We start from the raw sequence: 48,015 nt of genomic DNA, 5'->3' as shown, positions 1-48,015 counted from the left end.
CTGGCGACTTCTCTGAACACCTCAAAGCGGACGTCGAAACACATTACTGATTACTTAGCCTAAGGTTCCGCATCAACTGCGCACGGAGGCATTTCACCATCAGAGGCAACAAGATAGCGGCCCATCAATCTGTTGCACGCCCTATCTGAAGCCTTATGCTCGCCATCGCAGTTTGTTGCCTCACAGTACGCGTTACACAGCCCTCTGAGCCTTCCTGGCTCTAGTGAGGAGCAATCGTCGACAGGGGCTGTTGTGTCACACACACCATCAGCATTAGCATCGTCGGGATTATCCAAAGGGCAAGGATCATCGCTGTCACATACTCCGTCACCATCGGTGTCGTTAGGATTGTCCCGTGGACAAACATCCTCGTCATCGCAGAAGCCATCTCCATCTGTGTCGGTGCACGGCCCACTATCAATAACGCCAATGGATACCAGACCTGTATGCGATAAGGATGGATGAGGCGCTGAAGGGCCGTTGATATCTATACTTTCCGAAGCAGGATTAAGACAAGTACCGTCGGCATTCGCAGCTAGGCAATAATAATCAGTGGCATTGCCGAGTGGGGCTACCTGGAAAATAACTAAATCATTCCCTACCGAACCAAAATCGAAACTTAGCTCTGTGGCAGTCGCTGTGAGGGCGGCGCCTCGTACCAAAACACCCCAGTTAGCGGGGTCCAATCCTTCGTTGGTTGCATTGAGCGGGCCTCGCTGGCTTAGCACAGATACCCCATCCTCAGTATAGAGGTTCCAATCTACAATATTGGCTGAAGCTAAAGTTCCTATGGTGCCATCGGTTGTTATGTACCCTACAACTTTGCCATCGATGCCAAAATCGCGGTCAACAAGATATGTAATAGCGCTCGCTTCAGCAGCCAATGAGACAAGAAAGAGCAACCCAACAGCTCTTCGCACAAGCTCTTTTGCAAAGGGCCTCATGAAGCTGATGCTGATAATGAAAACAGCCAAAAGCATCAGAGTAAATCGCTTCATGGGGTCACCCTTCCGTGGAGATTCAGATAACCTTATTAAATAGTAGAGAATACCAACGCCGTCAAATTACCCAGTCCGCTCCTAGGCGAAAGCGGTCTAAAATTCTTGCATTGACCAGCCTGCCGCTACTTTTGCTAGGTGCTACAGCAAGTGACTCTCCCCACTTTCCATTGACTATCCGACTTGCGTAGTGTAGGGGTACAGTACTGGTAAGTGTCCTGCCAGGACATGAAGAAAAGGAATGCTCATGAAGATGACGAAGAACGAATTGCCAACTCGCCTCGAAGCTGGCGACATCTGCTTTCAGGGCCAGGACTGGGGCGATATTAACGTCGCTCGCATCCGGTTTCCTGCTGGTGCAGACGCCACGCCGCTGCTCGAGGGATTGCCGAATAATCTATGTCAGTGCCCGCATTGGGGAACAGTGGTTAAAGGTTCCATTCATGTGACGTATGCAGACGGCACCGAAGAAACGGTCAACGCTGGCGAGGTTTACTACTGGCCGCCAGGACACACTGTTAGAGTTGACGAGGATTACGAGGCAATTGAGTTCAGCCCAAGCGACCAAATGGGTGAGCTTATGAATCACCTCGAAGCGAAACTGAAAGGCTGAATGGGCTCAATGTATGAAGCCTTGGGCGCCTCCTAAGTCGGAGCCCTAGGTGCTTCAAGGGTGGCAACTATAAGCCGAAAGCGGCCTGCGGGATCAGTGTAGCTGACCATTCCTGAGCGGCCGGAATGAGTAGGAGCGGCCCCTCGGCACCGTATAGCCCTAATGTCTCAAACTAGGCGGAAGCTGCCGTTGGACGAGGCTTGGTGTGAGCCGTGAAAACTTCCGCTTCCGCTTCATAGGGAAAAAAGCTTCTTTCGCCCTAAAATCTATTTAATTACTTGGTCGACGAATACGACGAAACTGCTTCTAAGACGGACTTTCCCAGCCTGCCACCAACGTATGACGCCGGGAAAGCTCATGAACCACATCATCACTGCAAATTGACTATTCCAGTATTCTTCGTCGATACCATGACTTTTGTAGAGCGCGTACATGTTCTGAAAATTGAAGAAAACTCCGAATAGCAGCATAGAAAATCTAAGACGATCTTCAGCGCTCAAACTGTCCCAATCGCGACTTCCTGTATTAAATACTCGAGCAACGTCGGCGTCCCCGGCGATGCGAGCGGTAAAGTCATAAGCGTCATGAGTAGCCGCTTGATGTGAAGTAGTTTGGAGTGCAGATGTATTTTGGCGGATCTGTAAAGTCAAATACACGAGAGTTGCTACTGTCGCGATAGCTGCAATAAATTCACCTAAGTTTCCAAGCTGCTCAAAAGTCATTGCCGGTTGCTCTATTATATATTTAGAGACAAGAATAGACCTATGTCCGCCATTAGGTGCCAATTCAACCCGTCGTTGCAACACAGGCGTTAAATCTAGCAGCCGGTGTTTCATACTCCAAGGTCTTTCTCGGACGTTCGTTTAGCTGCCTAGCTACCCGGTCCAACTCAGCCTTCGAATAAATCGATAGATCTGTGTATTTCGGGAGATACTCGCGCAGCAGACGATTGGTGTTTTCGTTAGAACCTCGTTGCCACGGACTCTTGGGATCACAGAAGTAGACCTTGATGTTCGTCTCAAGCGTGAATTGCCGATGCCTAGTCATTTCTGTTCCACGATCCCAGGTGAGTGATTGATACAAATCACTCGGCAACTTTTGGGACTGCTTAATCAGAACATTAACAACCGTCTCACTGTTCTTCTTATCGATCTTTGCCAGCATCACATAGCGAGAGTGGCTCTATATTCATCTGTTCCACCGTTCCTTTTGATCTCACGACTGATCGTTGACGGTCGTAACAGACGCCCAACGTTACGGCGCTATCGCTTTGAAACTAGTTGGCTATCCTAGGTGGATTGTTTGCCGCGCATTCTAAAATATGTATATATGAGGTATCCGTTACACAATACAAATGTAGCCGACAGCGCGACCCAGCCAAGCACCGTACCTTGGATTAGGTACGGAAAACTCAATACCGCCTTCGTGCCCTCGGACAATGGTCCTGTGGTGCTGAGTGCTAGTAAGTCGCTACCGTATCCATACACCATAGAGATATTGTAGGCGAGGAGTATCCAAATCCATGCGGAATACGTCGTGTAAAGCGCAATGATTCCGACGATCCAAGTTAACTTCAATTTCTCTACCGCGAAATGAGCGACGAGGATCAGACCAAAAGAGACGCTAGCCCACCACTGTAAAACGGTCCAATATCTGTCATAGATAATGAAAATTAAATCCACAATTTCTTTCTCGGTCATATCGACGCCTTCAAAATCTTTTTCACAGAGTACGATCAAAGCCATGCCTTTTGCTAGGCGAAAGCTGCCGTTGGACGAGACCTGATGTGAGACGTGAAAACTTCCGCTTCCACCTCAAGGCAGTCTTTAGCGCGGAGCAGAATCCTATTGTTCTAACTGCAGCCCCTGCGGTGCGTGAATGGGGCTTTTCTCAGGCACAAAAAAGCCCGCACTTGGCGGGCCTTGTACACCAGGAGTTTGAGTTAAGCCCTACGGCGCTTCCAGCCGAGTCCAGCTAGACCGAGGCCTATTAGGGCGAGAGTTGCAGGAACTGGAACAGCCGCCAGCTCCGCGTCCAAACTTATGCGGCTTTGATCCCCGTCTAAGAAACCCCACGCAAGACGATCGAAAGTAGAGTCGTCACTTATGGCGGTGTAAGAGACGGAAAAAATACCGTCAAGGATATCTGCAAGGCCGAGCACGGGAATAGTAGCATCAACGAAGTCACCAGATGAAAGGCTCGCTCCTGTGGCATTTAAACCACCGAAGTAATTAAAAAGCCCCGCGTCTGTATTGAACAACGAAACGACTGGCTCGCTCAGTGGAGCAGTGAAAGCGCTAAAGTCGAAATTCAAAACTATCGACTCTCCCGTGTCTAAGGTAATAGGCAATGCATCCGCCATGGGCGCGAGCATCAAGAGCCAGAGTGGAATCGCAAACAAAGCTTTTTTCATTGTTTTATCGCCAACAGGGTGAACTAGTGAGAACACTGTGCAAGAACGCGACCACGGGTGTCTTTAGCTATATTTTACAACACGTTGGCGCGGGCATCGTTGCTGACGGGGTTGTCATCCTTGGTGATATGTAAAGAAAGCTGACGCCCGCATCTGATGTCCCCCGCCACAGCGCTGACTGGTCTACTACCTGACCGCTACGCTGCTCCTTCAGCGATCCTACCGTCAGCCCCTGCGGTGCGCGAGTGGAGCCACCCCCCTACCGCTTCAGCCATGTAAGGCCTTATGTAGGGTAAATATTAAATTACCCTGTAAGCCATTGATTTCATTAAATAGATGGAGGCTCGGGTCGGAATCGAACCGGCGTTGACGGATTTGCAATCCGCTGCATGACCACTCTGCCACCGAGCCTCAAAACTTGGAGCGGGAAACCGGATTCGAACCGGCGACCTCAACCTTGGCAAGGTTGCGCTCTACCAACTGAGCTATTCCCGCTGAGATCTCCGCTTTCCAGCGGGACGCGTATTGTAGGGTTTGATTAATATGAGTCAAGCCGAAACAGTGATGAATACAGTCACTCTGGAGGCTCTTCGGCCAATACCTGCTGCGCGGCGCGAAGGTACTGCCACATCGACCATATAGTCAACGCCGCTGCGATATAAAGCAGCAAAACACCCAGCGCCAGTATCTCACTACCATCACGCTGCGCATCCACCGCTAGCAATACCACGATAGATACCATCTGAAAGCCCGTTTTTACTTTTCCGATCATCGAGACAGCGACGGATGTTCTTTTTCCTAACTCAGCCATCCACTCTCTAAGCGCTGACACAACGATTTCACGGCCAATGATGACGCAGGCAGCCAAGGTAAAGAGAAGATCATTGTGCCGCTCAACCAGTAACACCAGAGCCACGGCAACCATGAGCTTATCCGCCACCGGATCCAAAAACGCGCCGAAGGACGTCATTTGGCCGAGTCGTCGGGCGAGGTATCCATCGAACCAATCAGTAATCGCTGCCACCGCAAAAATACCAGCTGCGGCTAACAGATGACCTTCGAAGGGCATATAGAACACAGCGACCATTACCGGAATCAACAGGATCCGCAGTAAGGTCAGTGAATTAGGTATATTCAGAGACACGTAAACGCCCCTCCCGACCTCAATGCCTCATTCTCCTACTCCGTGTAAGTGGTCATAAATTGTTTGCGCAATGTTAGCACTGATGCCTGGTATCTTTCGCAGCTCTTCCACACTGGCATTCTCCACAGCGCCTGCACTGCCAAAATGTCGCAGCAGCTCGCGGCGACGTTTAGCCCCTACACCGGCAATAGACTCCAGCGCCGACCGTCTCCGCTGCTTGTCGCGACGATTTCGATGCCCGGTGATTGCAAAACGATGTGCTTCGTCACGTATTTGCTGGATTAAATGTAATGCGGGGTTGTCAGAGGGCAGCTGCAACTCGAGCCCACTGTCTCCCAGAATCAGCGTCTCAAAGCCGGCCTTGCGAGTGGTGCCTTTGGCAACCCCTACGACCTCAATACCCTTAACGCCTAACTCCTTGAGTACCGACAGTGCCTGGGTCACCTGCCCTTTCCCGCCATCAATCAGCAAAACATCCGGAAGCTCGGCGCCCTCATCCTTCAGCCTTCGGAAACGCCGCGTGAGGGCCTGATGCATCGCGGCATAATCGTCCCCGCCTTCGATGTTATCAATATTAAAGCGACGATAGTCGGACTTACGTGCTCCGTTGGCATCAAAGACCACGCAAGAGGCTACGGTGGCCTCTCCACTACTGTGGCTAATGTCGAAACACTCGATACGCTGTGGGTGGACTTCCATTTCAAGTGCTTCTTGGAGCACTTGCAAACGCTCTTGTACGGTCTTTTTCCCCGCAAGATGTGCAATGAGGTTTGTCTGCGCGGTTTGTACGGCAAGTTGCAGCCACCGAGCTCTTGCCTGACGAACACGCTGCCTAATTACAACCTTACGTTCCGCTCGACCACTGAAGACTTCAGCCAATGTCGCCGCGTTATCGGGTGTATGACTGACAAGTAGCTCCGGGGGAATGCGCTGCTCACCATTAAGATAAAACTGAGGCAAGAAGGCTTCTAACACCTCGGCCTCGGTGTTCTCTAAACGCAGCTTGGGATAGAACGATTTGCTACCTAACACTCGGGCATCGCGCACAAACAGGACTTGAAGACAGCACTGGCCGCCTTCCATAGACGCAGCAACGACATCGAGATCACCATGTCCTCCTTCGATGCCCTGTGTGTTTTGCACTTGCTGTAAATGCTGTATTTGATCGCGAAGCAAGGCGGCCTTTTCGTAGGCAAGCTCTGCCGCTGCTGTTTCCATATCGTCTGCAAGACGTATCTGAAGCTCGCGAGACTTACCCAGCAAGAACAATTCTGTTTTCTCGACCTGCTCGGCGTAATCTTCCGTTGATACGAGGTCTACGCACGGCGCAGTACAGCGATCAATCTGGTGTTGGAGGCAAGGTCGGGACCGATTGCGAAAGTAGCTGTCCTCGCACTGCCGAACCTTAAAAACCTTCTGCAGAAAGTGCATAGACTGTCGCACGGCCCCAGCACTGGGATAAGGCCCAAAGTACCGACCTTTTTTGCGTTTGCGACCCCGATGCACAGTGAGCCGAGGAAAGCGATCCTCGCTGGAGAGAAAAATATAGGGGTAGGACTTATCATCCCTTAACAGAATGTTGTACGGCGGTTTGTGTGTCTTGATGAGATTGTGTTCAAGAAGCAGCGCATCCGCTTCAGTCGATGTTACCGTGACTTGAATCTCACGAATTCGCATCACCAGTGCGACCGTCTTCGCATTCAATCCACTATTGCGAAAGTAGCTAGCGACTCGATTCTTTAAGTTCCTTGCTTTACCAACATAAAGCAATTCCCCATCGCCATCGTACATTTGATAAACGCCGCAACGCGTCGTCAGTGTCGCCAGGAACGCTTCGGAATCAAACCCAATTTTGTCTACTCCTGACTCAGCCATAGATCCGTGGTTCAGGCTCTAGCGCTACTGAGAACTGGTCTTCGACCACATCCTGAACATGTCTGGCAAGCTCGAGCACGTCGCTTTGCTTCGCTTTGCCATCGGTGACTAACACCAATGCATGCTGATCAGAAATCGTTGCGGCACCTTTGGCACAACCTCGCAACCCGGCTCGCTCTATCAGCCAGGCAGCCGATACTTTGAACTGCCCATCAGCTTGTGGATACACTGGCACCTTGGGTTCGACGCTTTGTAGGTCCAGTAGCTGTTGTGCCGACAGAATGGGATTCTTAAAGAAGCTTCCCGCATTCGGATTTTTCCAAGGATCAGGCAATCGCTCGCGGCGAAGGGCTACAACAGTCTCAAACACGGCTTTGGCCGACACTGCTCGATGGCTTAATCGAGACTTCAGCACCGGATAATCAATGCTTATAACCGCTGTCCGAGACAGCTTGATATCGACCGCAGTGATCAAAAATCGATCCTGAAGCCCTTGCTTAAACACACTATCGCGATAGCCAAACTCGCATTCAGCCGCGGCCAGTGTTTGCGCGGCCCCTGTGACAAGATCAAAACCGTGAACTGCGACGACAAACTCGGCAAACTCTCTGCCGTAGGCGCCGATATTCTGCACTGGCGCAGCGCCTACCAACCCAGGAATAAGAGCCAGGTTTTCAAGCCCGTAAAAACCGCTATCGAGTGTTTCGGCGACCAGCTCATGCCAGCCCTTTCCCGCCCCGACCCGAAGCGTGACCGCACTTTGTGTGTCAGACAGCAAGCTCACAGTGGCATCTGAGACTTTGAGCACAGCAGCTTCAAGCATCGGCGGCAGTACGACATTACTTCCCTGGCCCAGAGGCATAAGCGGCAAACCTGTCTCTTTAGCCCATGCTATTGCTGCGAGCACATCCTGAGCGCCACAGACGGTTACCAGTCTGCGAGCCGTGCACGGCAATGCGAGCGTGTTTGCAATAGCATCGGCCTGACCCTGAGCATAAAAATCACTCACTCGCTGTCTTCGTCACTGCTGCTGTATTGATCATTGTCGCGTGCGTAGACAGGTCACCGAACTGTCTGCGAACTCTCTGGAGGTCTTCAGGTGTATCGATACCACCGGGGACAGGCTCACACGCCGGCTCCACGTGAATACCTTCACCCTTATACAAGGCACGCAATTGCTCAAGAGACTCCGTTGTCTCCATAGATGCCGGCTGCCACTGCGTGTAACGACTCAGAAACGCTGCACGGTACGCGTATAAACCAATATGGCGAAACCACTGTCCAGCGGGCATCTCAACCGACTCCCAGGCGTAATCCCGAGGCCAGGGAATACTCGCGCGACTGAAGTAGAGCGCCTTCCCTCGTTCGTCGAACACAACCTTCACGGCATTAGGATCGCAAAGGACGGAAACATCAGAAATTGCCTCACACAAAGTCGCAATACTCGCGGTCTCTTCCCTGGCAAGATTCTGCGCTACCTGGTCAATCACTTTAGCTGGGATCAACGGCTCATCGCCCTGCACGTTCACCACGATCTGATCATCAGACAGCGCTAGTTGCTTCGCGACCTCGGCCAATCGATCAGTACCACTGGCATGATCAGGATTCGTCATCAGGCATTCGGCATCAAATTCGGCGCAAACCGACGCAATACGCGAGTCATCCGTAGCAACTACCACGCGGCTGGCTTGCGAAGTCTTAGCCCGCTCCCAAACATGCTGCAGCATCGTTTTGCCGGCAATCATCGATAAAGGCTTACCCGGCAGCCGAGTCGATGCGTAGCGCGCGGGGATAACCACAACAAAGCTCATAGTGAATCTCCGCCTGACTGTCGTTCTTCGGGAACTGTTTCTTTGCCAGGACTGTCCTGCACATCGACATCAGATGGTTCGTGAAGCAATCCTGCGCGTTGCATCAGTTGCTGGATAAAATCTTTGGGGAACTGAATTTCCATATCCAAAATCCAAGCATCACAAGGCAGAACATCAGGACACTTCACTGCATCCTTCGCTGTCATTACCACGGGAAGATCGTCCAGGCCGTCAAAGTCGCTCTCGGCAAAAGCCCTGTGATCTACAAATCGATGTTCAATGGGCTCCATTCCGAGCGCACGCAAATCATCAAAAAAACGCTGGGGGTGCGCTATCGCTGCGCTTGCATGTACTGAAGGACCAAACCCGGGGTCATCGGTATCACGAATTGCTCCGTCCGAAAAACGACGAAAATGCTTCGCTCGATAAACCGTGCCAGAGTGCGAATCCTGGCCTCCTCGCTGCAGAAAAAAATCTACCGTAGCTAATCGTCGAAGAGGCTCCCGCAGGGGGCCCACCGGCAAAAGATGAGCATTACCAAATCCCAGGACCGCATCACTGGTAACGACCTCCACATCACGTTGCAGTGCATAGTGCTGAAGGCCATCGTCTGAGACGATCACTTCGGCACCCAACTCTACAGCTCGCTTTGCAGCAGCGAGTCGATCTCGGCCCACAAGGACCAGGCCATGCGTGTTTTTAGCAATTAGCAGCGCCTCATCGCCGACCTCCCGATAATCGCTGTCCGGGGTTACCTGCACGGTTCCTGTGGCCGACCCCGCGTATCCTCGGCTGACCACCGCTACCGTATATCCATGCTCCATGAGTGATTGCGTGATACCCAGAACAACCGGCGTCTTACCAGTGCCACCCACGCTGAGGTTCCCCACCACGATCACCGGAACGCCCGGGTGGCCACTGGTGAACCAGCCTTTGCGATATGCGACGCGGCGAAAAGCCGTGAGGCCGGCGAACAACCATTCCAGAGGCAACAACAAAAGCAAAAATCTCGGCGGTTGGAACCAAGCGCGTTCCATGGCCAGTGCTGCACGGTCAAACATAGTACTCAGGGCGCCTGTGACGTTGGCTGAACAGTTGCGATACTCAAGCGACTGAATCCCATTTGGCCCGCAGCATCCATTGCTCGAACCACCGATTCGTGGGCCGCCTGCGCATCGGCAGAGATCACCAAAGGCAGGGTCGTATCACCTTCTGAAACTTTGTAAACCGCTGCCTGCAATGTGCGCATACTCCTATCAACCAGTGCACGGCCGTTAACCCGATAGTTCCCATCCTCATCAATGAGAATTTCCACTTGTTTCTCTACTTCATCACGAACCAGACCCGTCGCTTCAGGCAAATCGACCGACAGCTGGGTCTCCCTTGTGAACGTGGTGGACACCATGAAGAAGATAAGCAACAAGAACACCACATCAATCAGTGGTGTGAGATTGACGTTGAGCTCTTCACGGCTTTGTCGACGAAACTTCACGCCGATTTACGCTCCTCGTCCCTTGCATGTAAAGCGTCCACCAGCTTGATAGTCTGCTGCTCCAACTCAATGACGATTCCATCGATTCGTCCACTGAAGTAACGATGCATCACCAGGGCAGGAATCGCCACGCTCAGTCCGGCTGCCGTAGTGATCAGAGCTTCAGAAATACCCCCGGCAAGAGCACTTGCATTCCCCGTGCCTTGAGACATGATTTCGGCGAACACGCGAATCATGCCAACGACGGTACCGAGAAGTCCAAGTAAGGGAGCAATTGCTGCAATCGTCCCTAGCGTGTTGAGATAACGCTCCAGGTCATGGATCACATGGCCCGCAGCTTCTTCAATACTTTCTTTCATGACGTCGCGTCCATGGTGCGCGTTGGCCAGGCCTGCTGCCAGGATTCGCCCCAGGGGCGATGAATCACGAAGGTTGCGCAGCTTTGTTGCGTCTAATTCTCCCGCCTTAAGTTGTTTCCAGACGCTTGCCAGCAAATGCGGAGGGGAAATCCGGCGTCGGTTCAACACATAAGTACGTTCAATACATATGGCAATTGCCACGACCGAGCAGGCAACGATGATAATCATCAACCAGCCGCCGGCGGTTATGAGTTCCAGCACAGTGGGGCTCCTCTAGTTGTCGCGCTGATTATACCCGCGGATGACGCTGTGCGGAGGCTGACAATCGCGATCAGATGCACCGCGGCGCCAAAATGGCTGCCAGCGATTTCGGCTTGCTTCGCATTGCACGCTCCCGTCTGCCAAAAGTCTGAAAATCACAGCGCCGTGAGTCGCCGTGTTGAGCACCCTAACCCCCTGGGCAGCCGCCGTATCAATCACTCGAGCTGCCGGATGCCCAAAACGATTGCTGTGTCCTGCGGTTACCACCATCACAGCTGGCGCCAAGGAGCGCAACCACAGACGACTATTGGAGCTGGCTGACCCATGATGAGTTGCCATTAGAATATCGACCTTTAGCTCAGACCCCCAATAGGCGAGTAAATCCCGCTCCCGTCGAGCGTCGATATCACCAGCCAGAAGGATGTTGTTGCCATAAGCCGAGAGCAGCAGCACACAGGAAGCATTGTTATCGCTGTCTCCGGGAAGACCTTGAGATAGGTAGCGCAGGATCACGGCATCGCCAAACCGCTCAACCTCGCCTAGGCGGCACTTCTCGGCTTCTTCGTCAGCGATACCCCGCCGTACACGAGTTGGCGCAGCCACCTCAGACACCAACGCTTCGCCGCCGCTGTGATCCTGATCGGGATGACTGATAACCAAAGTCTGCAAAGCATCAATCCCCCGGCTGCGAAACATTGGAATCAGGCTTCTGGCCGCAGTTGCAGGACCACCAGGAGATCCGCCTCCGGTGTCATAAAGCAAGGTCTTATCACCGTGACGCAAAAGTACTGCAGTACCCTGCCCGACATCGAAAAACACGAGTTCTACCATGTTTGACCCGCCCTTTTGACTGGGCATCAGCAAGGGAGCCAGCAAGAGACTGACAATGACTTTTTTCGGAACAAAGCGTGGCAGAGGCATCAGGAAGATGGCCATTAACGCTGGTATAAATACCAGAAGGTCAATACTGGCCCGAAGCACGCTCCATTGGGCCAAAAAGGGCTCCCAATAGCCCAAGGCTGACCATAATAGCGAGAGCAATGTGGCCGCCGCATTCAGATGCAAGTCTGCCGCACTCGCCAGCATTGGCGCCCATACCAGGGAGATCAGTAACAGGGGCACTACAGCGAGAGTGACTAGTGGTATTGCAACTAGATTGATTACACCACCGATGCTACTGGCCTCCTGAAACCAAAAGAGACTCAAGGGGAGCATGGCCACCAGCATGAACCCCTGGGCAGCCCAGGCTTTGCGCAGCCCTCCCCCGGCGTTACGCCAGGCAGTAAACCAAAGCAGCAAAGCAACGGCTCCTAAGGTCAGCCAAAAGCTCGGCGCAAGAATACTCACAGGATTCAGCGCGTAGAGGCCAATGCCTGCTAAAGGCAATACACGACCGGAATGCAGCGATCTACCGCAGAGGCCGGGCAGCAGTACCAGAACCAGCATCAGCAATGCGCGCTGCGCTGGGAGAGCGAATCCGGAGAGCAGACCGTAGGCCCCTGCCCCAAGCATGGCAAAAAGCGGTGGCAAAAATCTAAGGTGGATACCTTCGCACGAGAGCAGCGCAAAAACACGACTCAAACCAGACCCAAACCACCACCCCGGAAGAGCGAGCAGCGTTATGTGCATACCTGATATCACCAACAAATGGGTCAAACCATAGAGACGTAAACGTGCCCACACGTCCGGTGTCATCGCTCGTCGATCACCGACCGCTAAAGCAGCCAGCAACGCCCCCACTTCCCCGGGGATACGTGTTTGAATATCGTGTGAGAGTGCGTCGCGTATTCGGTAGAGGCGTGCGGAGAAGCCAAGAGATAATCCGCTAGGATTTGACCGTTCATGCACCTCAGAGACCGACCCGATTGCGTGAATATTGGCCACGAGAAATGCCTTCTCTCCCTCTGTTGCGGCGGGATTAACCAAGCCCCAGGGACGCCGGAGTCGAGCATCGAAGATCAGGCGGGACCCTGATGATATCTCACCCAACTTATCCATTGATTTGATCGGAGATCGGTTGACGACATTCACCTGGACGGGGCTCGAGATCATGTCCTCGTCCAGATAGACACGCAGTTGTCGAGGTCCGGCACAGCGTTCGGGACTCAGGCTGAGAACGCGAACATCGAGTCGAACACGAGCCCCCGCGGCGCTATCGAAGCGATGAATCAGTCCGTCGATCACCCCGTCCACCCTGACACGTTGTCGCTCACAGTGAATAGGTAGTAGCCGCTCCTGCCAGTAAGCAGCGGGTATCAGCACATGGAATGTGCCCAGGATGACAATAACAGCCGGGATCACTAGTAAGACAAGGCTCTCCAGGGCTGTGGAAGCAGGGGTCTTAGTAGATCGCCACAACAAACAAAGGAGCAGCGCTATGAGCAGCACTATCAGCAACACCAACGCCGCTAGCTGAACGAATGTCGGGGTCGGCAGCACCGGTAGTTGCAAAACAGCAAAACCGACGCCCAACAATAGTAGTAAAGCCGGGTACGGCCCTACCATCAAAGGGTCTCGAGCGGCATAATGGCAAGCACCCAACAGGCGTCTTCTTTTAATTAACCGGTGTTTGAGTGAAGCACGACAAACCTTTTCAGCGAATAGCAGTACCGGTCAATGAGCTATGCCGCGTAAAACACTAAAATCTCTGATGCCCTCGCCCGCCAAGCTCCGCAAGCATGGCGCTCTGGACATTCTTGGAGAATGGGTCTACGCGAGTAACCTTTGGCACCTCAACCGTTACTCGGCGTCCATGGCCTTCTTCGTGGGTTTGTTTCTTGCGTTCATCCCGGTACCCGGACAGATGCTCCTTGCAGCGCTAGGGGCGGTACTGCTGCGTTGCAACCTGCCTATTTCGGTGGGCCTGGTGTGGATAACCAACCCGCTAACGGTCCCAGCGATTTTCTATCTCGCCTATCAGGTTGGCGCACTGATTATCGATGTACCCCTAAAAGAAGTTGAATTCGTACTAAGCGTTCAATGGCTGCAAGAAGAACTGCAGCGAGTGTGGCGTCCATTGCTCGTAGGATGCCTGCTTTGCGGCCTGTTCTTTGGAAGTCTCGGCTATTTTGCAGTCAACGTTTTGTGGCGAATTCGAGTCGCCCGCCAATGGAGAAAGCGCAAGAAGCGTCGCGCTCAAACGTCCTGATGCAAAACGCTAGCTGGCTGAAGGCGCGCCGCGCGCAAGGCCGGATACACTGCTGCAAGCACGCACATACCAATCGCGACAGCTGCGATAAGTATTACATCACCACCCCGTAAATCGACCGGAATAAACGATACCGGGTACACATCCGTGCTCAGGAATTGAAACTGGAGCGCCCCCTCAAGGCCCGCCACGATACTTGGCAGAGCGCCACAAAGAGCAGCCCCCAACGCACAGCCAATCGCAGACCCAAGCACGCCAATGATGAGTCCTTGGGCAATAAATATAGAAGCCATGTTTCCTGGCGTTGCACCTAAGGTGCGCATGATTGCGATGGCACCGCGTTGATCGATAACAATCAGAACCAGCGCTGACACCACGTTAAATGCAGCCACACCAATGATTGAGGTAAGAAGAAGTACTACCAGATCCCGGGACAATTGGATCGCCGCATAAAGATTGCCATGGGTCATTCGCCAAGTAGTCGCGTAGCTTCCCGGAGGCAATTCCCGCCGCAGCTGTGGCAACAAACTATCCACCTCAAAGGGATCAACATAGCGAAGTTGCAAGCCACTGATACTGCCATCAAGACCTGCCAGTTCCGAGGCGCGATCAAGAGACATCAGTGTCAGGGATTCATCAAGCTCGGTACCCGTATCGACCACCGCTGCGACCTTTAGACGCTGTGTCGATATGCCGCGTCGATCAGCTCGCCCCCGGGGAGGAACAATAATGGTAACGCTGTCTCCCGCCTCCACACCCAATCGCTTCGCGACAGAATCACCCAACAGAACACCGGACAATTCAGCCAGTTCAGGAAGTTCCAACATCGCAGGGGTTACCTTGGGAATTGAATCAACACCAAGACCTGATATTGCGACTACCTCTCTCCCTCTAATGGCCATACCGTCAAAGCTGACAAAAGGCGACACTGTCGCAACACGCGGCAGATCTCGCAGACGCGCAGCCAGAGCAAGGGCTGCGCCTCTATTGCTTGGGGTATGCACTGTGACATGGGGTACCAAAGCAAGAATACGTTCACGCATCTCACGCTCAAAGCCGTTCATTACCGATAAGACTGTGAGCAGCAACGCGGTACCCAGAATCAGCCCCGTCATGGATACTGTGGCCATAAACACAGAAAGGTGCCCTCGCCCAAACGCCAAGGTGTACCGAAGCGCGATGCGCAGGGTTTCCCAAAGAGTCACTGAACAACTTCCAGGCGTCCATCGGTGAGCCGCAGCACGCGCTGCATATGTCCTGCAACACTCAGATCGTGAGTGACCACCACAAACGCACTCCGCGTCTCCCGAAGCTTATCGATGAGGTCCAGAACTTGTTGAGCCGCCTCCGGGTCGAGATTCCCCGTCGGCTCATCCATCAACACGCAACGTGGGCTGTTGATCAGACTTCTCGCAATAGCCACGCGTTGGCGCTCGCCGCCGGAAAGCTGGCCCGGTCGATGTGAACTGCGATTAATCAGTCCAACCGCGTCGAGCATTTCTGCGGCTCTGGCCTGCGCATCGCGTCTGGAAACCCCAGCTATGAGCTGTGGCATCGCAACGTTCTCCAGCGCCGAGAACTCAGGGAGTAAATGATGAAACTGATATACAAAGCCTAGATTCTTATTCCGCCATCCCGCGAGCTGGGCCTCGGACATGGTGGCCAGGTCCCTACCCGCCAAGGCAACCTCTCCCTCACTCACTCGATCAAGTCCACCAAGGAGATTGAGTAAGGTCGACTTCCCGGAGCCGGATACGCCGATGATGGCCACCTTCTCACCATCGTTGAGCGCAAAATCAACACCGCGAAGCACGGTGACGCGAGAGGCACCGTCATCGTAGCTCTTTTGAACATCGGTACAGCGCAGCGCCACCGAATCACTCATAACGTAGGACCTCTGCAGGGGCGATACGACTGGCACGCCAGGCGGGATAAATGGCTGCGAGTACGCTCAATACAGTCGCAGCGCCCGCTACCAGGACAACATCTGACCATAGGAGCTTCGAGGGAAGCCGAGAAATGAAGTACACGGAAGGATCAAAAATGCGTGAACCGAAAATCCGCTCGAAGAAGTCCACAACATCGGCCACATAAACTGACAGCAAGACGCCAACGAGTGTGCCGGCAAGCACTCCCAGCAACGCCAAGGCCAGGCCCTGGGTGAGAAAAATTCGAGAGATTCCGCCTGGGGTCGCGCCCATGGTTCGCAGCACTGCGATATCTCGCCGCTTTTCGGTAACAGCCATCACCAAGGTAGAGACCACGTTAAACGCTGCAACTAGCACGACACCCAGCAACAAAATGCTGACTGTGACTTTCTCCATTCGGATCGCCCGAAACAAGGAGCCCTGCGTCTCACTCCAAGGCCGGTAAACACCGCGACCCGCGATCAATGGCTGCAATGAGCCCTGCAATCCGGGCGCGGCCATAAGATCACGGGTTCTGACTTGCAGACCTCGGGTGCCTCCAGCCTTTAGCAGACGATCTGCACTATCCAGAGACACGTAGGCAAGAAGACTATCCTGTTGGGCGCCAACCTCGAATAAACCCACTACGGTGAGCAAACGAGAACGTGGAAACAAGCCCAGCGGGGTCGTACTCACCTGAGGAAGCACAACACGCAAGTCATCCCCAGGAACCACGCCAAGCATTCGAGCCAAAGAGCTTCCAAGAATGACGCTGAAATCAGCCTCTAGGTCATCCAAACTTCCCACGAGCATAAACTTTTCAAGATCGGTAAGCGCAGACTGCTGCTGGCTATCTATACCTGTAAGTACTGCACCTTGCTGCCGGTAAGGTCCCGAAAAAAGCACCGTCTCTCGGATAAAAGGCGCAACCGCCAAAATCTCCGGGTGGGTTAACAATGAGGCTGAGAGCGCCGTGTCTCCGACCGTTTCGTCAGTGCTTTGCTCTAGGGTTTGCTCTACGTATCCATGAGGAATCAAGGCAAGGATGCGCCCGCGCAGCTCACCTGCGAAGCCATTCATCACCGAAAGAACCGTAATGAGACTCGCAACTCCGAGCATCATTCCCAGCATAGAAGCTAGTGATACCAAGGCGGTGAAACGTGAACGCTGCCGGCTAAATCCGTAGCGCAGGCCCAAAAACCGAGTGTACGAGGCCATTACTCAACGACTGCGAAGTTACTTACTGGCGTCGTAGAATCGAGCACCGGAGTCGTCATTGTTAGACTGAGTTAATCCACTGGATTGCTGTTCACAGAGACTGGGGTCATCGCCACAAATATCGCAGCGCCCTTCTATGCCCACGGCTGCAAGCCCGCCGCAGGAGCCCTTCAAAGGTCCGCGACCTGCCATAGCACCAATGGCCATACCGGCCATAATCAAGCCCATGATGAGGAATGCGAAAACAAAAACCATAACAACTCCAGTATGACTGCGAATCTACGCCGTGCTAGGGCTTAGCCCCCGCTTTGGCATTCTGCCGATAGGCTTCAAACGCTGGCGTATAGTGTAACTCAAGCGCCTCCTCACCCCGAGCAACAAAATGCGCTGCAAGCCCCTGCTTCTCAGCCAGATCCCGCGCAGCATCCAAGCCCATCACCAACAACGCCGTGGCCAGGGCATCGGCCGTCATACAGTGCGGGTCGATTACGGTCACCGAAACCAGTTCGTGCGCTACGGGATGGCCGGTACGAGGGTCTACCAGATGCGAGTATCGACGACCTTCGTGTTCAAAAAAGTTCCGATAGTCTCCGGAGGTCGCAACCGCTGCGTCTGTGACACTGAGCGCCTCAATAAAACGCGCTTGACTCGGATCAGGGGATTCAACGGCAAGACGCCAGGGCCCACCTTCTGGACGTTCACCTGAGGCACGCAGTTCACCGCCAATTTCCACAAGACTGCTCACAATGCCATGCGCGGCAAGAACCTGGGACAATTGATCCACGGCGTAGCCTTTGGCAATGGACGACAGGTCAATTCTCACACCCTTGGGGCGGCTTAGCGTGGACGTGCGCGGATCCCAGGAAAGACGGTCGGCACCCACCAGATCCATCGCTGCGCGTATCTCAGACGCTTCTGGAGGACTTGTGGTCCGGGCGCCCGCGCCAAACCCCCACAGCTCCACCAAGGGTCCCACGGTAACGTCATAGGCGCCTTCCGTGAGCTCACCCACAGTCAGTGCTGCATCGAGCACGGTGGCGAAACGCTCGGAGAGAATCACGGGCGCAGCCGTCGCGATGGCATTGACTCGTGAGATCTCAGAATCGGGAATATAGGTAGAAAGCGACTGGTTGATGGCCTCTAACTCGCGCTCTATCAATAGTTGCAGATCTGCAGGGGAAACGGGGTCAAAGTCAGTGACCTGACTGGAATCAGCAGCCGCATAGATAACCGACCACGTGGTTCCCATAGTGCCGCCACTAAGCACTACACGCTGGGGACCACTGTCGCAGGAGGACAAAGATACTCCCGCGATGAACACGAGGAGCAGTGCAAACGAGGCACGGAACATAGCTATCGCCAATTGCAGGCCCGAGTGCGAGCCTGCGTTTTATCAGCCGCCGAAGTCGTCCAGCATGATGTTTTCGGGTTCAACGCCCAGGTCGGTCAGCATTTTGATTACGGCCGCGTTCATCATAGGCGGACCACACATGTAATACTCGCAATCCTCTGGAGCTGGGTGCTCCTTAAGATACTCCTCGAAAAGCACGTTATGAATAAACCCGGTCAGTCCATCCCAGTTATCTTCAGCTTGGGGATCAGACAAAGCCACGTGCCAGTCAAAGTTGTCATTTTCTGCGGCCAGACCGTCGTAGTCCTCCACATAAAACATCTCCCGCAGCGAACGCGCACCGTACCAAAACGAAATCTTACGTTTACTGCCAAGACGCTTAAGCTGATCAAAGATATGCGAACGCATAGGCGCCATGCCCGCACCGCCGCCGATAAACACGATTTCGGCATCTGTATCTTTGGCGAAAAACTCTCCAAAGGGTCCATACACGGTGACTTTATCGCCAGGCTTCAGCCCGAATGTCCAAGAAGACATTTGTCCAGGAGAAATACCCTCGCTTCCTGGCGGCGGCGTGGCGATACGTATGTTGAACTTAACGACGCCTTTTTCTTCCGGGTAGTTCGCCATGGAGTAGGCCCGAATGACCGTCTCATCCACTTTAGACGACATCTTGAAAAACCCAAAGCGCTCCCAATCACCGCGGTACTCTTCATCGATATCAAAGTCGCTGTAGTTAACCAGGTGAGGTGGGCACTCAAGCTGCACATAACCGCCTGCACGAAAATTGACGCTCTCACCCTCGGGGAGACGCAGTGTCAGCTCCTTAATAAAGGTCGCCACATTGGGGTTACTCTCTACCGTGCACTCCCACTGTTTCACACCAAACACTTCTTCAGGCACCTGGATCTTCATGTCCTGCTTTACAGCCGTCTGGCAGGATAAGCGCCAACCATCAGAGGCATCGCGACGGGTAAAGTGTGACTCCTCCGTGGGCAGCATAGAGCCGCCGCCCTCATTGATGATGCATTTACACTGCGCGCAGGTTCCACCCCCACCGCAGGCCGAGGCGAGGAACACATTCGCGTCGGAAAGGGTCTGGAGCAACTTCCCCCCAGCGGGCACAGTGATATTGCGCTCGCCGTTAATTTCGATCGTCACGTCACCGCTGCTGACCAATAGTGTTCGCGCATAAAGAATAATGCCTACAAGCGCGAGTATCGTCGCGGTAAACATGCCGACGCCGTATACGATTGTCATTTCCATGGTCGTGCCTCAGAGATCGATGCCGCCGAGGGCCATAAAGCCCAGGGACATCAGTCCAACAGTGATAAAGGTTATGCCAAGCCCCTGCAAGCCATCGGGCACATCGCTGTACTTGAGCTTCTCGCGAATACCCGCTAAGGCAACAATAGCCAGAGCCCAGCCAACCCCGGCCCCCGCTCCAAACACGACGCTCTCACCGAAATTATAGTCACGCTCGACCATCAGCAGCGAGGCACCGAGAATCGCGCAGTTCACCGTAATCAGCGGAAGGAACACGCCGAGCGCGTTGTAAAGCGCAGGCACATATTTATCGAGAAACATCTCCAAAATCTGCACCAGGGCCGCAATCACACCGATGTACGACAACAGTCCCAGAAAGCTCAGATCAACATCGGGCAATCCGGCCCAAGCAAGCGCGCCATCCGCAAGGAGGTAGTTGTAGATGAGATTGTTAACCGGCACGGTAATCGTAAGGACCACCACAACTGCCACGCCGAGGCCAATGGCAGCGCTGACTTTCTTGGAAACAGCCAAAAATGTACACATACCCAGGAATACGGATAGCGCCATGTTCTCAATGAAGATTGCCCGCACAAACAGGCCAAGGTAATACTCCATCAGGCACTCTCCTCCGCTACGGTGTGCTTGGCCATGCGGAAGTCCGGCTCTTCGACCTGTTTGGCGTCCGCCGATCGCAGAATCCAAATAAACAGACCAATGATGAAGAACGCACTAGGCGGCAGCAGAAGCAAACCGTTTGGGTTGTACCAGCCCCCCTCTGTCACCAGTGGGAGAATTTCAAAGCCGTACAACTTTCCCGCTCCGAACAACTCGCGGATAACTGCGACAAAAACGAGCACTACGGAGTAGCCCAGACCATTGCCGATACCGTCCATGAAACTCGCTACCGGCGGATTTTTCATCGCATAGGCTTCTGCGCGTCCCATCACAATACAGTTGGTAATAATCAAGCCCACAAACACTGAAAGCTGTTTACTGATGTCGTAAGCAACAGCCTTGAGAACCTCGTCCACTAATATCACCAGCGAAGCGATAATCGTCATCTGAACGATGATTCGAATACTGCCTGGGATGTGATGCCGAATCGACGAAATGAACAGATTTGAAAAGCCCGTAACCAGCGTCAAAGCAACACACATCACCAAAGTGACTTTTAGTGAAGATGTAACTGCCAGCGCTGAACAAATACCCAATATTTGAAGAGCAATAGGATTGTTCTTAAAAATCGGGCCACTGAGCGTATCTTTTACTGCGCCCATGATCAGGCCTCCCCGTTTCGAAGGTTTGCAAGGAAAGGCGCGAAACCGTTATCGCCCAACCAAAACTCGATGAGATTTGTTACACCGCGACTGGTAAGGGTCGCTCCGGAAAGTCCATCGACCGTCCAGTCAGCATCACTGCTCGCCGGATCAACAGCGCCTTTCTTAAGGCCCAGTTCAACTTCGCCATCTCGGTAGACTTTTTTGCCCGGCCATAAGGCTTTCCAGCGAGGATTGTCTACTTCGCCGCCAAGCCCCGGAGTCTCAGCATGGTCGTAAAACCCCAGCCCGGCTACGGTATTGCCATCTGATTCCAAAGCCAGAAATCCGTACAGTGTCGACCACAGTCCATAACCATGCACAGGCAAAATAATTTTTTCGTAGTCGCCACCGTCACCACGAACCAGATAGACCTGTGCAACGGCCGCTTGCCGTCCTACTTTGGCGATATCCTCATCGCTGGGTACATCGCGGGACTGAGAAGGATTCTTCGCGGCGGCTCGTTGGTCATAACCCGTGGTAACCGTGTCCGTAAACTGACCGCTTTGCAGGTTCACAAAACGCTCTTCGATCACGGCGAACTGCTCTTCAACGCTACGCCCTTCTTCCAGCATCCCTGCTGACTGAAGGATATTGCGCTTGCGATCAAGGCTCTTGTTGGCTTCCTGCGCAGGCTTAAGTAGGACTGCTGCAGTGGACACAATCACTGAACACACAATGCACAGTGCCAGAGCCACGCCGAGAATCTTGCCGATACTATCGTTACTGGACACGGGCGAGCCTCCTTTTGATATTCGCCTGTACGACAAAGTGATCGAATAATGGGGCAAACAGGTTCGCGAAAAGTATCGCCAGCATGACGCCCTCGGGGAACGCCGGGTTGATGACGCGGATAAGAACCGTCATCAGCCCGATCAAAAACCCGTAGGCCCAACGTCCACGATCGGTCATCGCGGCCGACACAGGATCTGTCGCCATAAAAAACATGCCGAAGGCGAAACCACCGACCACCATATGCCAGTACCACGGCATCGAAAACGCCGGATTACTATCCGAACCTACAATGTTGAGAAACGAAGAAAACACAAACATGCCAAGAAACACCCCGGCCACTACACGCCAGGATGCCACTTTGGTCAGTAGCAAGATTACGCCGCCAATCATCACCATGAGCGTGGAGGTCTCTCCGATGGATCCAGGGATTGCACCGATAAACGCATCAATCCAGGTGTACTGCGCTTGGAGCGCCGTCATACCTTCAGAGGCTACGAGTCCCAGAGGTGTTGCACCACTGTAACCGTCTACCGCTGTCCATACTGCGTCTCCAGACAACTGCGCAGGGTAGGCAAAATACAGAAAGGCCCGTCCGGTAAGCGCTGGGTTGAGAAAGTTCTTTCCGGTTCCACCGAACACTTCCTTGCCAATGACAATACCGAAGCTAATACCTAAAGCTGCTTGCCACAGTGGGAGATCTGGCGGGCACACGAGAGCAAAAAGGATAGACGTTACAAAGAATCCCTCGTTGATTTCATGGCCTCGCTTCATGGCGAACAACACTTCCCAAAAGCCACCAACGACAAACGTCACAAGGTAGATAGGCAAAAAATACAGCGCGCCAAACCACATGTTGTGCCAAATATTGGCGGAATCGTTTCCGCCAACGGCCGCAATAAGCGACCCCCGCCAGCCGTCTACGCTACCGCCGGTGACCGCAAGGATTTCGTTGGCCTGAAAGCCAAGGTTGTACATCCCATAAAACATCGCAGGAAACGCAGCTAGCCACACCGTGACCATGATGCGTTTTAAATCAACGCCATCACGAACATGAGCTGTAGAGCGCGTCACTGACGACGGTTTAAAAAAAATCGTATCTACCGCTTCAAACAGCGGGTAGAAATTCTGATAGCGCCCGCCGTCCTGGAAATGATGCTCCACGCCGTCAAGCCATTTACGTAAGGCCACGACTTAACCCTCCTTCTCTATGCGTGTCAGGTTATCCCTAAGGATAGGCCCGTATTCGTATTTCCCCGGGCACACGTAGGTGCACAGGGCGAGATCCTCTTCATCTAACTCCAGACATCCCAGAGCTTGCGCACTCTCTGTATCTCCCACGATGAGGGATCTCAGAAGCTGCGTTGGTAAAATATCCAGCGGCATAATTCGCTCATAGGCGCCCACCGGGACCATAGCCCGCTCACTACCGTTAGTAGTGGTCGTCATGGGAAGTGGCTTGCGCCCAAAAAAACTACTCAGATAAATACCGAGACTTGAGTGTTTATTAGCGCCTAGACGCAAATAATGCAAAAACTCTCGCTCGCGGCCTTCTTGCAGAACGCATGCTTGGAAGTGATACCGCCCCAAATAGGCTGTCGCACCTGACACTTTGCGACCGCCCAGCACAGAACCCGATATGAGACGGTTCTCGCCGGGCCTGACTTGCCCAGCGACCAGCGCCTCGAGGTCTGCTCCCATCCGTGTACGCAGCAAGCGAGGATTCTCGACCTGGGGCCCAGCCAATGCCACAACACGCTCAGTCCACAGTCGACCATCTAGAAACAGTCTACCGATGGCAATAATCTCCTGATAATTGACCGTCCACACGGCGCGATCGGCGCTGGCACCAAAGAGAAGATGCACGTGTGTACCCGACAGTCCCGCCGGGTGTGGGCCTGCAAACTCTTCGCGCTGGATATTGCCCGCACTTCCGCCGGGAATCTTCGAGCCTGGCGCAGTACACAAGTGCAAGGATCCAGAGGTCTGCGTGGCGAGCAGGTCCAGCCCCAAAGAAAACGCCTCTTCTTGCTCAGCGATAACAAGCGCCGGATCGGCGGCTAAGGGATGCGTATCGATTGCAGTGACAAAAATGCCCGCGGGCTGGTGGTCTGGCGAAGGCACCGCACTGAATGGGCGCGTGCGCAAGGCTGCCCACTGTCCAGACGCCAAAAGCTGCTCGCGCACGGCTTCCGCCGACAGGCCTCGAGCCTGGTCACCCGTGTAGGTACCGAACGAGAGCGCATCATCCCCCTCGATATCAATAACCACAGACTGCAGCACACGCTTTGCGCCACGATTTATCGCAGAGACGACACCTGATGCTGGTGCAGTGTAATGAACACCTTCTGTCTTCTTGCAACTAAACAAAATTTGCCCGCACTGAACCCGGTCTCCGGCCTGTACGACCATGGTCGGCTTCATGCCGACATAGTCACCACCAAGTATGGCAACGGCACGCGCCTCCGGAGCGTCATAAATCTTTTGCTCGGGCGCACCTTCAATAGGGATATCAAGCCCCCGCGATATTTTGATCATGTAATCCGCCTGGATTGTCGTTGTGTATCAAACGAATGGGCCAACACCATTGCAAAGGCCCGAAAAGTACGCCGCTGGTGTTGACCTTGAATGACTTACCGACTCGCTTCGCTTACCCGACGCGCCGGCTTCAAGGCGCCGGCATTATAGCGAAGCGTCGGCCACTCCCGCTACTCACATAGGCGTCTATTTATCGCTATCGACGAGGAAAAATCGAGGCCGAATATGCTAGGCCTGCCTGGGATACACCGCGTAGTTGACCCCTGCCATGCGTTCCATGACCCGGTAAACCTGGCAGCTATAGCCGAATTCATTGTCATACCAAAGGTACAGAACCGCCTGATTGCCACTCACTATCGTTGCTCGCGCGTCATATACACACGCTGTTCGCGACCCAACAAAGTCTGAGGACACAACTTCCGGGGAGTTTGAGTAGTCGATTTGGCGACGCATGCTGGAATGCAGAGCCATATGACGCATGTACTCGTTGAGCGACTCGACGTCCGTTTCATCTCGCAAAGTAAGATTAAGGATCGCCATAGATACGTTAGGCGTCGGCACTCGTATCGCGTTACCCGTGAGCTTACCCGAGAGCTGCGGGAGTACTTTAGCGACAGCTTTGGCTGCACCTGTCTCGGTAATGACCATGTTTAAAGCAGCACTGCGGCCTCGTCGATCGGCTTTATGATAATTATCGATGAGGTTCTGGTCGTTGGTATAGGCATGTACGGTCTCTACGTGGCCGTGCAAAATACCAAACTTATCGTCGATTGCCTTTAAAGGCGGCACGATCGCGTTCGTCGTGCAAGAAGCTGCAGATATAATGGTGTCGTCGGCGGCTATATCTTCATTATTGATGCCTGCAACAATGTTCTTGATATCACCCTTACCCGGCGCTGTAAGAATAACCTTTGCCGCGCCTTTGGATTTCAAATGCTGGGAAAGCCCTTCTTCGTCCCGCCACACACCGGTATTGTCGATGATAATCGCGTTGTTGATACCGTAGTCTGTGTAATCAATGCTGTCTGGAGAGCTGGCGTAGATCACTCGCACTTCATTGCCGTTGGCCACAAAGCTCTGACGCTCTTCATCGACACGAATCGTGCCGTTGAATGCTCCGTGCACTGAATCCCTGCGCAGCAGACTGGCACGCTTCTCTAAATCGTTAGGCGCATTACCCTTGCGAACGACCACCGCGCGCAAGCGAAAAGCTTCACCACCTGCAGCTTTATCGATGAGAATTCTTGCTACAAGCCGGCCAATACGACCGAAGCCGTACAGCACAACATCCATAGGTTCTTGCGCAGGTTTGGCATCGCCATCTATCAGATAAGCGAGTTGCTCGCGCACATACTCGTCGACACTCAATCCCTCTCCGTGGTTCTTGTCGTAGTAATTCACGGCAAGGCGGCCAACGTCGATGTGCGCAGGACCCAGGTTCAGCTTACTCATTGCCGTAAGCACCGGGTGGGTTTCACGCTCAGAAAGCTCATTGCCTTCAACTTGACGCACATAGCGATGCGTCTTCATCAAGTCCAGTACGGAGGTGTTGACCAGCGAACGGTCGTAGCAAAAGCACTTCACGCTCTTCTCGCGAGCCAGACGGCCCACCAGAGGAATAATGTCCTCAGCAAGGGCTTCACGTTCTTTCCAATCTTTAAAATAATCGTCTGGGCGTGGTCGTTTGCGGTCCGTCACAGATAATATCCTTTAGTGGCGCGGTAGTCGCGAAGCAATACTTTAAGGCCCGCATTATCCTCGGCCGGCAAGTTGCCCGCAACATGACAAATGTTGCGTTGCTCACAGTTTGGAGCACTGGGCCACCTCGCTCTACAATAGCGACCCGCTTCCCGCTGAAACTTTCCGACTCCTATGCTGTTCGCCCCACTGCTGGACAAATCTCCCTGGCCTACCAAGACCGGTACCCGCACTGCCATCGGCCCGTTTTTCGGGAGCACCGCATCATTGTGTATCGCGGAGCTGGCGACGCCTGATCGATTGCTCGTCGCTTTCACGGAAGATACTGCCCAGACGCAAATGCTGGCCCGAGAACTACCGTTCTTTCTGCCTCCGGACTGCGAGATATTGCAGCTGCCGGACTGGGAGACATTACCCTACGATAACTTCTCGCCTCACCAAGACATCGTTTCTGAGCGCCTGAGAACACTGCATCGCTTACCTCACACCCAGCGAGGCGTGCTTTTGCTGCCCATGGCAGCACTGATGCAGCGGCTGCCGCCACGGCACTACATTGAAGCGAACAGCCTGCTCCTTGAAGAAGGCCAATCACTCGATATCGAAGCACTGCGCATCGCTCTTACAAAAAGTGGCTACCGTGCAGTAGATACCGTATATGAACACGGGGAGTTTGCCGTCCGTGGATCGCTCATGGACATCTATCCCATGGGCAGTAAGTTACCGTTACGCATTGATTTGCTCGATGACGAAATAGACTCTTTGCGGTGTTTTGATCCCGAGACTCAACGTACCGTCGAGAAACTCTCGAAGATAGACCTGTTGCCCGCCCGGGAATTTCCTTTGGACAAACCCGGCATTAAGGCATTCCAACAGCGGTGGTATGCCCGCTTTGATGTCGATCACGATCAGTGCCCCATATTCACTGAACTCAGTAATGGACGCGCTCCCGGCGGCGCCGAGTACTACCTTCCACTGTTCTTTGACGCCTGCGAATCGCTTTTGGATTACCTCCCCGAAAACGCGGCGCTGCTGACCCTTGGCGATCATTACACCGCCGCATCGAGATTTTGGGACGAAGCCTCACGGCGCTTTACCGATTACGGCGTCGACCCTCGGCGCCCACTCCTGTCTCCCAAAGAGCTGTTTACACCGGTAGAGGAGCTATTCCAGAAGCTTGGGGAGCATGCGGTACTGGAACTACGCCAAACCGGCGAAGCACCGGCGCATATCAAGACTGGCATCGAACCACCACCACAGCTTCTCGGTGGCGAAAGTGAAACCGGACTTGCAACGCGTCTAAAAACACTTTTGCAAGGCCACAGTGGGCCGGTCTTGCTCTGCGCGGAGACCCAGGGTCGCAGAGAGATACTGCTGGAGTCTCTTGATACCCCGCCGCTGGAGGTCGCGAGCTGGGAGGAGTTCCTCGCTTCCGGGACACAGTTTGCCCTCGCAGTAGCCCCCATCGATCGAGGGATCAATCTCGGATCATCCGCGCCAATGCTGATCACGGAAACACAGCTGTTCGGAGAGCGTGTTGCGCAACGTCGCCGGCGCCGCGGTCGTGACGCCCTGGACCCAGAAGCCATCTTCCGTGATCTCAACGAGCTCAGACATGGTGCACCCGTGGTCCATGCTGAGCATGGCATCGGGCGATATGTGGGATTGATGCACCTAGAGGTAGACGGTTCCGCCGCAGAGTTCCTGACCTTGGAATATGCGGATCAATCCAAGCTATATGTCCCTGTCGCCTCATTGCAGCTCATCAGCCGCTACGCCGGCAGTAATCCTGATCACGCGCCGCTGCACCGCCTGGGTTCAGAGCAATGGGATAAAGCGCAGCGTAAAGCGCGGGAAAAAGCTAATGATGTCGCGGCCCAACTGCTTGAAGTCTACGCGCGCCGGGAATCTCGTCAGGGGGTGCAGTTTGCTAATCCAGAAGAAGACTACGAGCGCTTCGTTGCAGGGTTTCCCTTCGAAGAGACACCTGATCAGGCTGCCGCTATTGAGGCTGTTGAACAGGACATGTGGGCCCCGGGCGTGATGGATCGCCTGGTGTGTGGTGATGTGGGCTTTGGCAAAACCGAAGTCGCCATGCGCGCCGCTTTTATTGCCACGGCTAATCTGCGCCAAGTGGCGGTACTGGTCCCTACCACCCTCCTCGCCCAGCAGCACTACAACTCCTTTCGCGATAGATTTGCGAATTGGCCGGTAAAAATTGAAGTGATCTCCCGCTTTCGTGCCGCCTCCGATACGAAAGAAGTCATCAAACGTTTGGCCGCTGGAGAGGTGGACATCCTTATCGGAACGCACAAGCTCATCCAGAGCGATATTAAGTTTGCAGACCTGGGCCTTCTCATCATTGATGAGGAACATCGTTTTGGCGTACGGCAAAAAGACAGTATTAAAGCTCTGCGGGCCGAAGTGGATATTCTGACGCTCACGGCAACACCCATCCCGCGAACATTAAATATGGCGCTGGGAGGCATGCGGGATCTATCAATCATTGCCACGCCCCCGGCACGCCGCCTGTCCATCAAAACCTTCGTTCGAGAGCAGGATCGCGGCCTCATTAAAGAAGCAGTGCTTCGAGAAACACTTCGCGGCGGGCAGGTGTTCTACGTCCACAATGAAGTTCGAACAATAGAACAGCGGGCCGCGGCCTTGCGTGAACTACTACCTGATCTATCCATAGTCGTCGCGCATGGCCAAATGCACGAAACTCAGCTTGAGCGAGCAATGTCCGACTTTTATCACCAACGACATCACATTCTTATCTGTTCAACCATCATCGAAACCGGCATCGATATTCCCAATGCCAATACCATCATTATCGACAGAGCCGACAAGTTTGGATTGGCGCAACTCCATCAGCTACGAGGCCGTGTGGGGCGGTCGCACCATCAAGCTTACGCGTATCTTCTCTGCCCACCTGCCTCGGCGATGACCACCGACGCTGCTAAGCGCCTTGAAGCCATCGAGGCGGCAGGTGAGCTCGGTGCGGGCTATCAGTTGGCAACACACGATCTGGAGATTCGGGGTGCTGGTGAGTTGCTGGGCGATGAACAGAGCGGCCAGATTCAAAGTGTCGGTTTTGCCATGTACTCACAGTTGTTGCGCCAAGCAGTAGAAGCATTGCGCCGGGGAGAGATTCCCGATGTAGACGCGCCGCTTCAAGCTATCACCGAGGTTAATCTTCACAGCCCGGCGCTCATTCCCGATGACTATCTCCCGGACCCGAACATGCGTCTAATCCTCTACAAGCGCATCGCCGCTTGCGAGAATGATATGGCGCTTCGAGAGATGCAGGTGGAAATGATCGATCGCTTTGGACTACTGCCAGCGCCAGTGAAAGGCTTGTTTAGCGCAAGCTCTTTGCGACTCCTGGCACAACGATGTGGTATCAAGGCACTGGAGCTTGGCGAGGCGGGAGGGCATATCGACTTTATGGACAATACCAATGTGGATCCACTTCAACTGGTAACCCTGGTTCAGGAGCAGCCGCATCACTACAAGCTATCAGGGCCCACTCGCCTGCGCGTCGAACGAACACTTCCCGACATCAAAATGCGAGAAGAGCTCGCAAGAGAGTTACTGCAACGACTAGCGGGAGACCTTCTTGATGAAGCTGCATAAAGTTTTCATGCTAACGCTACGCTCCCTTGCCCTTCCTTATCTTGGTTTTTTTGCTCTGGCGTCGCAGGCTGAGGTGCCGGAGGAATTGGCAGAGAATTGGTATCGCACGGAAGTTTTGGTTTTTGTTCGAAGCAATGCCGATAGTCGTCTTGCGGAACAGTGGGAGCCCCTACCCACGCTGGAGTACCCGGCAAAACATCGCTACTTGCTTGATCCCGCGACCGCAGACCGTCGCCTGGAAGAAAGTCAGTCCTACTCAAGCACCATCGACAACCGGGGTGTCCAGACGCTTACGGTGCCTGCTCCCATTAAAGAAGTGCTTGATCACTCTCGTCCCGACGCATTGACAAGCGCTGCGATCGACTTGGATCTGCTGCTGCCAGAAAGTGTCGAAAGCGAAGCTGACATGAATACCGTAGAGGGCCTGGAGGATCCCAACAATCCGGCCTTGGATCCCAATAACCCAGAAATTGATCTCGAAAGTCCGGTCATCGCCCTGCCCTATGAATTGCTGGGCAACGATAGCCTGGGGTTTCGAACACAGGCTCGCAGCCTACGTCGTCAGGGACACCGTGTCGTCTTCCATGGAACTTGGTGGGCAATGCTTGATGAGGCGGATCAGACTCCGGCGGTGATTATGGATCGCTCTGGAGATATGGATAGCCGCGATTGGCCAGCACTGCAAGGCAGTCTCCAAATCTACCGTTCCCGTTATCTGCATATCGCTCTGGATCTGTGGCTCAACACACAAGGTGAGTACCTGCCCGAAGGCTGGCAGATTGCAGCACCGCCACTACCTGCATCATCGCTGATGGCAAAGACTCTGGCTGGGGTGGAGATCAACCCCTGGTCACCAACGGAGAGTGTTAATGTCGCGTCAACTGCTCCGGCGATGCTTAACGAGCCTGAGTCACCCATCGATCCCAACACCGGGGAAGGCGTTAGTCCGGGAGCCCCAAAAGAGACCCAAAGTACTCCCGAGTACCCGTGGCGCCATGCCATCGTGCATCGCCAAAGTCGTCGGATGCGCTCCGGAGAAGTCCACTATCTGGATCACCCCGTCATCGGCGTGATTGTGAAGGTAACGCCCATGAGCGCTGAGGAGCTGCCGCTTCTCGATCAGCAAGAACGAGAGTTTCGCGAGCGTCACTCACTACCCATCGAATTGCTGCCTCTGCCTCTGGACCCGGACTCTCTAAACGCGATCCCCTAGGCCTTTATAGGGTTCATCGCGGATTTCTGGGATCCTCGTTCTTCGAGTATGGCTTCGTAGTGGCTCTTGGCGGCCCGTCCCCGCCTTACTCGAGCTGCTCGCGCATCTCCATCGGCGCCCGCACATTAAACAACGCACTCGACGGACCCTCGAGCAAAGCGGCGCCGATCCGCTACCAGGCATCGAGACATGCTGGCACTGTCGAAACAGCGCTCTGATGTCGCACAGGCAAGGCGAGGTAGGTGGTAGTCCTTTGAGCGTCCGTCGAGTGCTTCTAACAGTGATAGGGCCTTTCTGGAGATGCGCGAGCAGCTCAAAGGACTACCGTCTGCCTCGCCGACTTCTCGGCCTGGGCTCCGGTCGTCAAAAAAGGCCTGTGGACCAATAGCTGACGCTGCGCGCACACCCTGGCCCCGCGAATCCGCGATGAGCCCTTTATATTCCCGTCTGACGTCGCAGAAAAGCCGTGACAAGAGCGCCAAAGCGTTCAGTTTCTCGACGCAGCGTCTCTCGTATGACGTCCATAGAGAAGGGCTGATCACCCATACCGGCTGCGGCATTCACTACCATGCATACAGCGGCATAGGGAATGTGCAGTTCTCGTGCTAAAGCGGCCTCGGGCATGCCCGTCATTCCGATAAGGTCGCAGCCATCTTGCGCAAAACGCGTTATCTCAGCGGCGGTCTCCAGTCTGGGCCCTTGTACGACGCCAAGCACAGCGCCATCTAGATGAGGCACGTCTGCAGCCACTGCCGCACTTAAAATCTCGCTTCGCAAGGTCTCATCATACGGACGGGTGAAATCAACATGCAGAAGCTCTCCACGGCTCCCGTCATCAAAACTGTGCTCCCGTCCCCAGGTGTAATCAATGAGTTGATGAGGGATAACAAGCTTCCCCGGGATCATCTGAGAGTTAACCCCGCCTACAGCATTCGCTGCAAAAATCCGCTCCACACCCAATTCACGCAAAGCCCAGATGTTGGCACGATAATTCACCAGGTGCGGCGGGATAGGCTGCGCACCGCCTCCGTGTCGGTGCAGGAAGAACAGCTTGCGACCCGCGAAAACTCCCTCCTCAATTGCCATGGACGGCTGGCCATAGGGCGTATCCACCGCATGCGATGCCACCACCTCTAAGCCGGCTAGCCGAGTGAGCCCTGTGCCGCCTATGAGACCCAGACTCATGCGTTGGGGACCTCGTCGGGGCCCTGCATATGTAGCGTACGGGTTGGAAACGCTATATCAGCTCCATGCTCATGAACAACCTCGAGAACTTTTAACAACACATCCTGTTTCACAGCGTGGTACTCCACCCAGTTAGTCGTTCGGGTATGGCAATACAAAAAACAGTCCAGGGATGAACCACCAAAGGACCCAAAATTAACAATGATTGTTTGACCAGTATCGATGGCCTCGTGGGCTTCAAGCATCGCCCGAACCGCGTCAACGACAGCTGATAGACTCCGGCTATCGTCATAGCGTAAACCAAACTTTTCATAGATGCGCCGATTGAGCATACGCGACGGGTTTTCGATCACGATCTGACCGAAAACAGAGTTTGGAACATACAAGGGGCGCTTATCAAAGGTACGAATACGCGTCACTCTCCAACCAATATCTTCTACGGTGCCCTCCAACGCTCGATCGGGCGATCGCACCCAATCTCCAATGGTAAAGGGACGATCCATATATATACCGAGACCACCAAAGAAATTGGCTAGTAAGTCCTTTGCCGCGAATCCAACGGCGATACCGCCTATGCCACCGAACGCCAACAGTCCCGACACCGACACGCCCAGCGTTTGGAGAAGCATCAACGCCGTTACCAACCACAGAGCGACTCGCAGCAGCCTCGCGGTAGAGCGCACCGTTGCTTTGTCGACCGACGCTCCATCCGCGAACTTTGCGAGCAAGACCTGCTCTTCGACATTGGCGATGAGCCGGTGCAAAAACCACGGCACCAGCAGCACAAGGGAAGCGTGAAGCGTTGTTAAGGCGATGGAACGCACTGACGCCAGCGCCGGCAACAACGCAAACAACAGGGTCAAGAGTAACAGCCACCAGGCAAGCTTGGCGGGTGCCACGAGCGCCGTGACAAAAGCATCGTCCCACTGCTGCTCCGACTGCTGAGCCAAACGATGCAGACGATTAAATGCGGCACCAATGATCCATTGGCCCACAAGGACAATAGTTAACAAGCCCCCTACCGCTACCCAGACCCAGGGCAGATTCAAGCCATTGGCAACGTGTGCAAAAGCAACCGTGAGTTGTGATTCCATGTCGGTCCCGAGTCATTTTTAGACTATTTGAGCATGTAGAGAATGCCCTTAAGGCGGCGAAAGTATAACAGCGCCTCGGCGAGCTAAGACGATTTGTACGACACCATGCTCAAGTGATTGAATAGGCTCAGTTCGCCGAAAAATGCTCTACGCATGGTAGACAATGATGGTCGCACACGTTATTTATTGGCACTGGTAACTCCCGAAATTGCTGGTAGCTTAAGTGCCCCTAGGGAGAAAGAAATGAGTCAATTTGTTCCAACAATCGGACGCTGGTATCAGGATCGCGAGAGCCGTCAGCTGTTCGAAATTGTGTCAATGGACTTAGACGAAGCCAATGTACAGGTACAGTATCTCGATGGCGAGCTTGCCGATTTTGAATTCGATGTATGGGCAGAGCTCAATCTTGCAATCGCTGCTGCACCCGAAGACTGGCGGACCGCTTTTGAGCTCGATCTCGCCGATGAAATTGACCCGGATGCCGCCATGCATCCCCTGCAATGGGCCAGCCCCTTATCAAACATAGAGCCTGATACGGTACTCGGGCTCGACGACCTTTAGTTCGCAGATGTACCGCCCCGAAGGAGCTTAATCTCTGGCCGACTACGCGACTGCCCTTGGGTAGCTGAGCACTGCGCATCAGGCACGGTTGCCCCCAAAGATTTACTGTATATAATCACAGGCACTGTATGAATTCACAGGTGCCTCATGCTCAAGCTTACCGCCCGTCAGGAACAGGTTCTGGATGTCGTCCGCCGTCACATCGGCAACACAGGTATGCCTCCTACCCGGGCCGATATTGCCCGCGAACTGGGCTTTAAATCAGCTAACGCTGCCGAAGAGCATTTAAAAGCCTTAGCGCGCAAAGGGGCCATCGAAATTATCCCGGGCGCGTCCCGAGGAATCCGACTCCCCGAAGATAGCGGACTCCCTATCGTAGGTCGGGTCGCCGCGGGAGAGCCTATCCTTGCCGCCGAAAACATTGAAGAACACTGCGCTGTGGATCCATCCTTATTTCACCCACGGGCAGACTATTTGCTTCGAGTGCAGGGCGACAGCATGATCAATGTGGGCATTCACGATGGCGATTTACTCGCGGTCCACAGCACCCCGATCGCGGACAACGGTGCCATTGTGGTGGCCAGAATCGATGATGAGGTTACCGTAAAGCGCTTAAAACGCGGACGTGATAAGCGTTATCTGCAGTTGCTGCCGGAAAACGACAGCCTGTCTCCGATCGACGTCGATCTTGCAAAGAGTAGCTTCGCTATCGAAGGCCTGAGTGTCGGAGTGATTCGCCGCTCGCTCTAGGCAAGGCTATGGGCGGTTCTAACAAGCCCTGGAGTCAGCTATAAGAAAGACAAGTCAGAAGGAAAGGTCAGAAAGAAAAGTCAGCAGTGCTAGAAGGCACCGCCAGAGCTTTTTAAAGCTTCCTGAACGGGGGCCATAATAGGGTCGCCTTCACCGCGACCAGCTTAAACGCAGCCGGCCACCTCCCGGAGTTAATGCAGGGTGCGGGGGGCCGTCTGGGTGGGCTCAGTTTCTACCTCGACGTCCGTCTGCTCCGCAATCTGTGCGGCAGCCTGAATACCGGCTTGGAGCATGGCTTTCGCCACTTCCAGCCCCTGATCCAGGATGTACATTCGGGATTCGTCAGAGAAGCTGATGGTAACGAGGGGCTCGCTGTCGTCATCAGCACGCTGTAGCACTATGTCGCCATCACCGAGATCAACGATCTCGAGCAAAGATGTAGGCACGCAGTAACCTCTAAGTGAGAGTTGCAACTCAATGTTAGCAGCCCTGCTCCCCTAGTCACAAGTCGCGTTCAAAATACCTGCGACTAATACTCAGCCAGGGAGTCGTCCATCCGCGTCATGATCACTGCCAGCGCATCCGCCCAAGCAAGCACTACGGCATAGCCTGGTGGCTGGCGATCACTCACCAGCAAGCTCTGACCCGGCCCTGTAGGTAGTGTTGCAATGTTCCCGGGACTCTCATCGGTCTCATCCATGAGCAACTGGGAAAGCCATCCTGAGTTTTCCAGCTGAGCAAACTCTGCGATTTCGGGAATACGTGCGAGCCCTGCTTCGGGCCCACAAAGATCCCGAGTACTTCGGGGTAGATCCGTGGCGAGTGAATCATCAACGCCAGAAACCGATAACAGAAACCAACCGTAAGCCTCTACCAGGTGCAAGCGCACCGCAGGAACAAACCCCCCGAGTAGCGCCAGCTCCGCATGAGTACTCTCAGTCCTCATGCGATCCCACGCCTCAAGAAGAATGCGTGCGCGATACAGCGCCCGGTTTGCTTCGCCTCGAGTACGCGACAAAGCTCAGGACGCCTTCGGACTCTTTGCCTTAACTTTGGCTTTGGCTTTGGCTTTAGTCTTGGTCTTGGCCTTTGCCTTGGCCTTTGCCTTGGCCTTTGGTTTGCGCTTTGGCGCCTCTTGCACCTGCCAACGACCCCCGTCGTAAAACGCCTTCCAACCGGTTGCCTTGTCGTCTTCCTCAGTCATTACATACTGTTCTTTGGTCTTTCGGCTGTAGCGAATCTGCGCGGGATTCCCATCGCCATCTTCGACTGGAGCGTCGAACAGAAACGTGTACTTCGGATCAATCTCAGACGTGTGGGGCAACAACTCCCGCACCAGCGGCGCTCGTGTCTCGCGGTGCTTGGGAAACTGGCTCGCGGCAAGGAACAGGCCGGCCGCGCCGTCGCGAAGCACGTAATGATCCTCGACTTTGTCGCAGATCAGTTCGGGCATTTGCACCGGATCCATCTTAGGTGGCGCAGGCTCGCCACTTCGCAACAATTTACGGGTGTTCTTACACTCGCTATTGGTACAACCGAAATACTTACCGAAACGTCCGGTCTTAAGCTGCATTTCGTTGCTGCACTTATCGCATTCCAAAATCGGGCCGTCATAGCCCTTGATCTTGTACTTACCTAATTCAACTTCAAAGCCAGAGCAGTCCGGATTGTTGCCGCAGACGTGCAGCTTTCGATCCTCGTCGATGAGGTAACTATCCATGGCGGCATTACATGTTTTGCAACGATGCTTACTGCGAAGAAGACGTGATTCCGCTTCGTCGTCGGCATCGGCGTCTATGGCCTCATCGCCGGCAGTCAGATTCACTGTTTCCTTGCAACGCTCTTTTGGCGGTAAGGCATACCCGGAACACCCAAGAAAAACACCGGTGCTTGCTGTGCGAATCTGCATGGGAAGCCCGCAGGCTTTGCAGGGAATATCCGTCATTGTCGGCGCGTTCGTTTGCATGCCGTCAGGCTCGGGCAACTCGGCCCGCTCAACCCGCTGCTTAAAATCGCCGTAAAAATCATCCAGAAGCTTACGCCAATCCAATTTGCCGTCAGCTACGGAGTCCAGGTGCTCCTCCATGCCTGCGGTAAATCCGTAATCTAAAAGATCGCTAAAACTATTCTCGAGACGATCGGTCACTATTTCACCCATTTTTTCGGCGTAAAAGCGTCGATTCTCCAAACGTACGTAACCGCGATCCTGAATCGTTGAAATAATCGATGCGTAAGTCGACGGCCGACCTATTCCGCGTTTTTCAAGCTCGCTGACCAGCTTTGCCTCACCGTAGCGTGATGGCGGCGTAGTAAAGTGCTGAGCAGGCTCCAGTGTCAGCAGAGACAGTACATCCCCTTTTGACAGGTCCGGCAGTACCGTGTCTTCAGCCTTACGCCCCTGTGTTAGTTGTACGCGCGTGTAACCGTCAAAACGTACGATACGGCCGCGGGTAGCCAGATGAAATTCGCCCGCGCTTACGGTAATTGTCGTGGACGTGTATTCCGCCGCCGGCATCTGACCCGCGACAAACTGACGCCAGATCAATTCGTACAAGCGCTCAGCATCTCGCTCCATATTCTGCAGATTCCCCTGCAGCACATTGACATCAGATGGACGAATCGCCTCGTGAGCTTCCTGTGCGTTGTCACTGGACGAATAGCGGGCCGCCTCATCAGGCAGGTACTGCTTCGGATAGTTTCCCTTGATGTAGTCCCGGCACGCTGCGACCGCGTCCACGCTCAAGTTTGTGGAATCCGTTCGCATATACGTGATGTAACCGGCCTCATAGAGTCGCTGAGCTAGCATCATGGTTTTCTTAACGCTAAAGCTCAGGCGGGTGCTCGCCGACTGCTGCAGCGTTGACGTAATGAAAGGGGCCGGTGGCTTGGAACGCGTAGGCTTGTCTTCACGGTCGCTAACGACGTAGTCAGCTTTTGCCAGGGCTTCATGTGCCGCCATGGCGTCTTTTTCGTTATTCGGACGGAACTTCTCGCCTCGCAACCGACGAACCTCAAAGCGTGCTTTTTCAGCTGCTTTATTCTCAAGGTCCGCATGAATCTCCCAGTATTCCTCGGGTACGAAAGCGCGAATTTCGCGCTCCCGCTCGACAATCAAGCGTACAGCCACCGATTGAACACGCCCCGCCGAGAGGCCTCGAGCTACCTTTGCCCACAGCAAAGGCGACACCATATAGCCAACAACACGATCAAGGAAACGCCGCGCCTGCTGGGCGTTTACCCGAGCCTGATCGATTCTCGATGGCTTAGAGAAGGCTTCTTGAATCGCTTTCTTGGTTATCTCGTTAAAGACCACGCGTTGGTAGCGGTCATCATCTCCGCCAATTGCCTCGCGCAAATGCCATGCGATGGCCTCTCCTTCACGATCAAGGTCAGTCGCGAGATAGACAGTGTCAGCAGTCTCAGCCAGCTTACGCAACTCTGAAACAACCTTCTCTTTACCCGGTAGAATTTCGTAATTCGCCGCCCAGCCCTGATCAGGGTCAATGCCCATACGGCGAATGAGTTGCTCCCTAGCCCGCGTCTTCTTGTGCAGCACTTTTTCGTCCGGAGACATTTTTCGTGTCTCTGCGGCCTTAGCGGCACGTTCCTTGGCGTCCGTTGTTTTTGCGGAACCCGCGGTGGGCAAATCGCGAATGTGGCCCACACTGGACTTCACGACAAAGTCGTTTCCCAGATATTTATTGATCGTCCGGGCCTTGGCAGGAGACTCGACGATGACGAGAGATTTACCCATGGGGGTTTAAAGCCTGTTGTTAAAAGTTAGTGTGCAGAGCAATTTAAGGGCCGTCGAAACGGTTGGAGGAGCGCATATATATAGCTCTGCCGTGGTCCGGTCAAGGGAACCCGTCTTTAATTCGACAGAAGATCCTCCCTCCACTGCATTAACAACAGGGCTATTTCGCGCACCAGACTTTCATCGCCCTGCTCTTGCCAAAACACCCCACAGCTCTCTTCAGAAACGCCTACGGCCAATATCGAATCGGGCAATTTGGCCACAATTGGAGGCAACTCAAGGCGCCCGGGACGACTATTCCAATCTTCTCGCTCGCGGTACCACGCGAGTCGTTTGCGCGTTGTTTTTCGGGACGCTGGGAGCCGCAATCCGTAATACAAAACCTGGCGTTCCGTGGCTGCAAGCCGTGCGAGCCGCTCTGGCCCAAGGGGTAGATCCCTGAACTCTACAAACAGCCCTGCTAGCGCAGCGGACTCCCGAAGCTGAGCCTGATGGCGCTGTCGCTTGGTGGGCATGAAGTGCCATAGCGGCGCTAATGCCAGCAACACAATCAGGGCAATAATGCTGTATCCCACAAAAACTCCTACATTCTATTGATTCAATCGATGTTTTTGACACAAATCACTGTGATATAACTAAGATATTGAAAGAGCGCATGCTAGCAGCAGTCTTGCAAGGCGCCCTAACCATCAACGCTCAGGCGTGGAGAAATTTATGTCCCACTACAACAAGATTCTCATGGCGGTCGATCTCAGCGAAGATTCAGATACCGTCGCGGAGCGCGCTTTAGCTATTGCCCGCAACAATGACGCCGAGCTACATGTCATCCATGTCATAGAGCCGCTCAGCTTCGCCTACGGTGGCGATATCCCGATGGACTTTTCAGGAATACAAGATGAAATCCATCAACAAGCAGAGCAGCAGCTAGATAAGTTTGCGCTCAAGCACGGCGTCGACGAAGCACACAGACATGTCGTGTTAGGTCGGCCAGAAGTCGAAATACACTCCCTGGCAGAACAAACCGGTGCTGGACTGATAGTGGTGGGTAGCCATGGCCGCTACGGCTTGGCACTTATCATGGGGTCGACAGCAAATGGCGTACTGCACGGCGCCAACTGCGACGTACTCGCGGTGCGCGTCGGTTAAGGCCCGCTAGTCACAAGGAACGCGCGCAGTGTTTGAGCATTGAAAGGCCAGCGAAGCTCCTTACCCTCTGTGCCCACGTCTGCAGCACCTCTCTCGACCTTGTGTAACACCGGGATCAACCAGCCGTAGCGATCAAAGAGTATGTCATCGTTGGCAATATCAACTACCTCCCAGCACAAGTCCTCGCTCAACGCTTGCTGCGCGCGCAACAGTGCCTCTGCCTCTTCACAAAGATGGCAGCCGACCGTGCTGTAGAGAATTAGCGGCACTTCGTTCATCATCCCGCCCATTTGGACTATCGAGTTTAGCATGAGTGAATTCCGCAAACCGGACCGCCAGGAACGCAGGCGCTTCCTCACGATCTACGGTCGTAAAGCTGTTTTGGAAGCGCTTCAAGATCGACAAATGGACTGCCGTATCCTCCACATAGCCAAAAGCAATCGCAGTGGCGGTATCTTGCGGGAGATACAGGACGCAGCCCTTGCGAAAGGCCTGGATTGCAGGGAGCACAGCCGCGAAGAGCTTGCGCGTATTTCCCGCAACGGGCGTCAGGATCAAGGCGTCGCCTTAGACGTCTATTGCCAGGCTATGCGGGAGCTGGATGACTATCTCGACGCCCTTTCAGACGCGCCCCAGAGGATACTTGCTCTGGATGGGGTGACCAATCCACAGAACATGGGCATGGTCATCCGCAGTGCTGCTGCGGCCGGTATAGACGGGGTGCTGTACGCAGATCGGGGCAATCCCGCATTGGGACCGCTGGTGATAAAAGCCAGTGCAGGCACCGTGTTTCGCGCGCCACTATTGCGCTGCCAGACGCTATTACAAGCCAGCAAGTCGCTGTGCGGCAGCGGATTCGTGCTCTATCGACTCCAAGCGGACGCAGCGCGCACCCTCTTTGATGGGCAGCCATTCGCTCAGCGAGCTCTATTTGTACTTGGGGGTGAGTCCGACGGCATCTCCAGGGAGCTCTCATCGTTGCCAGGAGAGAACCTTTCTATTCCCATGGCTAATGGGGTGGAGTCACTCAACGTCGCGGTTAGCGGCGCGCTGGTCGCCTACCTTGCTGCCATGCAATAAAACCCCTGCCGCTTAGCGCGACAGGTAGGTCATGGCGTCTTCCAGGCCTTTGAGCGTCAGCGGATGCATACGTCCTTCCATGAGCTTGTGGGTAATGGAAATCGACTGCGTGTACTCCCACTCGTCTTGAGGTACCGGATTAATCCACACCGCTTTGTTATAGGTTTCAAGAACTCGGCGCATCCAAACCTCGCCGCTCTCCTCATTCCAATGCTCGACGGAGCCGCCCGGCTGAACAATCTCATAGGGCGACATTGACGCGTCGCCAATAATGATCACTTTGTAGTCATGCGCATACTTATGCAGGATATCCAGCATGTTCGTTCGTTCAGCATGTCTTCGCACATTGTTCTTCCAAACACTTTCATAAAAGAAATTGTGGAAGTAAAAACTTTCCATGTGCTTAAACTCAGTGCGCGTCGCAGAGAACAGCTCCTCGCACACTCGTACGTGTGGATCCATCGATCCACCCACGTCAAAGAACAACAACACCTTCACCGAGTTGTGGCGCTCCGGGACCATTCGAATATCTAGCAACCCCGCATTGCGCGCGGTTGAGCGAATAGTGTCATCGAGGTCAAGCTCATCCGCAGCACCGTTGCGCGCAAACTTACGCAAACGCCGCAGGGCCATCTTAACGTTTCGAGTACCGAGCTCGATGCTGTCGTCAAGATTTTTAAAGTCTCGACGGTCCCAAACTTTAACGGCTTTGCCATTGCCGCCATTGGGACCTACACGAATGCCTTCAGGGTGATAACCCTGCTGCCCAAAGGGTGAAGTGCCGCCAGTGCCTACCCACTTATTGCCGCCTTCATGACGCTTTTTTTGTTCATCGAGGCGTTTCTTAAACTCCTCGATAAGTTTTTCCAGGCCCCCAAGAGACTCAATCTTCTCTTTCTCTTCTTCAGACAGCTGCTTCACAAACTCACTGCGTAACCAGTCGTCGGGGATCATCGCCTCAATAACGTCATTAAGGTCCTGAAGCTCCTCAAAATGCCGGCCAAACGCCTTATCAAAGCGATCGAAATATTTTTCGTCTTTGACCAGGCAAGTGCGACTAAAGAAATAGAAGTCTTCCGCACTGCCAAAGGCCACATGCTTGGTCAGACCTTCGTAGAGATCGAGAAGCTCCCGGGTAGTCACTGGAATCCCAGCGTCACGCAGAGAACTGAAGAAATTTATCAACACGCTCAGGCCCTCAAGTCAGCCGCTTAACGCGTCTCTCGGCGATGCATGAAAGCGAGCCGCTCAAGCAGGTGAACGTCCTGCTCATTCTTCAGCAACGCGCCATACAACGGCGGTATGGCCTTAGATTGATCACGCTCGCGAAGGATCTCATCGGGGATATCGTCCGCCATGAGCAACTTAAGCCAATCGATGAGCTCCGAGGTGGAAGGTTTCTTCTTGAGGCCTGGAACGGAGCGAAGATCGAAGAACACCTCCAGTGCCTCTTGCACCAAGGTCTGCGTAATATCCGGGTAGTGGACATCCACAATTCGCTGCATGGTGGTCTTGTCCGGGAATTTAATGAAGTGGAAAAAGCAGCGCCGCAAAAATGCATCCGGCAGCTCTTTTTCGTTATTACTGGTGATGATAATAATCGGTCGTCGGGTTGCCTTAATGGTCTCGCCTGTTTCGTAGACGAAGAACTCCATGCGATCGAGCTCCACCAGAAGATCATTCGGGAATTCGATGTCCGCCTTGTCGACTTCATCAATGAGCAAAACAACTTGCTCTTCGGCCGTAAACGCTTCCCAGAGCTTGCCTTTCTTAATGTAGTTTTTTACATCATGAACCTTGTCACCACCTAGCTGGGAATCACGCAAACGAGATACAGCGTCATACTCATATAGACCCTGCTGGGCCTTGGTGGTGGATTTGATATGCCACTGAATCAGGGGCATACCCAATCCTGCAGCAACCTCTTCGGCAAGCATGGTTTTACCCGTGCCGGGCTCTCCCTTAATCAGCAGGGGGCGCTGGAGAGTAACTGCCGCATTTACGGCCAAGCTCAAATCTTCAGTAGCAACGTAACGCTCAGTACCTTCAAACTTCATTGACGGGGCTCCACAATTTTAAAATGGGAATCAGTGCTGTAGGGCTACTGATCAGAAATGTAAGGGGTCGCAAGGGTAACCAACACTAGCAAGGGCGAGCAAGCTGGGAACACTCAGGCCTGGGACTCATTCGAAACTGACCGACGACCAAGCCACGCCAGAATTAGCGCCAGAAGGATACCAAAAACGACACTAGTACCGGTAAACAACAGCAACGGTCGCAGTGCGTGCGCAGCCGCCTCCTGCCCCTGACTTAACCACTGGAAGGCCACGACCACCAACGCAGGCGCTAGCGTATCCGCCTCAGGCTGAATAAACGCAGGTGTTAAAAACAAGCTCAAAACAGGCAGTGAGAGCAATATCTTGAGCCCAAGGGGTAATCTGCGCAGCAACCAAAAATTTATCAGGGCAACCGCTAGCAACGTCGACAGCGCGTACACAATCAATGCGCTCAAATAAGCAGTTTCAGTGAGCATTGCCCTAGTCCTTGATCGTTAAAGAACTTAGAAGCGACTCCGAGAAAGACGCTGGTGGCATTTGCACGTAAAAACCCTTGCTCTCCAGGTCCCCCAAGACCGTCGCTGTGTCCGCCATCGCCAGCTTTCGACCGGGATCCAACACCAGTACCAGTGCCGACTCAGGACTACCGAAGACCGTTAACAGGCTTTCTGGCACACGCTCAAGACCCTCTTCACGCTTCACATAAAGATACATACCCGCTTTACGGGGACTGCGAAAGACTTCGCACAAGGTCTTCGTAGTCACGCAGCCCCCGGCAAAAATGCTCTCAAGGGGGCAATCACCGCATCAGCACGCCAACCCTGCCACCGCTGGGGCTCAACGATGTCCGCGCCCGATGCCTCGCGCACAATCAACTCAAGATCAGCGGTGGATATAAGGATTTCCGGAGCAACGTTCATGTCCTCTGCAACTCCTCGCGCAAACTGACGCAGCGCCTTCAAAAGATTGCGCTGTGGTGTCGCCAATGGCCCAGGGAGAGCCACAGGCAGCTCAGCAACCGGCAGCTCCTGCGCAGCTCGAACACAGCCAAGCAAGGTTTCGCCTTGCTTTCGCAACACCGACGAGGGCAGAACATCGAGTTCTGCCAGAGCGTCGGGCTCACCGGGCATAGCCTGCGCAATAGCGATACAGGCCTTATCATCCACAATCCAGCCTCTGGGCTTGTCTACAGAGCGGGCGACGCCTTCTCGCCACTCGCAGATTTGCCGTAGCGCCTCTAGTTGCAAAGGTGACAGGCGCGATGCTGATTTAAGTCGACGATAAACATCTTTATCGCGATCAATGAGCAGGCGAATAGCCTCCTCGCCCTCGGCCAATATCCAGTCCATACGGCTTTGGGATTCAGCCAACTCCCTGAGAATCTTCCACGCAGGCACGAGTTCGAGCACGTCCAGCGCAGCGTAGTGACATTGGGACTCACTTAAGGGGCGTTTCAACCAATCCGACCGCGTCTCCCCTTTGTCCAACTCCACACCCAGGAGCAACTCAATAAGTGCCCGGTAACCCAAACCAAAGCCCTTACCGAGCAGTGCCGTCGCGCGCTGGGTGTCCACCAACGGAGTCGGCACGATGCCCAGCCAATACCTGAAGACCTCGAGGTCTTCACTACAGGAGTGCAATATTTTTAAACACTTTGGATCCGTCATCAGTGTTCGAAGTGACTCAAGCTCACTCACCTTCAGAGGATCGATAAGCCAGGCGTGATCGTCTGTGCACAATTGCAGGAGGGCTACATGCGGGTAGTAACTATTTCGTCGCATGAACTCGGTATCTACCGCCACCTCGGTGGCGCCGCTCAGAGTTTCCAGCGCTTGTGCAAGAGCCTCATCGCTTTCTACCAACGTCCAGTTCATGAGCCGCTCACCGGCTGACGACCGGTAAACGCGTGTGCCAGCGTTGAACCATCAACATATTCAAGTTCTCCGCCCAAAGGAACGCCATGAGCGATACGTGACAGCCGGGGAATCAACGGCCCTAGCATGCGAGTAATGTAATAAGCGGTAGCCTCACCCTCGACGGTGGGATTGGTAGCCAGAATAACCTCCTGAACCTCTCCGTCGCGGGCCAGTGCTTCAAGAATCGGCAAACCAATCTCCTCCGGCCCTATGCCGTCAATAGGCGAAAGATGCCCCATGAGTACAAAATAACGACCACGATACCCGCCGGCCTGTTCAATGGCCAAAATATCGCCAGGCGTTTCAACGATGCAAAGCAGCGTTGCATCTCGCCCTGCATCCGAACAAATCCCGCACAAAACCGCCTCTGCAAGATTGCGACATTGCTGACAGCGTCCAACACGCTCCACAGCATCAGCCAGCGAGCGGCTCAGAGTGACGGCGCCCTCGCGATTGCGTTCAAGTAAGTACAGCGCCATGCGCTGTGCAGACTTTGGCCCCACGCCAGGAAGACATCTTAGGCCCTCGATCAAGGCATCCATGGATGGACTAAAGCGATACATCAGAAAGGAAACTTGAAGCCAGACGGAAGGGACAGGCCGCCGGTAAGATCCTGCATCGCTTCACGATTGATCTCTTCAACGCGTCGGACAGCGTCGTTAACGGCCGCCGCAAGCAAGTCTTCCAATACCGCTTTGTCTTCGCTAAGAACGCTGGGGTCAATATGCACTCGGCGAACATCATGTCGTCCTGTCATGGTGACGCTTACCATTCCTGCCCCAGACTCGCCGACTACTTCGCGCTCAGCCATCGCCTCTTGTGCTTTTTGCATGTCAGCCTGCATCTTCTGCGCCTGCTGCATAATGTCACCCAAACCGCTCTTCATCTCGCTTATCTCCTTTACTCAATCTGTAAACGCCAAGCTTGTTGAGTTACTGGTTAAGGAAGTTCAACCTTCACTGAGCCCGGTAACACCTTTGCGTCAAACTCCCGGACCAACTGCATGACTTGTGGATCTTCGTTGATTTCGGCTTCTGCAATCGCCTGACGCTCCCCCTCAAGTCTTGACCGACGTATAGCGGGGGTTTCTTCATTCACTGGGCCAGGCGTAATTGCCACCTGGCAATCTTCTTCACGCCACGCTGACAAGGCCTTGGCGACTACTGCAACATGCCGCTCGTTAAACAAGTTGGCACGATTCTCGTCCAGGATCATGTGCCAGGACGGGCCGTGGACACTTTCAATTACGCAATGCGACGCGATGTTAAGCGCGCTACCGCTAAGCCCAAGCGCTGCGAGAATTTGGTACCAGGGTGCTCCTGCTTCCGACCTCTGTGCATTCGACTCCGGGGCCGACGAAATAGTCGGCGGCTGCGACTCAGGCTCCTCGTGAGCACTCTCTTCCCGCGCACCCACTTCCCGCGCACTCTCTTCCTGCGCACTCCGTTTCGGACTGCCCATCGCCGCCGAGGGCGGCTCAGGCTTTTTTACGGGTTCATCGACCTCCGCGGCCGGCGCGCCGGACTCTACCAGGTCATCTGCTGTCAACGCTGGGTCTAACACCACAACTGGACGAAATGCCAGCAATCGAAGAACAAGCATCTCAAACGCTGCTCGCGGTTCGCTCGCCTGGAGCACCTGCGACCGGGCACTTTGCGCGAGTTCATAAAACAACTGAACGTCCTCCGCAGTCATCCGCCCCGCGAGATCTGCCAAACGCTCTGCGTCGCCAAACTCGCGGTCGATCGCTCCGGGCACCGCCTGTGCCAGTGCACTGCGATGCAGCACGCTACTTAGCTCATCTACTGCTGACGCAAAGTCCACGCCCTGTTCATCCATCTGCGCGCAACTTGATATCAGAGCCTTAGCATCATCATCAAGCAGCGCCTCAAGTAACTCATACACATGCCGGCGATCCACCGAACCCAGCATGCTGGCCACTTCCGCATCGCATAACGCGCCATCACCGAAGGCAATTGCCTGATCGGTAAGACTCAAAGCATCGCGCATGCTACCCGCAGCGGCTCGCCCAAGCTGCCAGAGGGCCGGCTCATCAAAATTGACTTTTTCCTGCGTCAGAACATCCCGCAGATGCTCCACAACGCGCTCAGCCGACATATTCTTCAAATTGAACTGCAGGCACCGCGATAGCACGGTCGCCGGCAATTTCTGGGGATCAGTCGTCGCGAGCAGAAATTTAACGTGCTCCGGAGGTTCTTCCAAAGTCTTTAGCAGAGCATTGAATGAATGCCCGGACAGCATGTGCACCTCATCGATGAGGTAAACCTTATAGCGAGAACGTGTCGGTGCGTATTGCACGTTATCCAGTAATTCGCGGGTATCTTCGACCTTGGTTCGAGACGCTGCATCGACCTCAATCAGATCGACGCTGCGACCCTCACTAATCTCTACGCAACTGCCGCACTCGCCACAAGGCGTGGCGCTGACGCCCTTCTCACAGTTCAGGCAGCGCGCAAGAATACGGGCAATCGTCGTTTTACCGACACCGCGGGTCCCGGTGAATAAGTAGGCGTGATGAAGCCGATTGCTGTCCAACGCATGGCGCAGGGCCTGCAACACATGCTCCTGGCCAACCAGGGCATCAAATGTGGCCGGACGCCATTTGCGCGCCAGCACCTGATAGGACATGTCGATTCCGTAACTGGACGTCCCGTTTATCGGTCCGTCATCTCTGACCCAGTTAACTCACAAGCGTATATACACGAGGTGCAACCGAGCCGAAATGGAAGCGGCCCGAACAGCCACACCCCGGCACATGTACCAGCAATTACCGTTGCTCCCTTCCGGGCCTGGCGGAATTCACTGCCTGACATTGCGAGGGGACCGCCCGGGCCACCCTAATACCCCAACAATCGGGGACGCGCATTGTCGCCAAATCCCTTCCTGGGGGCAAGGTGAAAGACTGACTCATTCCGATGTACAGCTAATGTCCACGGCTTGCAGAGCTATTGTTGGCAAAAGACAGAGGCAATGCATCCAGTACGCCGGTATACGCGTAGATGTTAGTACTTCTTACATTGATGTTATAGTTCGTAACATTGCTTCCATCAGGAATTTTCTGCATGACCACCACGCGCACTAACAAAGCCTGGGCCAGCAATGCCCTGGCTTTTGCCACGGCAGCCACAGTGACGGCGATAGTAACCTTTACTCTTCATGCTCGGGTCGCCGCGGACGAAACGCCCAATTCACGACCGCCAATGCCCGTTGCCCAAACTCAATACAAACTGCAGCTGTCATTTGAGCGAGAGCAACGATTTCTGGGTTTGATCCAAGCCGCCAGTCGTAGTCAAATCGGCTTTGAAGTCCCCGGCGCCATCTCCGAGATACTCGTTAGTGAGGGTCAGGCTGTGGCTGCGGGCAGTCCCCTTGCCAGCTTGGACACCCAAGCACTGGTCGCACGCCGAGCTGCCGCCGCCTTCGACGTCGATCGCGCCAGCGCAGAGCTGGAGTTAGCCAGCG

Annotated in this window: 48 protein-coding genes, 2 tRNA genes, 1 other RNA gene and 1 pseudogene; 9 read left to right on the top strand and 43 right to left on the bottom strand. The window is 54.2% G+C overall.

Annotated features, from left to right (window positions below; genetic code table 11):
- Positions 1-59: 59 nt before the first annotated feature.
- Positions 60-998 (bottom strand): hypothetical protein, encoded by a 939-nt coding sequence (locus ACI9KD_RS07035; RefSeq protein ID WP_414980448.1) that lies wholly within the window; start codon positions 996-998, stop codon positions 60-62.
- 247 nt (positions 999-1,245) lie between these two features.
- On the opposite strand from ACI9KD_RS07035, the gene ACI9KD_RS07030 reads away from it, so the two are divergent.
- Positions 1,246-1,611, top strand: coding sequence for a cupin domain-containing protein (locus ACI9KD_RS07030; protein ID WP_414980447.1), 366 nt, complete (start codon positions 1,246-1,248; stop codon positions 1,609-1,611).
- 266 nt (positions 1,612-1,877) lie between these two features.
- Here the strand turns inward: ACI9KD_RS07030 and ACI9KD_RS07025 are convergent, their stop codons facing one another.
- The 14 genes and pseudogenes from ACI9KD_RS07025 to ACI9KD_RS06960 form a co-directional block, all read right to left on the bottom strand.
- A complete protein-coding gene (locus ACI9KD_RS07025; RefSeq protein WP_414980446.1) occupies positions 1,878-2,333 on the bottom strand; it encodes a hypothetical protein in 456 nt (151 codons plus the stop codon).
- Positions 2,334-2,397: 64 nt separating this feature from the next.
- Positions 2,398-2,790, bottom strand: a pseudogene (locus ACI9KD_RS07020) (IS30 family transposase); the annotation flags it as partial.
- A 110-nt stretch (positions 2,791-2,900) separates the two neighbouring features.
- Positions 2,901-3,356: a hypothetical protein gene (locus tag ACI9KD_RS07015; protein ID WP_414980445.1), complete on the bottom strand. Its 456-nt coding sequence runs from the start codon at positions 3,354-3,356 to the stop codon at positions 2,901-2,903.
- Between the two features lie 197 nt (positions 3,357-3,553).
- Positions 3,554-4,024: a PEP-CTERM sorting domain-containing protein gene (locus tag ACI9KD_RS07010; protein WP_414980444.1), complete on the bottom strand. Its 471-nt coding sequence runs from the start codon at positions 4,022-4,024 to the stop codon at positions 3,554-3,556.
- 337 nt (positions 4,025-4,361) lie between these two features.
- Positions 4,362-4,435 (bottom strand) — tRNA-Cys (locus ACI9KD_RS07005).
- An 8-nt stretch (positions 4,436-4,443) separates the two neighbouring features.
- Positions 4,444-4,519 (bottom strand) — tRNA-Gly (locus tag ACI9KD_RS07000).
- A gap of 79 nt (positions 4,520-4,598) precedes the next feature.
- Positions 4,599-5,162: a CDP-diacylglycerol--glycerol-3-phosphate 3-phosphatidyltransferase gene (gene pgsA, locus ACI9KD_RS06995; protein WP_414980449.1), complete on the bottom strand. Its 564-nt coding sequence runs from the start codon at positions 5,160-5,162 to the stop codon at positions 4,599-4,601.
- A gap of 33 nt (positions 5,163-5,195) precedes the next feature.
- Entirely contained in the window at positions 5,196-7,043 is a 1,848-nt protein-coding gene (gene uvrC / locus ACI9KD_RS06990) for an excinuclease ABC subunit UvrC (protein WP_414980443.1), read from the bottom strand.
- Positions 7,036-8,052 (bottom strand): UDP-N-acetylmuramate dehydrogenase, encoded by a 1,017-nt coding sequence (gene murB, locus ACI9KD_RS06985; RefSeq protein ID WP_414980442.1) that lies wholly within the window; start codon positions 8,050-8,052, stop codon positions 7,036-7,038. Before murB ends, uvrC begins: the two co-directional genes overlap by 8 nt.
- Positions 8,045-8,854, bottom strand: coding sequence for a 3-deoxy-manno-octulosonate cytidylyltransferase (kdsB, locus tag ACI9KD_RS06980; protein ID WP_414980441.1), 810 nt, complete (start codon positions 8,852-8,854; stop codon positions 8,045-8,047). Before kdsB ends, murB begins: the two co-directional genes overlap by 8 nt.
- Complete coding sequence (lpxK, locus tag ACI9KD_RS06975; RefSeq protein ID WP_414980440.1) at positions 8,851-9,915, bottom strand: tetraacyldisaccharide 4'-kinase; 1,065 nt, start codon at positions 9,913-9,915, stop codon at positions 8,851-8,853. Before lpxK ends, kdsB begins: the two co-directional genes overlap by 4 nt.
- A 5-nt stretch (positions 9,916-9,920) precedes the next feature.
- Complete coding sequence (locus ACI9KD_RS06970; protein WP_414980439.1) at positions 9,921-10,346, bottom strand: ExbD/TolR family protein; 426 nt, start codon at positions 10,344-10,346, stop codon at positions 9,921-9,923.
- Positions 10,343-10,966: a MotA/TolQ/ExbB proton channel family protein gene (locus ACI9KD_RS06965; protein WP_414980438.1), complete on the bottom strand. Its 624-nt coding sequence runs from the start codon at positions 10,964-10,966 to the stop codon at positions 10,343-10,345. The genes ACI9KD_RS06970 and ACI9KD_RS06965 overlap by 4 nt, the downstream gene beginning before the upstream one ends.
- A 12-nt stretch (positions 10,967-10,978) precedes the next feature.
- Positions 10,979-13,507, bottom strand: a complete 2,529-nt coding sequence (locus tag ACI9KD_RS06960) for a DNA internalization-related competence protein ComEC/Rec2 (RefSeq protein ID WP_414980437.1) — start codon at positions 13,505-13,507, stop codon at positions 10,979-10,981.
- 82 nt (positions 13,508-13,589) lie between these two features.
- Between ACI9KD_RS06960 and ACI9KD_RS06955 the strand changes: the two genes are divergently transcribed.
- Positions 13,590-14,114, top strand: a complete 525-nt coding sequence (locus ACI9KD_RS06955) for a DUF2062 domain-containing protein (RefSeq protein WP_414980436.1) — start codon at positions 13,590-13,592, stop codon at positions 14,112-14,114.
- On the opposite strand, the gene ACI9KD_RS06950 is transcribed toward ACI9KD_RS06955, so the two are convergent.
- The 12 genes from ACI9KD_RS06950 to ACI9KD_RS06895 all read right to left on the bottom strand — a co-directional run bounded on the left by ACI9KD_RS06950 (position 14,102) and on the right by ACI9KD_RS06895 (position 26,143).
- Positions 14,102-15,319: an FtsX-like permease family protein gene (locus tag ACI9KD_RS06950; RefSeq protein ID WP_414980435.1), complete on the bottom strand. Its 1,218-nt coding sequence runs from the start codon at positions 15,317-15,319 to the stop codon at positions 14,102-14,104. The genes ACI9KD_RS06955 and ACI9KD_RS06950 overlap by 13 nt on opposite strands.
- On the bottom strand, positions 15,316-15,999 hold the full coding sequence (locus ACI9KD_RS06945; protein ID WP_414980434.1) for an ABC transporter ATP-binding protein: 684 nt from the start codon (positions 15,997-15,999) through the stop codon (positions 15,316-15,318). The genes ACI9KD_RS06950 and ACI9KD_RS06945 overlap by 4 nt, the downstream gene beginning before the upstream one ends.
- On the bottom strand, positions 15,992-17,239 hold the full coding sequence (locus ACI9KD_RS06940) for a lipoprotein-releasing ABC transporter permease subunit (protein WP_414980433.1): 1,248 nt from the start codon (positions 17,237-17,239) through the stop codon (positions 15,992-15,994). Before ACI9KD_RS06940 ends, ACI9KD_RS06945 begins: the two co-directional genes overlap by 8 nt.
- Positions 17,240-17,257: 18 nt before the next feature.
- Positions 17,258-17,494 (bottom strand): (Na+)-NQR maturation NqrM, encoded by a 237-nt coding sequence (gene nqrM, locus ACI9KD_RS06935; RefSeq protein WP_414980432.1) that lies wholly within the window; start codon positions 17,492-17,494, stop codon positions 17,258-17,260.
- A gap of 34 nt (positions 17,495-17,528) precedes the next feature.
- Positions 17,529-18,590 (bottom strand): FAD:protein FMN transferase, encoded by a 1,062-nt coding sequence (locus tag ACI9KD_RS06930; RefSeq protein WP_414980431.1) that lies wholly within the window; start codon positions 18,588-18,590, stop codon positions 17,529-17,531.
- Positions 18,591-18,632: 42 nt separating this feature from the next.
- The gene (nqrF, locus tag ACI9KD_RS06925; protein ID WP_414980430.1) at positions 18,633-19,856 is read right to left on the bottom strand and encodes an NADH:ubiquinone reductase (Na(+)-transporting) subunit F; all 1,224 of its coding nucleotides are present in this window, start codon (positions 19,854-19,856) and stop codon (positions 18,633-18,635) included.
- Positions 19,857-19,865: 9 nt separating this feature from the next.
- Complete coding sequence (gene nqrE / locus ACI9KD_RS06920) at positions 19,866-20,474, bottom strand: NADH:ubiquinone reductase (Na(+)-transporting) subunit E (RefSeq protein WP_405272948.1); 609 nt, start codon at positions 20,472-20,474, stop codon at positions 19,866-19,868.
- On the bottom strand, positions 20,474-21,136 hold the full coding sequence (locus ACI9KD_RS06915; RefSeq protein WP_414980429.1) for an NADH:ubiquinone reductase (Na(+)-transporting) subunit D: 663 nt from the start codon (positions 21,134-21,136) through the stop codon (positions 20,474-20,476). The genes nqrE and ACI9KD_RS06915 overlap by 1 nt, the downstream gene beginning before the upstream one ends.
- Positions 21,137-21,138: 2 nt before the next feature.
- Positions 21,139-21,909: a Na(+)-translocating NADH-quinone reductase subunit C gene (locus ACI9KD_RS06910; protein WP_414980428.1), complete on the bottom strand. Its 771-nt coding sequence runs from the start codon at positions 21,907-21,909 to the stop codon at positions 21,139-21,141.
- Positions 21,899-23,098 carry an NADH:ubiquinone reductase (Na(+)-transporting) subunit B gene (locus ACI9KD_RS06905; protein WP_414980427.1) on the bottom strand — a complete coding sequence of 400 codons (1,200 nt, stop codon included), beginning with the start codon at positions 23,096-23,098 and terminating at the stop codon, positions 21,899-21,901. Before ACI9KD_RS06905 ends, ACI9KD_RS06910 begins: the two co-directional genes overlap by 11 nt.
- Before the next feature lie 3 nt (positions 23,099-23,101).
- Positions 23,102-24,445, bottom strand: coding sequence for a Na(+)-translocating NADH-quinone reductase subunit A (locus ACI9KD_RS06900; RefSeq protein WP_414980426.1), 1,344 nt, complete (start codon positions 24,443-24,445; stop codon positions 23,102-23,104).
- A gap of 228 nt (positions 24,446-24,673) precedes the next feature.
- Positions 24,674-26,143, bottom strand: coding sequence for a glyceraldehyde-3-phosphate dehydrogenase (locus tag ACI9KD_RS06895; protein ID WP_414980425.1), 1,470 nt, complete (start codon positions 26,141-26,143; stop codon positions 24,674-24,676).
- Between the two features lie 174 nt (positions 26,144-26,317).
- Between ACI9KD_RS06895 and mfd the strand changes: the two genes are divergently transcribed.
- Both mfd and ACI9KD_RS06885 read left to right on the top strand, forming a co-directional pair.
- Positions 26,318-29,776: a transcription-repair coupling factor gene (gene mfd, locus ACI9KD_RS06890; RefSeq protein ID WP_414980424.1), complete on the top strand. Its 3,459-nt coding sequence runs from the start codon at positions 26,318-26,320 to the stop codon at positions 29,774-29,776.
- Positions 29,763-30,989, top strand: coding sequence for a CsiV family protein (locus ACI9KD_RS06885; protein ID WP_414980423.1), 1,227 nt, complete (start codon positions 29,763-29,765; stop codon positions 30,987-30,989). Before mfd ends, ACI9KD_RS06885 begins: the two co-directional genes overlap by 14 nt.
- A gap of 435 nt (positions 30,990-31,424) precedes the next feature.
- On the opposite strand, the gene ACI9KD_RS06880 is transcribed toward ACI9KD_RS06885, so the two are convergent.
- Both ACI9KD_RS06880 and ACI9KD_RS06875 read right to left on the bottom strand, forming a co-directional pair.
- A complete protein-coding gene (locus ACI9KD_RS06880; protein ID WP_414980422.1) occupies positions 31,425-32,174 on the bottom strand; it encodes an S-methyl-5'-thioinosine phosphorylase in 750 nt (249 codons plus the stop codon).
- Positions 32,171-33,268, bottom strand: coding sequence for a mechanosensitive ion channel family protein (locus tag ACI9KD_RS06875; protein ID WP_414980421.1), 1,098 nt, complete (start codon positions 33,266-33,268; stop codon positions 32,171-32,173). Before ACI9KD_RS06875 ends, ACI9KD_RS06880 begins: the two co-directional genes overlap by 4 nt.
- A gap of 243 nt (positions 33,269-33,511) precedes the next feature.
- Between ACI9KD_RS06875 and ACI9KD_RS06870 the strand changes: the two genes are divergently transcribed.
- Positions 33,512-33,829 carry a DUF6763 family protein gene (locus ACI9KD_RS06870; protein WP_414980420.1) on the top strand — a complete coding sequence of 106 codons (318 nt, stop codon included), beginning with the start codon at positions 33,512-33,514 and terminating at the stop codon, positions 33,827-33,829.
- 147 nt (positions 33,830-33,976) lie between these two features.
- The gene (gene lexA, locus ACI9KD_RS06865; RefSeq protein ID WP_414980419.1) at positions 33,977-34,579 is read left to right on the top strand and encodes a transcriptional repressor LexA; all 603 of its coding nucleotides are present in this window, start codon (positions 33,977-33,979) and stop codon (positions 34,577-34,579) included.
- Positions 34,580-34,770: 191 nt separating this feature from the next.
- On the opposite strand, the gene ACI9KD_RS06860 is transcribed toward lexA, so the two are convergent.
- The 4 genes from ACI9KD_RS06860 to ACI9KD_RS06845 all read right to left on the bottom strand — a co-directional run bounded on the left by ACI9KD_RS06860 (position 34,771) and on the right by ACI9KD_RS06845 (position 38,908).
- Positions 34,771-35,025: a hypothetical protein gene (locus ACI9KD_RS06860; RefSeq protein WP_414980418.1), complete on the bottom strand. Its 255-nt coding sequence runs from the start codon at positions 35,023-35,025 to the stop codon at positions 34,771-34,773.
- An 83-nt stretch (positions 35,026-35,108) separates the two neighbouring features.
- On the bottom strand, positions 35,109-35,597 hold the full coding sequence (locus ACI9KD_RS06855) for a hypothetical protein (protein WP_414980417.1): 489 nt from the start codon (positions 35,595-35,597) through the stop codon (positions 35,109-35,111).
- 3 nt (positions 35,598-35,600) lie between these two features.
- Positions 35,601-38,333 carry a type I DNA topoisomerase gene (topA, locus tag ACI9KD_RS06850; RefSeq protein WP_414980416.1) on the bottom strand — a complete coding sequence of 911 codons (2,733 nt, stop codon included), beginning with the start codon at positions 38,331-38,333 and terminating at the stop codon, positions 35,601-35,603.
- Positions 38,334-38,449: 116 nt separating this feature from the next.
- A complete protein-coding gene (locus tag ACI9KD_RS06845) occupies positions 38,450-38,908 on the bottom strand; it encodes a hypothetical protein (protein ID WP_414980415.1) in 459 nt (152 codons plus the stop codon).
- Positions 38,909-39,047: 139 nt separating this feature from the next.
- Here ACI9KD_RS06845 and ACI9KD_RS06840 point away from each other — a divergent pair, with 139 nt between their 5' ends.
- Entirely contained in the window at positions 39,048-39,479 is a 432-nt protein-coding gene (locus ACI9KD_RS06840; RefSeq protein WP_414980414.1) for a universal stress protein, read from the top strand.
- Here the strand turns inward: ACI9KD_RS06840 and ACI9KD_RS06835 are convergent.
- Positions 39,476-39,790 carry a glutaredoxin family protein gene (locus ACI9KD_RS06835; RefSeq protein WP_414980413.1) on the bottom strand — a complete coding sequence of 105 codons (315 nt, stop codon included), beginning with the start codon at positions 39,788-39,790 and terminating at the stop codon, positions 39,476-39,478. The genes ACI9KD_RS06840 and ACI9KD_RS06835 overlap by 4 nt on opposite strands.
- Between ACI9KD_RS06835 and ACI9KD_RS06830 the strand changes: the two genes are divergently transcribed.
- The gene (locus ACI9KD_RS06830; RefSeq protein ID WP_414980412.1) at positions 39,789-40,559 is read left to right on the top strand and encodes a TrmH family RNA methyltransferase; all 771 of its coding nucleotides are present in this window, start codon (positions 39,789-39,791) and stop codon (positions 40,557-40,559) included. The two genes, ACI9KD_RS06835 and ACI9KD_RS06830, sit on opposite strands and share 2 nt — an antisense overlap.
- A gap of 12 nt (positions 40,560-40,571) precedes the next feature.
- Here ACI9KD_RS06830 and ACI9KD_RS06825 read toward each other — a convergent pair whose 3' ends face one another.
- The 9 genes from ACI9KD_RS06825 to ffs form a co-directional block, all read right to left on the bottom strand.
- Positions 40,572-41,747 carry a vWA domain-containing protein gene (locus ACI9KD_RS06825; protein WP_414980411.1) on the bottom strand — a complete coding sequence of 392 codons (1,176 nt, stop codon included), beginning with the start codon at positions 41,745-41,747 and terminating at the stop codon, positions 40,572-40,574.
- Between the two features lie 23 nt (positions 41,748-41,770).
- Positions 41,771-42,616, bottom strand: a complete 846-nt coding sequence (locus ACI9KD_RS06820) for an AAA family ATPase (protein ID WP_414980410.1) — start codon at positions 42,614-42,616, stop codon at positions 41,771-41,773.
- A gap of 113 nt (positions 42,617-42,729) precedes the next feature.
- A complete protein-coding gene (locus tag ACI9KD_RS06815) occupies positions 42,730-43,092 on the bottom strand; it encodes a hypothetical protein (protein WP_414980409.1) in 363 nt (120 codons plus the stop codon).
- 4 nt (positions 43,093-43,096) lie between these two features.
- The gene (locus tag ACI9KD_RS06810; RefSeq protein WP_414980408.1) at positions 43,097-43,381 is read right to left on the bottom strand and encodes a YcgL domain-containing protein; all 285 of its coding nucleotides are present in this window, start codon (positions 43,379-43,381) and stop codon (positions 43,097-43,099) included.
- Positions 43,378-44,490, bottom strand: coding sequence for a ribonuclease D (gene rnd / locus ACI9KD_RS06805; RefSeq protein WP_414980407.1), 1,113 nt, complete (start codon positions 44,488-44,490; stop codon positions 43,378-43,380). Before rnd ends, ACI9KD_RS06810 begins: the two co-directional genes overlap by 4 nt.
- Positions 44,487-45,095, bottom strand: coding sequence for a recombination mediator RecR (recR, locus tag ACI9KD_RS06800; RefSeq protein WP_414980406.1), 609 nt, complete (start codon positions 45,093-45,095; stop codon positions 44,487-44,489). The genes rnd and recR overlap by 4 nt, the downstream gene beginning before the upstream one ends.
- Positions 45,095-45,418, bottom strand: coding sequence for a YbaB/EbfC family nucleoid-associated protein (locus ACI9KD_RS06795; RefSeq protein WP_414980405.1), 324 nt, complete (start codon positions 45,416-45,418; stop codon positions 45,095-45,097). Before ACI9KD_RS06795 ends, recR begins: the two co-directional genes overlap by 1 nt.
- A 53-nt stretch (positions 45,419-45,471) precedes the next feature.
- Positions 45,472-47,181, bottom strand: a complete 1,710-nt coding sequence (dnaX, locus tag ACI9KD_RS06790) for a DNA polymerase III subunit gamma/tau (protein WP_414980404.1) — start codon at positions 47,179-47,181, stop codon at positions 45,472-45,474.
- A gap of 104 nt (positions 47,182-47,285) precedes the next feature.
- Positions 47,286-47,382, bottom strand: an RNA gene (gene ffs, locus ACI9KD_RS06785) — signal recognition particle sRNA small type.
- 233 nt (positions 47,383-47,615) lie between these two features.
- Between ffs and ACI9KD_RS06780 the strand changes: the two genes are divergently transcribed.
- Positions 47,616-48,015: biotin/lipoyl-binding protein (locus ACI9KD_RS06780; protein WP_414980403.1), on the top strand; the 400-nt coding region annotated here is incomplete at its 3' end.

It is taken from the genome of Congregibacter sp. (assembly GCF_047617445.1).
In the GTDB taxonomy this organism is placed as follows: Bacteria; Pseudomonadota; Gammaproteobacteria; order Pseudomonadales; family Halieaceae; genus Congregibacter.
The sequence above is the reverse complement of the archived record's forward strand: the minus strand, read 5'-3'. Positions and strand labels throughout refer to the sequence as shown.

What these genes read in the sequence shown, in the direction of transcription:
- nqrE (WP_405272948.1), bottom strand. Translation starts at nt 20,474, where the DNA reads ATGGAGTATTACCTTGGCCTGTTTGTGCGGGCAATCTTCATTGAGAAC.
- rnd (WP_414980407.1), bottom strand. Translation starts at nt 44,490, where the DNA reads ATGAACTGGACGTTGGTAGAAAGCGATGAGGCTCTTGCACAAGCGCTG.
- dnaX (WP_414980404.1), bottom strand. Translation starts at nt 47,181, where the DNA reads ATGTCCTATCAGGTGCTGGCGCGCAAATGGCGTCCGGCCACATTTGAT.
- ACI9KD_RS06870 (WP_414980420.1), top strand. Translation starts at nt 33,512, where the DNA reads ATGAGTCAATTTGTTCCAACAATCGGACGCTGGTATCAGGATCGCGAG.
- ACI9KD_RS07010 (WP_414980444.1), bottom strand. Translation starts at nt 4,024, where the DNA reads ATGAAAAAAGCTTTGTTTGCGATTCCACTCTGGCTCTTGATGCTCGCG.
- ACI9KD_RS06885 (WP_414980423.1), top strand. Translation starts at nt 29,763, where the DNA reads ATGAAGCTGCATAAAGTTTTCATGCTAACGCTACGCTCCCTTGCCCTT.
- ACI9KD_RS06820 (WP_414980410.1), bottom strand. Translation starts at nt 42,616, where the DNA reads ATGAAGTTTGAAGGTACTGAGCGTTACGTTGCTACTGAAGATTTGAGC.
- ACI9KD_RS06835 (WP_414980413.1), bottom strand. Translation starts at nt 39,790, where the DNA reads ATGCTAAACTCGATAGTCCAAATGGGCGGGATGATGAACGAAGTGCCG.
- ACI9KD_RS06940 (WP_414980433.1), bottom strand. Translation starts at nt 17,239, where the DNA reads ATGGCCTCGTACACTCGGTTTTTGGGCCTGCGCTACGGATTTAGCCGG.
- recR (WP_414980406.1), bottom strand. Translation starts at nt 45,095, where the DNA reads ATGTATCGCTTTAGTCCATCCATGGATGCCTTGATCGAGGGCCTAAGA.
- ACI9KD_RS07035 (WP_414980448.1), bottom strand. Translation starts at nt 998, where the DNA reads ATGAAGCGATTTACTCTGATGCTTTTGGCTGTTTTCATTATCAGCATC.
- ACI9KD_RS06840 (WP_414980414.1), top strand. Translation starts at nt 39,048, where the DNA reads ATGTCCCACTACAACAAGATTCTCATGGCGGTCGATCTCAGCGAAGAT.
- ACI9KD_RS06930 (WP_414980431.1), bottom strand. Translation starts at nt 18,590, where the DNA reads ATGTTCCGTGCCTCGTTTGCACTGCTCCTCGTGTTCATCGCGGGAGTA.
- mfd (WP_414980424.1), top strand. Translation starts at nt 26,318, where the DNA reads ATGCTGTTCGCCCCACTGCTGGACAAATCTCCCTGGCCTACCAAGACC.
- ACI9KD_RS06815 (WP_414980409.1), bottom strand. Translation starts at nt 43,092, where the DNA reads ATGCTCACTGAAACTGCTTATTTGAGCGCATTGATTGTGTACGCGCTG.
- ACI9KD_RS06795 (WP_414980405.1), bottom strand. Translation starts at nt 45,418, where the DNA reads ATGAAGAGCGGTTTGGGTGACATTATGCAGCAGGCGCAGAAGATGCAG.
- topA (WP_414980416.1), bottom strand. Translation starts at nt 38,333, where the DNA reads ATGGGTAAATCTCTCGTCATCGTCGAGTCTCCTGCCAAGGCCCGGACG.
- nqrM (WP_414980432.1), bottom strand. Translation starts at nt 17,494, where the DNA reads ATGGTTTTTGTTTTCGCATTCCTCATCATGGGCTTGATTATGGCCGGT.
- ACI9KD_RS06880 (WP_414980422.1), bottom strand. Translation starts at nt 32,174, where the DNA reads ATGAGTCTGGGTCTCATAGGCGGCACAGGGCTCACTCGGCTAGCCGGC.
- ACI9KD_RS07030 (WP_414980447.1), top strand. Translation starts at nt 1,246, where the DNA reads ATGAAGATGACGAAGAACGAATTGCCAACTCGCCTCGAAGCTGGCGAC.
- ACI9KD_RS06955 (WP_414980436.1), top strand. Translation starts at nt 13,590, where the DNA reads ATGCCGCGTAAAACACTAAAATCTCTGATGCCCTCGCCCGCCAAGCTC.
- ACI9KD_RS06900 (WP_414980426.1), bottom strand. Translation starts at nt 24,445, where the DNA reads ATGATCAAAATATCGCGGGGGCTTGATATCCCTATTGAAGGTGCGCCC.
- ACI9KD_RS07015 (WP_414980445.1), bottom strand. Translation starts at nt 3,356, where the DNA reads ATGGCTTTGATCGTACTCTGTGAAAAAGATTTTGAAGGCGTCGATATG.
- ACI9KD_RS06945 (WP_414980434.1), bottom strand. Translation starts at nt 15,999, where the DNA reads ATGAGTGATTCGGTGGCGCTGCGCTGTACCGATGTTCAAAAGAGCTAC.
- ACI9KD_RS06830 (WP_414980412.1), top strand. Translation starts at nt 39,789, where the DNA reads ATGAGTGAATTCCGCAAACCGGACCGCCAGGAACGCAGGCGCTTCCTC.
- nqrF (WP_414980430.1), bottom strand. Translation starts at nt 19,856, where the DNA reads ATGGAAATGACAATCGTATACGGCGTCGGCATGTTTACCGCGACGATA.
- ACI9KD_RS07025 (WP_414980446.1), bottom strand. Translation starts at nt 2,333, where the DNA reads ATGACTTTTGAGCAGCTTGGAAACTTAGGTGAATTTATTGCAGCTATC.
- lexA (WP_414980419.1), top strand. Translation starts at nt 33,977, where the DNA reads ATGCTCAAGCTTACCGCCCGTCAGGAACAGGTTCTGGATGTCGTCCGC.
- lpxK (WP_414980440.1), bottom strand. Translation starts at nt 9,915, where the DNA reads ATGTTTGACCGTGCAGCACTGGCCATGGAACGCGCTTGGTTCCAACCG.
- ACI9KD_RS06915 (WP_414980429.1), bottom strand. Translation starts at nt 21,136, where the DNA reads ATGGGCGCAGTAAAAGATACGCTCAGTGGCCCGATTTTTAAGAACAAT.
- ACI9KD_RS06875 (WP_414980421.1), bottom strand. Translation starts at nt 33,268, where the DNA reads ATGGAATCACAACTCACGGTTGCTTTTGCACACGTTGCCAATGGCTTG.
- uvrC (WP_414980443.1), bottom strand. Translation starts at nt 7,043, where the DNA reads ATGGCTGAGTCAGGAGTAGACAAAATTGGGTTTGATTCCGAAGCGTTC.
- kdsB (WP_414980441.1), bottom strand. Translation starts at nt 8,854, where the DNA reads ATGAGCTTTGTTGTGGTTATCCCCGCGCGCTACGCATCGACTCGGCTG.